The organism is Paenibacillus pinihumi DSM 23905 = JCM 16419 (assembly GCF_000422505.1).
Lineage (GTDB): Bacteria > Bacillota > Bacilli > Paenibacillales > Paenibacillaceae > Paenibacillus_D > Paenibacillus_D pinihumi.
This window is the reverse complement of the sequence record NZ_KE383870.1, coordinates 25,744-83,414: the sequence shown is the minus strand read 5'-3', so window position 1 is coordinate 83,414 and position 57,671 is coordinate 25,744. Positions and strand designations below refer to the sequence as shown.

The following is a 57,671-nucleotide window of genomic DNA, read 5'->3' as shown; positions in this document are numbered from 1 at the left end:
AAATTATGTTTCACAGAATGAAACAGACTGAACTGCGCTTAAGGAGGAACTCTACGATGTCTAAACAAAATCATTACTCCGTCCGCACATCGCTTGATGTCGGCGGCAAATCGTATGCCTATTACAGGCTGAACGGTTTGGAAGAGCAAGGTCTCGGCAACATCTCCAAGCTTCCTTTTTCCATTAAAGTTCTGCTTGAAGCGGCTGTACGTCAATTCGACGGACGCGCGATTACAGCTGAGCATGTCAAGCAGCTGACGAACTGGGCTGACGGACGTGAGGATAAAGAAATTCCATTTATCCCTGCCCGTATCGTTCTTCAGGATTTCACCGGTGTGCCGGTCGTTGTTGACCTCGCGGCAATGCGCGACACCGTCAAAAAAGCCGGCGGCGACCCAAAACAGATCAACCCGCTCGTACCGGTTGACCTCGTTATTGACCACTCCGTCATGGTAGATGCATTCGGAACACCTGATGCATTGGAATTTAACGAAACGATTGAATTCAAGCGCAATGAAGAGCGTTACCGTTTCCTTCGCTGGGCGCAAACTGCGTTTGACAACTTCCGTGCGGTACCTCCGGCAACCGGTATCGTTCACCAGGTTAACCTGGAATATCTGGCATCTGTAGCTGCTACAAAAACTGTAGACGGCGAAACTGTCGTGTATCCGGACTCTCTGGTCGGAACAGACTCGCATACAACAATGATCAACGGTCTTGGCGTAGTAGGCTGGGGCGTTGGCGGTATCGAGGCTGAGGCAGGCATGCTGGGGCAGCCATTGTACTTTGTAACTCCTGAGGTTATCGGATTCAAGCTGACAGGAAGTCTGGCAGAGGGAGCAACAGCTACTGACCTGGCACTGACTGTTACTCAAATTTTGCGTAAAAAAGGCGTGGTAGGCAAGTTCGTGGAATTCTTCGGACCAGGCCTGTCCAACATCAGCCTGGCTGACCGTGCAACTGTAGCCAATATGGCTCCTGAATACGGCGCAACTGTCGGTTTCTTCCCGGTTGATAATGAAACACTGAACTTCCTGCGCAACACCGGACGTGAAGAAGAGCAAATTGCGCTGGTTGAAGCTTACTATAAAGCACAAGGCATGTTCCGTTCGAACGAAACGCCAGACCCTGTATTCTCTGATGTAGTAGAGCTTGACCTCTCCTCCATCGTTCCTTCCCTGGCTGGACCGAAGCGTCCTCAAGACCGTGTCGAACTGACTTCCATGAAGGAAGCGTTCAACGACATCCTCCGCACTCCGATTGACAAAGGCGGATACGGGCTGTCCGACGAGAAAATTGATGAAGTTGTTGATGTGAAGCACAAAGACGGCCAACTGAGCAAAATGAGCACGGGTGCGGTTGTTATTGCTGCGATTACGAGCTGTACGAACACTTCCAACCCAAGCGTTATGCTCGGCGCAGGCCTCGTTGCCAAAAAAGCGGTAGAGCGCGGACTTGTGAAGCCTGCTTATGTAAAAAGCTCGCTGACACCAGGTTCCCTCGTCGTAACCGAGTACCTGAAAAAAGCCGGACTGCTGGAATCGCTTGAAGCACTGGGCTTCCATGTTGCAGGCTACGGCTGCGCAACTTGTATCGGTAACTCCGGTCCACTGCCGGACGAAGTGAGCCAAGCTATTGCGGATAACGACATGACTGTGGCTGCCGTACTTTCCGGTAACCGTAACTTTGAAGGCCGTGTCCACGCCCAAGTTAAAGCGAACTACCTGGCTTCTCCGCCACTGGTTGTCGCTTACGCATTGGCTGGTACGGTAAATATCGACCTGTCCAAGGATCCTATCGGATATGACCAGTCCAACCAGCCGGTATACCTGAAAGACATTTGGCCGACTTCCAAAGAAATCTCGGATGCTATTGCAGTTGCAATGAGCCCGGAATTGTTCCGCAGCAAGTATGCCAACGTATTTACGCAAAACGAGCGCTGGAACGCAATTCCGGTACCAAAAGGCGAGCTGTACGAGTGGGACGAGAACTCCACTTACATCGCGAACCCGCCGTTCTTTACAGACCTGGGCTCCGAAGTGGGCGACATTGCCGACATCGAAGGATCCAACGTACTGGCATTGATGGGCGATTCCGTTACGACAGACCATATCTCACCTGCCGGTAACATTAAGGCTGACAGCCCTGCCGGACAATTCCTGATCGAGCATGGCGTAGCCCGCGAGGACTTCAACTCCTACGGTTCCCGCCGCGGTAACCATGACGTCATGATGCGCGGTACATTTGCAAACATCCGTATCCGCAACCAGGTTGCACCTGGCACTGAGGGCGGCGTAACCAAATACCTGCCAACTGACGAAGTAATGTCCATCTATGATGCTTCCATGAAGTACCAGGCAGAAGACAAAAACCTCGTTGTTATCGCAGGTAAAGAATACGGTACAGGAAGCTCCCGTGACTGGGCGGCGAAAGGTACTTTCCTGCTCGGCGTAAAAGCTGTTATCGCTGAAAGCTTCGAGCGTATCCACCGTTCTAACCTGGTTGGTATGGGCGTACTTCCGCTTCAATTCCAGCATGGTCAAAGCTGGTCTTCCTTAGGGATTACCGGACGTGAGGTATTTGATATTAAAGGCCTCTCCAATGATGTGCTCCCGGGACAGGAAGTTTCCGTTACTGCTACCCGTGAAGATGGAACAAACTTTGAATTCAAAGCGATTGCCCGCCTCGATTCGATGGTTGACGTGGATTACTACCGTAATGGCGGTATCCTGCAAACCGTGCTTCGTCAAATGATCGCTAAAATGTAATTCAATTAAATCCCGTATGCGGCCTGCCCGCCGTGTACGGGATTTTTATTTATTATAGAAGTTTCTCTGGCCTCGTTATCAGCCAAATCAGCCACTTAATAATGAGAATCATTTTCAAATATAGAATACACTATCTTGGGCAGGTTGACAACTGCTTAATCTTTTTACGTTCGTGCAACGCCGCCGTGTGAAATGTTCTTCCGATCGCTGTTGTTCCCGGATTTCCTGAGGCAATAATTTAAAGGTAGAAATCCGGGAACAAAGGCGAACACTTCGTTTCTACAGAATCATTTCACACTCTGGCTATTCGACTGCCGTTTCTTCATTAAATTTATACTAACAACAGAAAAAGCTGACCTGTTTGAAAAAGGTCAGCTTCATTTTTATATATGAAAGATCTGGTGCTTATTCTCCGATCCAGGCCTTCACTTTATCTTCGTTGGCCTCTACCCATGCTTTGGCTGCATCCTCAGGAGATTTGCCTTCATTGACAGCAACCATTACTTCGGCCATGTCATCCGGCGTCCAATTGAATGCGTCCAGCACAGCATAGGCATCCGCTTTGTCTTCCTTCAGCCCTTGACGCACGAGCGTATGAATTTGCTCCTCGCCGCCGTAGACATTTTTAGGATCATCCAGATATTTCAGATCCATCTTGCCGAACATCCAGTGCGGCGTCCATCCTGTCACGACAATCGGCTTCTGAGCCTTATAAGCCTTATCCAGCTCCTGGGCCATAGCTGCAGACGAGCTTTCAACCAGCGTCCACTTGTCACGCAGGCCATATTCATCGAGAACCTTCTCTGTGGACATCATAATGCCCGCTCCAGGCTCAATCCCGATAATCTGGTAATTGAGCGCTTGGCCGCTCTCTTCCTTGTTCAGGTCCTCAATGCTTGTAATGTCCATATAGGACGGAACAGCAAGACCTGTCTTCGTTCCTGCGAGATTTGGTCCCAGATCGACCAGCTTATCCCCGTAGCGCTCCATATAGGATTCATGCGTGGAAGGCAGCCACCCGGCTACCATCGCGTCAGCGCTGCCGTCCGAGATTCCGGCGAACATCGGCCCGGCATCTACCTGCAGCATTTCCACTTTATAGCCAAGCTTCTGCTCCAATACTTCCTTCACAACAAATGTACTGGCAATTTCCGAATCCCAGGCGACATAAGCGAGCTTGATACTTTTACTGCCGCCACCTGCAGAATTCGCACAGCCTGCTAACACCGTAATCAGCAGCGCAGCTGCCATAATCAAACTAAGTTTTTTCAATGTTAATCCCCCTTATTTTTTCTTTCTCTTGATCACATTTTGAGAAATACGGTCAAGCAAAATCGCCATAATCACGATCGCGAGGCCCGCCTCAAAGCCAACGCCTGTCTTGGTCTGGGTCACCGCACGGAATACATCCGCACCTACCCCCTGCGCCCCGATCATGGAAGCAATAACAACCATAGACAGGGACAGCATAATTGTCTGGTTTATACCGGCCATAATCGTCGGCATTGCAATCGGCAATTGCAGCTTGAACAGCTTCTGCCCAGGTGTGGAGCCAAAGGCATCAGCCGCTTCTACAAGCTCATCCGGAACCTGGCGGATGCCCAGGTTGGTCAGACGAATGGTTGGTGGTATCGCGAATATTACCGAAGCGATAACACCCGGCACGACACCAAGCGAGAAGAATGAAATTGCAGGCAGCAAATATACGAAGGCCGGCATTGTCTGCATAAAATCAAGGACCGGTGTAATAATATTTTGCACCGTATTTTTGCGGGCACACAGGATGCCGACAGGAACACCGATCACGACAGACAGCACAGCTGCAGTCAGAACGAGCGCCAGCGTCTGCATGGCATGATCCCAGTAACCCAAATTATCAATAAGCAGCAGCCCGATTAATGCGAATACGCCCATCCGCCATTTGGCTATATACCAGGTCAAGGCCACAAGAATTGCAATCAGCAGCAGCGTAGGTGTGCCTCTGAGCACCATTTCAAAACCGCCGACAATCTGTCCAATAATAAACTTGATGAAATTGAATAATGGGGCGAAATTGGCCGTCAGCCAGTCTTCAGCCGTTTCAATCCAGCTTCCAAGCGGAATTTTGGGCAAATTCATGCTTGCTCACCTGCCCCCAGGTCAGCATTGCCTGCCAGTGCAGCCAATACAGCCCCTTTAATAACAATTCCCTTGAGTCTGCCTGCACTGTCAACGACGGCCACGGGCAGCTTGATGCTTCCCATCAGCTCAAACAATTCGTTGAGCAAGGTGTCAGGAGCCACGGAGGGCAGCTCGCGCTGAATGATGCTCTCCAGCTGAAGTCCTTCTTTAATCGCATTGGATGCATCCTCCGCTGTAATGACGCCGATCAGCTTCATGCCCTTATCGACAACATACAGGCTGGAAACGCCTCGCTCACGCATCAGCTGCAGAGCAACCCTCGGCCCTCTTTCTGCCGTGATCGTCTCTGGTTTGCGCATCACATGGGATGCAGTCAATACCTTGGACAAATCGACATCCTCCACAAAACGTTCCACATACTTGTTGGCAGGCTGCATCAGAATTTCCTCCGGCGAACCGATCTGCACAATACTGCCGTCCTTCATCAGCGCAATCTGGTCGCCAATACGCAGCGCTTCGTCCAGATCATGCGTAATGAAGACAATTGTTTTCTTCATCTTGGATTGCAGCTCCAGGAGCTCATCCTGCATGTCCTTGCGAATGAGCGGATCAAGCGCACTGAACGCCTCATCCATCAGCAGCACATCCGGATCATTCGCCAGCCCTCTGGCAAGACCTACCCGCTGCTGCATCCCCCCGCTAAGCTGATCGGGATAGCTGTTCTCCCATCCCTTCAAGCCCACGAGCTCGAGCGATTCCATAGCCATCTCGCGCCGCTTTGTCTTTTCTATGCCCTGCACCTCAAGACCGTATTCTGCATTTTGGAGTACGGTGCGGTGCGGGAACAGCGCAAATTTCTGGAATACCATGCCCATATTTTTACGTCTGAATTTTCTTAATTGCTCTGCATTCATCTTCAGCACATCAGTGCCGTTAAACAAAACCTGTCCCGAAGTCGGCTCAATCAACCGGTTCAGCAACCGTACGAGCGTTGATTTTCCGCTTCCCGAGAGGCCCATTATCACGAATATTTGCCCCTCTTCAATACTGAAGCTCGCCTGATTTACCCCGACGGTAAGCTTTGTTTCTTTATGAATCTTTTCTTTCGTCCACCCTTCCTTTAATAGAGGAAGCGCGCGTTTCGGATCAGATCCAAATACCTTAATGAGTTGTTTTACTTCAACAATCGGCATGTTATCCCCCCTTTGTACGGTGCCTGTCTATACTGTTGCTTTACTTGTAACAGTTTAGTTCGAAACAGCTTGTATCGTCAAAATGCGTAATCTTCCATATATTTTGTACAGTTTTAACTTTACAAACTTATTATCCTGTATACTCTGTTTTCCTCCCTATTTCGTCAACATCAGATGCTTTACATTTCTGGTAGGCTGTGCTTCAATACTTGTTATATACAGCTATCAACAACAATTGAAACGGGTAGCATAAGCAATTTTGTACTCTGGAGGGTACCATGAAATACTTGGAGGCATTGACTGAAGAACAGCAGCGGAAGGTAGGACAAGCAAGACAGCGTGTCATCGAATCGATCGGCAAAAACATGGATTTATACGGCATCACATTATCAATTGGCCATTTGTACGGCAATATGTATTTTAACAATGCGCCCGTCACGCTGGATGAGATGAGCGCGACAATGGGCATGAGCAAAACCTCAATGAGCACAGGCATGCGCACGCTAATGGATTTGAAGATGATTAACAAGGTCTGGGGCAAAGGAAGCCGCAAGGACTTATATGAGGTTGTTCCGGACTGGCATCAGAATTTTATCGACTATTTCTCTATCCGCTGGAGAAAAGCTGTCGAAGCTAATTCCAATGCCCTTCATAAATCATTGAAGGAAATTCGCGACATGCGGACTGAATATGCGGATAATGAGCCGCTGCTTGCACTGCTGGACCAGGACGAGAGCAAAATACATGATGCTCTGAGCTATTACAAATGGCTGCTGAGACTGATTGATTCGTTTGAGTCGGGTAAAATATATGAGCTGATTCCAATGGAGGAAACCGGGGTAAATATTAAAGAACAGTAGCCAGTCCCAAACTCCCCGGAAGTAAAAAATAAGGTTCTCTTCTGCTGCCACTGAGGCAAAACAGAAGAGAACCTTATTTTTATTTAACCATTGTGCCCATCAATCGGGCCGAATTCATAATCATCGGCGCGTATTCGCGCATCTTCTCCAGCGTGAGCCGCGATGCCGGTCCGGACACCGACAATGCCGCAGCCAGCTTGCCTGACCGGTGGAAAATCGGGGTGGCTACTGCAGCTGCACCCGCTTCGCGCTCCTCCACACTTGTGGCGTATCCAATACGACGGATTTCCTCGAGCTGCTCCTCAAGCTGCTTGCGGTCAAATCCGGTCGGCCAGGACTTGCCGCCCATAAGCGCCTCACGATCCGCTTCCTCTGCGAAGGCGATTAACACCTTGCTGGAGGCGCCCACATACAGCGGCAGGCGCGCACCGACAGGCGCAACTCTGCGGATCGCCTGACCGCTCTGTACGGCCTGGACACGCAAGCGGTCCTCCCCGTCTCTGACGTACAGGCTGACCGTTTCGCCCAATTCATCCCGCAGCCGCTCCATCTCTGGCAGCAAGATGATAGCCGGATCATCATTATTCGACAGATGCGTCGAAAGCTCCCAGATTCTCATGCCAAGTCTGTAGCGGTCTGAAGCACTGTCACGAGTAATGAAGCCCTTCTCTTCAAGTGTTGCCAGCATCCGGTGTACGGTGCTCTTGTGCAGCCCGACCCGCTCGGCAATTTCTGTCATCGCCAAATCCGTACCGTCTGTAAAGCAAAGCAATATATCAAGCGCCCGTTCTACAGCGCGCACTGTGGACTTGTGCTCTTCCATATTAAGAGCCTCCCTTGTTTCACACAATGAAACTTAATTACACCTAGTAGTATAACATACCGGGGTTGGGCAGCGGAAGGTCCAAGGTGCAAAAATGATCCGAATCATTTCAAAAAATTGCAAAAAATATGCTCCCCTTATGAGATTACAATCAGATTGCAACAAGTTATATAATTTGCTAATTTTCTCACCTTAATCCCCCTTAGTTTACAGGCAGATTACAAGTGAATAACATTACATCTACACCAATTGACACCCTGGGACAAAAGTCATACGATGAGAACAACAGTTAATATTAAACCGCTTTCAAAACCAGTGCACAAGCCTTATTTTCATCACCGGGAGGGATTAGCATGAACAGCACGATATTGACACCAGTGCCGCTGGAAGGGGGCTTCTCAACAGCTTCTCAGCCCGTACTCCAGCCGCATCCGGGCATCCGCCCCCTTCCGGCAACGGAACGCGCACGCAGTAGGCATATAGCCATAGCAGCCTTGTCGGCTTTTGTCGCCTTTGTGCTGTTCACCCTGGTCGCCTTCCACGGCTATGTCGCCTGGATGCTTGCTTATCCATATGTGGCCCCGCTTACTTCCAATCCTATGGAGGCCAAAAATCTGCCGTACCATGATGTACAATTCAGCAGCGCCAGCGGCAAAACTACGGTAGACGGATGGTTCATTCCGGCAGAGAACGCTTCTCCCAAAACCGTCGTATTCAGCCACGGCTATGGAGCCAACCGCGAGGAAACCTGGGTTCCGATGTATGAGCTGGCCGAATTGGTACATCGGCTAAATTATAATGTATTGATGTTTGATTACGGCTATGCATCTTCTGTTCATAAAACTCCTGCAACAGGCGGACGCGAAGAATCCCAGCAGCTGCTGGCTGCCGTGGATTACGCCAAGAGCCAGGGAGCGAAGGAAGTCATTGTCTGGGGGTTCTCTATGGGCGCAGGCACTGCCCTGCAAACCGCACTGCTTACGGATGAGATCGACGCCATGATCCTGGACAGTACGTTTTTGGCTGATGCCGACACATTGTACTACAATGTTCAACAAATTATTAATCTGCCGCGCTATCCATCAGTTTCACTCATTAATTCCATGTTTCCGCTGTGGACGGGAACGAGCCTGGACCAGATTCCAGCCGACCTGATCAAACATAAGGCGTATTCTATGCCCATCTATATGATCCACGGCACAGCGGATTCCAAGGCGCCTTATGAGACAGCCGAAATGATTTCCGGCGCACAGCAAAATCCGTTATCCAGGGAATGGATCGTCGAAAACGGACATCATGAATTGCTGTTCCGTGACCATCCGAAAGAATACATTCAGAGAGCCGCCCTCTTCCTGAGCCAGGTCGAAGCCAAAGAGAATGGTTCCCTCCAATCTTGAATATGAACTTCATTTACACGACATAAGCCAAGTTCAGTGCGGAATACATTGTGAGAGATGTAATCCGAACCGAAGGAGGCCTATGTCGTGCTTTATATTTACGGCAAGTACATGCCCTTGCGATGGCTTGAGGAAGTGCAGCGGTGGAAACAACAGGAAGCCGGACATGCGCTGCTCATTCAACAGACAGTTCCAGGCCTTGAGCCGGAGTATGTGAAGTTGCTGAAGGAGTGGCAAGAGGTCTTTACTGCAACCGGGCAATGTGCCGCAACATGGATCAGGGAACTGCTGCCGATAGCAAAATCCATACCACCCAAAGCAGCACAGCAGGTAGAAGAGCTGGTTAAAAACTCTCTTGCGCAGACGCGGGAGTTCGTGGCCCAGCTAGATAAGATGCTGAAGAACAGCGCGGCCATTGCCAAAAATCCGGTATCCCGGACGATTGTGCAGCATATTAAGGAGGAATCCGAGAAAAATCTCAAAGAGCTGGCAGGGAAAACGAAGTTGACGGAATGGGAGTTGCGCGATGACAAATCCGCCCAGCCCGTGCCTGTTGGCGGACATACCCTCCCGCCCCTGCCTTATGCATACGATGCTCTGGAGCCTTATATCGATGAGGATACGATGCGCGTTCACCATGACATCTTGCATAAGAATTACGTCAATGGCTTGAACAAAGCGGAGACGGAACTTCAGCAATCACGCAAAACCGGAGATTTTGAGTTGGTCAAGCATTGGGAACGGGAGCTCGCCTTCAACGGAGCCGGACATTATTTGCATACCCTCTTCTGGGATACGATGTCACCGCAAGGCGGAGGTGCTGCTGTAGGGCCGATAGGCAACCAGATTGAACATGATTTCGGCAGCTACGATGCATTCAAAAGGCAGTTCAGCCAGGCGGCTGAAAAAGTCGAAGGCGGCGGTTGGACGATTCTTGTATGGAGCCCGCGCAGCCACCGTCTAGAAATTTTACAAGCCGAGAAGCATCAGAACTTGTCCCAATGGGACGCGATCCCCCTGCTGCCGATTGATGTCTGGGAGCATAGCTATTACCTCAAGCATCAGAACAAACGGGCGGATTACATCAAGGACTGGTGGCGTGTTGTCAATTGGCCTTATGTGAATGAGCGCTTCCTCAAGGCCAGCAAACTGCAATGGGTGCCATATTGAACAAGACTGCCGTACTTGCGGCCTTCAACTTAAAAACGGGCTGTTTCTCCTGGACATCTACAAGTCCGGCAGAAACAGCCCGTTACGATTGAATTTATTGTTTGAGCAGAGACAGAAACTCGGAACGCAGCGCCGCATTTGTACGGAATTCCCCGCGAACCGCAGATGTAACCGTCTTGCTTCCGGTTTTCTTCACGCCGCGGGCGCACATGCACAGATGCTCACCCTCTACAACGACCATAACGCCGTTCGGCTTCAGCACCTCTTCCATAATGTCCGCGACCTGTGAAGTAATGCGCTCCTGCACCTGGAGACGTCTGGTTATCGCATCGACCAGGCGAGCCAGCTTGCTCAAGCCCGCAATTTTACCGCTTGGAATATATCCAATATGGGCCTTTCCGAAGAAGGGCGCCATATGATGCTCACATTGGCTGTAATACACAATATCCTTAACAATGACAAGCTCCTCATGCTGCTCATCAAAAGTAACGCCGAGCACCTCGCGGGGATCAACCTCATAACCGGAAAAAATCTCCTCATACATCCGCGTCACTCTCGCCGGCGTTTCCAGCAGACCTTCACGCTCTACATTTTCACCAATCAGCTTCAAAATTTCCTTCACATGAAATTCAAGCTGCTCCCGATTAGCGGTAACATTGGAATTGACGTAATCTTTTTTTCCAGCCAATCTCTTGACCTCCCTTTAAGCAGCTTATCTGCGTCCAGGACGATGATTCTTCATCATTTGCTGAGCACGCTGCATTTGCTGCTTGTTCATATTGTAGCCCATTTGCTTCGCCATCTTCTGAAGCATGTCAGGATCGCTTTGCATTTTTTCAAGCTGCTTGCGGAGATAGAAGACCCCGATGAAGAATCCTCCGGCAAGTCCTAAAATTAAAGTAATAATCGGAATAGCAATATCCCAGAACATAAAATGAGATCGACCTCCGTCTATTTTGAATGCACTTTATCATACCATGTACAAGCTGGTTGTTCCAGCCCGCGGGACTGATTTTTAAAATATAAATCCGTACACACTAGCGGCATCGGATATGCTTGGAAATACGCGAAAATATGACGGATACCGCTGCACCGCGCGTTCTCGCGCAGCGATATCCGTCCCTGCTGTAAAAAAAGCAGCAGACAACCGTCTACACTTGTGTAGGCTGTTCTTCTTCCTCCGTAACTGAAGATTCCAGATGCCGGTCCAGCGCCCGTCTGATCATCGCAAGCGCTCCCTCATCTTCCTCATGCTCCAGGGCCGCAGCAAGCGCATCAAGCGCCATGCTGCTGCCGATCTGGCCGAGCGCCCAACCGGCTGTCCCTCTCAGAACAGGCCTTGGGTCCTTCTTCAGCACTCCGATCAAATCCGGCACGGCGCTCTCTTCCTTGAAGTTGCCAAGTGCAATGACCGCATTGCGCTGGATCGGCTTTCTGCCCCGCCATGCGGATGACGTGTTGCCATATTGCCGCTGAAACTCCTTGTTGCCGATCGTGAGCAAAGGCACAAGCAGCGGTTTTACCTGCTCCGGATCAGGCTGCAACTCCGGCTGATGTGTCCAGTTCTTGCCCTTGTTGACCGGACATACAATCTGACACGTATCACAACCATAGAGCCTGTTGCCAATTTTACGCATGACATCTTCATTTATAAAATCCTTTGTCTGCGTAATAAAAGAGATGCACAGCTTGCTGTTAAGCTGTCCGGGCCCGACAAGCGCGCCTGTCGGACATGCGTCGATGCATTTGGTACAAGAGCCGCACTGATCGGTAATTGGGTTGTCCGGCGGTAGCGGAAGATTGGTCAGCATCTCGGCAAGATAGATCCATGATCCGAACTCCGGAGCAATAATGCAGCAGTTTTTGGCGCTCCATCCAAGACCGGCCCGCTCCGCTACCGCGCGGTCGGACAATGCCCCGGTATCCACCATATTTTCAGTCCTTACGTCAGGCACCCTGTCTCTCAGCCACTGCTCCAGCCTCTCCATCCTGTTGCGCAGCACCTTATGATAGTCATCCCCCCAAGAAGCACGGGCCAATATGCCCCGCCTTGCTCCAGGCTCAGACTTGGGCGCATCCTTCAGCTTGGACGGATACGCGATGGCAATCGCAATTATGGATTGGGGCTTGTCAAATAATAGGGAGGGGTCCGTACGCTTGTCCAGATCCGGTTCTTCAAAACCGGACTCATACCCCAGCTCCCGGTGTCTTATTAATCTTTGCTTTAATTCCGTAAACGGTTCGGTCGAAGCGATACCCAGCTTGTCGATGCCAAGCTCAGGCAGTGCAGCAAGCAACTCCCGCTTCAATTCCTCATAGAATCCCGCGGTTCTCAAGCTTTGCATTGAGCTATTAAGCCTCCTTGTAAACCTGTAAAAATGGATTGTATGCCCGCCGCGACCGCTGCACCGGTGCGCGGGAAGTGTGTATCCCGGGAGGTATTCCTCCCATTACCAACCCCTTATATGAATCTTCCATTAGATCGATTTCATCTTGGTAACCGGCCACAATATAAAATCTGCCCGGCCCTTAATGCTCTTTTCGGTAACGGTGCCAAAACTGCGGCTATCTCTGCTCGCTCCGGCATGACGGTTGTCACCCATAATAAAATAAGTACCCGGCTCTACCGTAAACGGCCCGAAATCCTCATCCTCAATCGTAAGGCCGGTGTAAGGCTCGACCAGCATTTCCCCGTTCAAATACAGACGCTGGCTGCGAATCTCTATCTGATCTCCCGGGACGCCAATTACCCGCTTGACGAGATATTCGTTGCTTTTCAGCTCATGCTCCGGGTCTTCAGCAATTACAACATCACCGCGCTTTGGCGAACCGGCCAGATAGACTGCCTTATTGACGAACAGCCATTCCTTCTCTTCCAATGTAGGCTGCATGGATTGGCCTTTGACGGTAGATAAATTAAAGACAAAATAATGAAGCAGCGTGACAATGACTACGGCGATAATCAATGTTTTGAACCAGTCCAAAAGTTCTGCAACCAAGGGTGGACGACTCATGCTACACCCCTTCTTTTCTTTTTTTCCATTCATTATAATAATGATACACCAGGTCGTCAGCAAACGGCGCCCCGCCGCTGCGGACACGCTGAATGAGACCGGACAGCCCATCGTTAACCTTGTCCTGCACCAGTGCAGGATAATGATACAGCGCCTTATGCGCCTCATATTCCTCGCGGTCCACTACATGCACCGAACCATCCCAGGTACGGATCACATCCAGATCATAATCAATATAAGTCAGCACGCCTTCATGCAGGTAGGGAGGCGAAGCCACATTGCAATAATACCGGATACCTGCTTCCTCGATCAGTGCCACGACATTAAACCATTGCCTTGGAATAAAGAAGGAAACAGCCGGAACCTTGCTTACCCACACCTTCCGGTCTGACTCCTGGATGGGGGTCTGCTCATTAATGAGCACAATCATCGATTCCGACGCGTGGGCTGCTGTTAACCTGGATTTGGGAACCAACCAGTTCTGGAGCCACATCCGGTGAAGATGGCCGTCATGCTTGAAGCTTTTTATAATACACGGCTGATAGATTGTTTCCATGTGAGGCTCCTAGGTTTGGTTATTATTATAAGAAAAGCACATCTGCGCGCCAAATGCAATGGCCCTTCGCAGATATGCCTGCTTAAAAAGAAGGAGAAACGGCTGACGCCTGGTATTACCCGTTCGCGTCACCCGTTTCATGTTAGAAGCTGATCTTGTATAACCTTGCAAGCCTTAAGGGCTGCCCCTTCAAACCGTGAATCCTATCCTGCAACAATGCTAAGCTTCTGAATGGAACGGAAGAAATCCTTCGCTGCAAAACCCATAGATTCATAAAGAGACAAAATCGGCTCGTTGTGCTCATCCGCTGTAATCATGATTTTGGTTACATTACGCTGTACAAAGCGCTGACGCAGGCTGCTGATCAAAGCTTTGGCAATGCCTTGGCGCTGATAGTCCTTGTGGACTGCAACTCTGTAGTAGTAGCCCTTATTATTGTCAATTGTACCAATAATCATGCCGACGATCTCGTCGTTCATACTGGCCACGAGTACCAGCTCGCTGTCCCAGGACAACTGTCTGGCGAAGGCCTCCATCGTTTGTTCATAGCATTCCTCGGTTAGAACCGTTTCGAGCAACTGGGTGACTGGCCGGTAATCGGATAGTTGAAAAGAACGAACGCGCATAATGAGATCCCCTCTAACGAAAGTCTTTTGAAACTGTAACCTGTGATACAAACGTATGCAAGCCTGATAAAAACCTTTAACTTATAAAATTCTTAAATCGGGCCTAAACGGCTGACGCCGTCCTCCCGATATTGGCAGCGGTGTGAAGCGAAGATAACTGGATATATCCGCTGTAAACCTGTCATGTTTGGAACCTTAAGAAAACCTTAAAAAACTCGTACTGTAAAAAATACGACAAAACTTTACGAATTCCTTCTTTTTTCGTTACAAAAATTTAATAAAAGTCCGAATGTAAATATTGTTACCGCTTTGAAGCCTTCCGGCAATCGGTTTAATCATCGTTTTTTTACATTGCCGACATATTTCACTCTGTTTTGAGTGATGCTAACACGGGTAATTCATACATATGCCTTTACAGTTTGGTACTAATGCAGCAAGAAACTTTATAAACATATTTGTTGCTTTATTATCAAAAGAAGGGGTATAATTGTGAATGAATCACTACATACATTAATAGGAGGTTTTTTAATTGGCACATCAATTACCTGCTCTTCCTTACGCTAACAATGCACTTGAGCCACATATCGACGCGACAACTATGGAAATCCACCATGACCGTCACCATAATACTTATGTTACGAACCTGAATGCAGCTTTGGAGTCCGCTCCTGAACTGCAAGGCAAATCCGTTGAAGATCTGATCGCTGACCTGAACAGCGTACCTGAAGGCATCCGTACTGCTGTTCGCAACAACGGCGGCGGACATGCTAACCACTCCCTGTTCTGGGAAACAATCGGACCAGACGCTGGCGGCGCACCTCAAGGCACACTGGCTGCTGCAATTGACAGCGAGCTGGGCGGCTTTGATAAATTCAAAGAAGATTTCGCTAAAGCAGCTACAACCCGTTTCGGAAGCGGCTGGGCATTCCTGGCTGTAACTAAAGACGGCAAGCTGAAAGTATACAGCCTGCCTAACCAGGACAGCCCAATCATGGAAGGCGAAACGCCTTTGCTTGGTCTGGACGTTTGGGAGCATGCTTACTACCTGAAATACCAAAACAAACGCCCTGACTACATCGCTGCATTCTGGAATGTAGTGAACTGGTCTGAAGTTGGCAAACGTTACGAAGCTGCTGTAAAATAAGCAGATTCTCAATCGAACAAGCCCCCGTCAAGTCTGATTACAGACTTGACGGGGGCTTGTTTTCCCTTATTCATCATCTTCCCAATTGAATTAAAGGGTGTACGTATCGCAGCAGTATGCGAAGAGATGAAGGGCTTTCGCAGAAACGATAGTGGTTGCCTTTAAAGACTGATTCCCGTCCTATGGGATATCAAAATCCGGGGAATCGGTCTTTAACAGCAATCGGAGAAAGCCCTTCATCTCGCAGTCCTTTCTGCTGCACTTGCATACTCTTAATTTAATTCCCAGTAATTACGCAATATCCGCAAAAATACATTGGGAAAGGCCAGCTCCCGCATATCCTCCGGACTGATCCAGCGGTAACCTTCCGGGAGCGGAATCTCATGGCCCTGCTGTTCGGGCTCATTGGATGAAACAGCAATTTCATTTACTGCTGAAACCGGCGATTCAGAGAGTACCCGGGCCGGAGCTGTTTCACTTCTCCAATAAGAAGCCCTTTGCTCGGCTGCTGTCAGTTCCCCTCTGAGTACGGCTTCATATTGGGACTTCTGCTCTTCATTCTCTTTCAGCACAAAACCGAAATCCGACAGAAACACATCCATCTTCCAAATAATATGGCTGAATACATGCTCCGCCTCCATCCAGCGGTGTCGCGGACGGACCAGCAGCCTCGTCTCAGCAGCCAGCGACCGCCCCAGTTGCTCCATTTGCGCAGACTGGTTGCTATCCGGAGCAGATGCCAAACCTGAACCGGCGCTTGTTTCCTCCATAACCGTATCCTTTTTCTTGCGTCCTCTGCCCGTTTTAGGTGTTTGTCCGTCCTGGTTTCCCCCGTCTTCCAGCAAATGCGGCAGCTCCCACATCTGCGCGAGCAGGCCGGTCTCCGGGCGCTGGCGCACGAGCACTTTTCCTGCGTGGGCGCCATTGCCTTCAATAAGCGCAACAAGCCGTCTTTCCTCACGTGGAGGCTTGGCCTTCGTCTTGATCGGCAGCACCGTCTCTTTCCCGGCCAGACGGCCCTGGCAGTGCACCATCACCGGGCAGGTCAGACAGCCGGGAGATTTGGGCGTACATACGAGCGCCCCAAGTTCCATTAAGGCTTGATTGAAATCACCTGCTGCCCCTTCGGGGATGAGCGACCTGGCCAGATGCTCCAGTTGAACACGCGTGCGTGGTTTCGCAATGTCATCCTCCAGACAAAAATATCTGGACAGCACCCTCATCACATTGCCGTCCACTGCAGGCTCCGGCCTGTTGAAAGCAATGCTCATGACAGCTCCTCGCGTATAGGGTCCAATTCCCTTCAATCCGGCGACAGCATCAGCATCATCCGGTATCACGCCATTATATTTATCGACTACTTCTCTCGCTCCAGCCTGAAGATTGCGGGCCCGGGAATAATAGCCGAGTCCTTCCCAGCATTTGAGTACCTCCGGCTCCGGAGCCTCCGCCAGGGCAGTTACAGAAGGAAAACGTTCCATAAACCGCTCGTAATAGGGAATTACCGTATCCACACGAGTTTGCTGAAGCATAATTTCCGACACCCAGACCCGGTAAGGGTCACGATTTTGCCGCCAGGGCAGCGTCCGCTTATGAATATGGAACCAGCCCAGCAGCTCCTGACTAAAATATAAATGAATATCCACCATAGATTGTCTTCTCCTATCCGGCCTGCAAGCCCTTTGCTTGTTACAAATTCTGATATAGCTTCCGGTAACGGCTCGGAGAAAGGCCGGTATATTGCTTGAACATTCTGGACAAATAATGATTTTGCATGCCGACTTGCCTTGCGATTTCTCCCACCGGGTCATCTGAGGACTGAAGCAGTTCCTTGACCCGTTCCATTCGCCGGTTATTTACATACTGGATCGGGGAAACCCCAATATTGTTTTTGAAAAAATCGATAAAGTAATTCGGATGCAGACAGACTAGCCGGGCCAGCTCATCGACCTGGATAACACTGTCCAAATTCATTTCAATATAAGCCAGTACTTCATCGAGGTTGGATGCCGCCTCCGACTTGCCGAGCTCTTCCACCTTCATTTCTGCGTTTTCGATATAGCAGGCAACCAGTTCGAGAAAGGCGCTTCTTAATCTGAGATGGCTCGTATACCAATTGTTTTGCAACGCAGTTATCATTTTTTGAAACAATTCCTGCACATGTAAAGGCTCTTTCATCCTCACCCTAACAGGGAGGGCCATCGTCTTGAAGAAATCCGCTTCCCCGACAAAACTTTTGAAATTGCACCAGTACATACGCAAGCAACCATTTCCATATACTTTGCAGGCTTGCTGCGTACCGGAAGGCAGCAGAAACAGCTCGCCCGGCTCAAGAATATATTCCTGACCGTTCATCGTTATGGCAGCTTGTCCGCTGCTGACCAGCAGGAACCTGCAAAAATCCGGGCTGTCCAGGCTTTCCTCCCAGCCTGCCTCCGCATCCATACAAGCGGCAAACGAAACGTTCGCCTCGATATGATAAAAGAATCCCTTCATCACTTGTCTATACGTTGTTGGCATCTAGTCTCCCATATTCTCCATTCACATTCCCGATGACATGACATTGACAAAATCTTGCGGTAAATTTTCCGGTATAATAGTAGCAATACGATTAGAATAGCCCGCCATGCTGGGATGGCGGAGCTCAATCAGGAGGCATCATACGATGAAACGCTTTACGCGCAGCATGCTAACAGCAGCCGCAGCGTTAACTGCTTTGGCAGCACTGGCGGGATGCGGCAGCTCCAGTCCGCTTGACGGACCTGAGGATGTGATGAGCATCTACCGTACCAGCTGTCTGTCTTGCCACGGAACAGATTTGCAGGGCCGGGTCGGAGAGCAGAGCAATTTGCAGCAAGTTGGCAGCCGCCTGTCCAAGGACGACATTCGCAAGCAGATTGAACAAGGCGGGGTCATTATGCCGGCCTACAAGAGCAAGCTGACGCCCGAGCAAATCGAAGCGCTGGCTGCCTGGCTGGCTGATAAGCATTGATACAACCAGTAGACCACCGCATCCCTCAATTGCCCGCTTGCCACATATTTAAGCTACACACCTGACTTCTCGATGACGACAAATGCCGAGGCCATTGTCCGTTCATGGGTAATCGTTACATGCACATTTACAACAGCAGACTGAAGCCCAAGCCGCTGCCATGCCTCCGGGGACAAGCGCACGCATGGCTTTCCTTTATCATCAGGCCTGATTTCAATATCTGTAAACCCCATGATATTTCCAATTCCGCAGCCAAAGGCTTTGACCACCGCTTCCTTGGCAGCGAAGCGGCCCGCAACAAATTCAGCCAGGCGCGCTCCCTTGCTCTCCGCCAGTTCAAGCTCCTTAGCAGTCAACACCCTTTTCATGAATCTTTGGCCTGTCCGGCCTGACAGCAGCCGGCCGATGCGGCCTATTTCCGCCAAATCATGGCCAATCCCCAGAATCACCGGTACTCTCCTCCTTGTCGTGACATAAGAGAACCCCTGGGGGTTCCCAGAGGTTGAATTAGATACCCGGTATCGGGGATCTTTTATGTTCGGTTTTCAAGTAATGCTTTTCCAGCTTCTCTCTTACCGCCGGATCAATTTCCTTGCCCTCGAGATAGTCACTGTTATCCTCATAGGAAATTCCCAGCTCATTCTCATCGGTTTGGCCTTCCCATAATCCGGCTGTAGGCGCCTTGTTCAGGACGCTGTCCGGCACGCCCAGAGCAGCGGCCAGAAGTCTTACCTGGCGTTTGTTAAGTGAGCTGAGCGGAGTAATGTCGACTGCGCCATCGCCCCACTTGGTGTAAAAGCCGGTAATGGCCTCAGATGCATGATCCGTACCAACCACAATCAAGTTGTAATCGAATGCCAGCGCATACTGGACAACCATACGGGTGCGCGCCTTGACATTGCCTTTGCCGCTACGGCTTATATGACGAGGTGTGCCCAGTGCCTTGAATCCGTGCTCGACCTCCAGCGCAATTTCATTTACAGCATCTTCGATATTCGTCTCTACAACGTGCTTAAGCTCAAAAGCTTTGGCAACCGCATAGCTGTCATGAATGTCTTCCTGTGTGCCGTACGGCTGGAAGACACCAAGCGTCATATAATCCTTGCCGCTCTCCGCAGCCAGTTCATCCGTCGCCTGCTTGCACAGTCCGGCAGCTACCGCACTGTCAATGCCGCCGCTAATGGCAATCAGCAAACCTGTGGCTCCCGCATCCAGCACATATTTTTTCAGAAAATCGACACGTCTGCGGACTTCGTCATCTACATTGATCTGCGGCTTCACGCCCAGCCGGTTAATGATCTCCTGCTGCAATGTCATAGTTGCGGCCCCTTAATTGCAGTAACGGTCGAAGGCTGCGGTCAGTTCTGCCGCAATCTCCTGAGCCGAACGGTTCTCAATTTGGTGACGCTCGATAAAATGAACCAGTTCCCCGTCCTTCATCAGCGCAATCGAAGGTGAAGATGGCGGGTATGGCGCAAAGTATTCACGCGCCTGTGCAGTCGCTTCCTTGTCCTGGCCTGCGAATACAGTGAACAGTTGGTCAGGTGTTGTCTCATGTGCGAGTGCATCAGCAACGCCAGGACGGCATTGGCCCGCCGCACAACCGCATACGGAGTTTACAACGACAAGCGCTGTGCCCTTCGCATTTGGCAGTTGAGCTTCTACCTCTTCTGCTGTGCGCAGTTCTGTAATGCCAAGACGCGTAAGCTCATCACGCATCGGTTGTACCATATCCAGCATGTATCGTTCAAAAGACATTGACATATTCAATCCACTCCTTACGAAAATGTAAAAGACATGAACGCTGCCGTGCCTCCAGACAACGGAAACAAGACAATCGTTATATAATTGTTAAAATTCGCATTTTATAATTATTATTATACTCTTCAAGATATACGAAAGCAAAGCACTATTTGCAATAAAGCACCGTTCTTATATTTTCAAAAAACCGCCTGCCGCATTCTGCGGCAAGCGGCTATCGCATTCTTAAATTGAGGGCCGGTTGGGACCGTCCAGCTTTTTATCGAAGCCTTCCTGCTCCGGCTGCTTGCCGGACGGGCTGTTCTTCTTTGATTCAGCAGCCTCTGCCGGACGTTCCTGATTATTTTTATGCAAATTCATCGCCTCCTTCCGCCTTATTATGCGCGCTCGCTTCTGGTGCTATGCGGCAAAGCTCAGCCTCCTGTCCCTATGAAATTTGAAATGAAACCGTAAAAACCGTCCCTTCGCCCTCATCGGAATCGACGGCAATTTTTCCTTGATGGCGTTCCACAATGCTGAGACAAAGCGGCAAGCCCAGTCCTGTGCCCCTGGTCTTGGTCGTATAGAACGGCTCGAAGAGACGTTCCATCTTCTCCTTGGGAATTCCGCAGCCGCTGTCTGCCACCTGCAATTGGATCATATTCGGCTGCAGTCTGGTCCGGAGCACAAGAACCCCATTATTGCCCATCGCCTCCATGCCATTTCGGGCCAGGTTCAAAATCAGCTGCTTGATCTCCTTCTCGTTTATCTCCAGCATCGGCAAAGTTTCATCCAGCTCAATCTCAATCGTCTGCCCCCGCAAATTGGCATCTGCCCACAGGAGTTGTACCAGCTCTCTTACGATATGATTTAATGAGCTTTTTTCTTTATGTACAATCCGATTCTGGGCAAGCGACAGAAAATCGTTGATAATTGCATTCGCCCTGTCCAGCTCATCCATTACAATCCGGTAATAGTCACGGTGATGCTCGGGACTCCGCTCCTTCATGAGCTGAATGAATCCCCTTATGACAGCCATCGGATTCCGTATTTCATGAGTAATGCTTGCAGCCATCTGCCCGACCAGACTCAGGCGCTCCATCCGGCCGAACTCATCCCGCAGATGAGAGATTTCCGTAATATCGTGAACGATCAATGCCGCTCCGATAATATCCTGGCTTTGCAGATCGCGTACGCCAAAGCCGGTATTAATATAGGTTCGGCTGCCCGTCTCGACAATGCTGGAAGCCGTATCTTCCCCGTTCAGCGCCTCAAATAGCAGCTTGCCAGCCGTTTCCTTCATGAAGGTATCGCTGATTTTGGCAATTGACCGGCCTACAAGTTCCTGTCTTCGAATGCCGTTCAGACTGCTCCCCATCACCTGGAGCGCTGCTTCATTCAGATGAGTAACCTCGCCCCCGGCGTCCACAATGACCACACCCATCGGAATCATATCAATAAATTGCTGGAGCTTCTGTACTTCATTGCGGTAGTTTGTGGACATCCGTTGCAGCTGATCCTGAAGCTGCTGCTTCTCAATGACACTTTCAATCAAAATAACGGCAATCCATATTAACAGCATAAATCCGATAAATGAAAACACCAGAAAAGCAATAAACTGTTCGTCCCATGCCCTTCCCTCCCCGGAGAGCTGAAGAGCCAAAATGCCATGATTCAGAAGCACAAGCAGTCCGCCAAGCCCTACCGCCAGCTTCTGCTTGCCTGATCGTCCCAGAAGCTTGAAGCGATGTACAGCAATAAAAATAAGCGGCATTGCTAACAACAGAAAACTCAGAAACTCTATATATTCCCAAAAGTTAGTAATTAAAAACGCTTGCACGGCAAGATAAATGACGGATAGAAGCAGCGCAACCGCAAAGCCCCCATACAGCGAACCGAGCACAAAAGGAACCATCTGAAAATCAATTTGATAGCCTTCAAAGCTGTCTCTGGAAATCAGCACGCCAAGCAGCATCGCCAACAGACATAATCCGCCCATAAAAATAGGAATTCCCCGTGATCTGTCCGGACGATTGAACCACATTTGGAAACCAAACACCGGCAATAGCGAGATCATGATCTGCAACAGTGCATCCTTCCACACGAAATAACGGTCTCCTCCTTTCAATTGTAAAATCCTGCTAATACCGATTAAAGCACAAGCAGCGATTTTTGACAATGTTAGAGAGAGAAGACCGCCATGTTCGCCAAAAAATATATGATATACAAAATATGTCTACAGCTGTCGTTTGTCAGATTTTGTCCATCCAGTTTAATATCCGGCTGAACAATTCCTCCTTTTGTACCGTCTGGTGGAGCTCATGATGCGCACAATTCACCGCTACAAAACAGCACCGGTCTCCCAAAGTTTCGGCCAGGGCCCGGCTTGCAGGAAAGGAGGTGATATAATCGCCGTTGCCGTGCGCCAGAAAGAGAGGAACAGCTATCTGATCGATCTGCTCCAGCAGCCGCTCTCCTTCCTCGTGCAGGGAAAAATACATGCCTGCCGAGATCCGGTCATGGGACAGCGGGTCCTGCAAGATCTTTTCCTCCGCCCCATTAGCAGCAGAAATATCCCGCAGTCCTGTGGATAAAGAAAAGGAGGGCCAAAAGCGGGCCATCATGCTGCCTGCCCACACCTTCGGAGCAGGAGGAGCAAACGCCAGCCGCAGCCATGGGCTGGTCAGAATCAGCCCTTGAATAGCCGGCTTAAGCCTTAGCGCGCAGCTAAGCGCCACATTGCCACCCATGCTGTGCCCGTACAAGATACGCGGCAGCTCGGGCGCAATCTGCTGCGCCATAACAATTAAAGCTGCCGCATCCTCTGCAAGCATCGTTACATCCGCGTGGCCGCGTTTGCCCTGGGAGCGGCCATGTCCGCGCTGATCATGGGCCAGGACCATATACCCCGCTGCTGTCATTGCCTGTGCCACCCCATGGTAACGCCCGCTATGCTCTCCCATGCCATGGACAAGGCATATTATCCCTTTTAAGGGTTTGAATTCCAGCTGCCATTGCCGTACAGGCAGCCTCTGACCATCTTTTGTGGCCAGCTCCAGCTCATGATGAAGCAAGGGGTCATTCACCTCCGTCAATCGTTAGCGTTTGTCGTTGCGTCCATTTTACATGAAATGCAGGCTGACAGCTCATCGAGCTGATGGATGACTGCTGTCGGCACCGGAGCCAAGGGCAGCTCCCGCCTGGCCTTGTTGAGCCAGATCGCCCTCATGCCCGCCTGAATCGGTCCGGTAACATCATTAATCCAGGAATCTCCGATGAACAAGGTCTCCTCTGCTGTACAGCCCATTGCCGAGGCGGCATACAGGTAAGCTTCCTTGTTCGGCTTGGCGAATCCGATTTGATCAGAGATAAACACATTCTCTTTTGTAAACAATTTATCCAGCCCCATCCGCCGCAGCTTGTCGAATTGATCATTTGTCGTCCCATTGGTCAGAATGCCGACTTTGTAGCGCCCCGCCCAACCATTCAACTGCTCCACAAGTGCGGTGTCATGAGGAATATATGCTGCACGGACTGTCCGAAACCACTGTTCAAATGATTCCGCTTCTTCTGCTCCAACATCCATGCCGAAATCCGCGAGTGTATAAATGAAACGTAAATTTCTGAATTCCCTTCCGTCGATGGTTCCATCCAGCCATTTTTCATGCAGTTGCGCATCATGCTCCAGAAATACCGGAAACAGCCGGTCCATGCCAATATCACGGGTTAATGGAAAAGTCTCAAATGACTCGTACAGGCTCTTTTCCCAATAGTCTTCAAAATATAGCAGCGTATCATCCAGATCAAATAAAAGCAGCCTTATATCGTTCAAGCTTCCATCCCCCTGTTCTTCTCAAGCTGCAAGAATTGCCTTTCACCATGCCCGGCACTTGCGGTCCCGGCTTTTATTCACGTTCCCGCAAACCATACTTAACGTTTACCACGAATGACAGGCGGTGTAAACTAGAGAATGAATGAAACTTTGGAAAGGCAAAGGTTACTTCCATGAACTACGATGTCATTATTATCGGCGGCGGCCCGTCAGGGTTAATGAGCGCGATCGCCGCAAGCAAGCACGGGGCCAGGACGCTGCTGGTCGACAAGGGGGACAAGCTCGGACGCAAGCTGGGCATCTCCGGCGGCGGACGGTGCAATGTGACAAATGCCAAGGATATTGACGAATTAATTAAACATATTCCCGGTAACGGTCGGTTTCTGCACAGTTCACTCGCAAATTTCAACAATCAGGATATTATCCGTTTCTTCGAGGGACTCGGCATCCGGCTCAAGGAAGAGGACAATGGACGCATGTTCCCGGTATCCGACAAAGCGAAAACGGTCGTCGATGCCCTGATCGGTCAGGTCAAGAAACAGGATGTCGACATTTGGGTCAAATCCCCCGTTGATACCGTGCTTTATAAAGATGGTGCAGTCAGCGGGATCCGGCTCAAATCAGGGCAAGTCTGCTCCTGCAAATGCGTTATCATTGCCTCAGGCGGCAAATCCGTTCCCCAGACGGGATCCACCGGAGACGGTTATGCTTGGGCCGAGCTTGGAGGCCACACCATTACAGAGCTGTTTCCTACCGAAGTGCCTCTAACCTCGAACGAGCCATTTATCCAGACCAAAGAGCTGCAGGGGCTGTCCCTGCGGGATGTCAGTCTGTCTGTGTGGAATGCCAAGGGGAAAAAGGTGATTACACATCAGGGTGATATGCTGTTCACCCATTTCGGCCTGTCCGGCCCGATTGCGCTGCGATGCAGCCAATTTGTGGTGAAGGGTCTGAAGCAGTCCGGGGAGAAAAATGTGGTGGTTGCCATTGATCTGCTCCCGGACAAAACAAAGGAAGAAGTCTATCAGGAGACAATGGCATTGGCAAGCAACGAGCCGAAAAAAGCAGTGAAGAACGTGCTGAAGGGCTACTTGCCGGAGCGAATGATTCCGCTGTTGCTGGCCAAGGCAGAACTGGACGAGCAATTGACTTATGATAATCTGCCCAAGCAGCAATGGATGGAGCTCGCCGGGCTGGTCAAGCATTTTCCTGTTCGGGTATACGGTACGTTGTCGATAGAGGATGCCTTTGTTACAGGGGGCGGAGTCCATCTGAAAGAGCTTGATCCGAAGACAATGGGCTCCAAACTTGCAGGCGGTCTTTATTTCTGCGGGGAAATTCTGGATATACACGGCTACACCGGAGGCTATAACATTACAGCCGCATTCTCAACGGGATACACTGCCGGCATGAGTGCCGCACATTATGCCAGGAGCGGGGTCTGATTACTCAGACCTCCAGCTCCCCGCTGTGACTGGACAGCTCAGCTTCCGTAATCATCCAATCTTCATTGACGATATGTGCCGGAATCGGAATGACATCCAGCTCGTAAGCTGTATCGGCCAGCTCTGCTTCATCCCCTGATTCCTGCTCCATCAAGCGGCCGCCATGAGCCATCACAATTTCAAGCGCTGATACAAGATCGCCATGCTGGAGTTGGATGTGAACCTGGCGGCTCCCGGCTTTCCCGGGTGCATAGCCAAGCTCTGTCAGAAGCCCCCAGGCAAGACTTGCACTGTGCTTGTCCGCAAATTCAAATCGGGTACAATGGGTAGTATGCATCTTTGTCTCCTTTCGAAAATCGAATGTCCATGAAATGCTAGTCTACCCTTTTCATACCTGTTCTATGACCTCCGTACCACAGCATAATGACTAAAGCAAAAATCCCTACCGAACCGATGATGCCATATAATATGAACCCCACTGTCAGCGACCAGACGGCAGCCAGCGGAGCGATCATCCAAAACCTGGAGATCGCCTTTCCCCGGTACTGTTCCTTTTCCGTCCAGGCAAACTGGCGGACAAACGGCTCCTCAAACCAAACCTTCCAGTGCAAGGAAATCCAGTATGTACCAAACATCATGAACACTGCAATCATTATTAATCCTGCCGGCGCGGGAAGCAGAATAAGCGCAATGCTTGAAGAGGACATAAATCCGATCCAGATAAATAACACATTCCAATTGCGGACAAATGCTTTTATTCTCATCTCCGCCAACATGGTCCCGCTGTCTGAAGAGCGGAACAGCCGTCCGGAATGGCGAAACAAGAGCGGGCGCTTAAGCTGGACGACCGGCTTTGGGGTTGCAACCTGGATCATGAGCAGGCTGGTGCTTGTCATTCTCGCATTTTGCTCGACCATAACATCCGTTTCAAAGCTGCCGCCCGAGGCCAGACGCAAACAAATCAGCGTGAACAGGGAAGGCAGAACAAGCAGGGCCGCCACAGCTATTGCCATTGGCTCATGAGCAAATGCTATCAGTGTTGCTATATAGATAAATCCGGACACTATAGTTACGGCTGCTGCTGCCAGCCATTTCCTTGCGCCGCGTCTCCCCGCCACGATCCGGTGGCTGACCAGCTTGACCAGGATGGAGACAAGTCCTGTAAAAAGGAGGCTCCAGGCCAGAGAAGCCATGCTCAAATTCAGGATATGAACCAGGAAAGGAAGTATAGTTGCAAATCCCAGGGCATATACGAGCATGTCTTTCACACCCGTATACAACATGCCGTAAATCCACAGACAGCGGAGCCACCGGGGACGCTGGAGCATGAACAGCTTGTCAGCCTCTTCGGTAAATGTGCGCAAGGAGCTCATACTCATATACAAAAAGAACGGCAACGGAAACAATGTCCATGGGACCATCACGGCCCAGCCCGGCATCTCTATCCACCACTCCCTGTACAAGCCGATACCGATTACCAGGCCCGGCACAAGCAGGTACAGCCATACAGTCCAGTCCAGAGCCTGCCTCCATACTTTATACTGTTCGATCAAATAGTGCCTCAACCGGATTACAAACAGCCGATGCGGAGTCAGCATTCTCTCTCCCCCTTCTTATGTCAAAGCATGAAAGCATTCAAACAGGGTAGCATCCACCCTGCGCCCCGCCTGCTCCCGTACCTGATCCAGTGTCCCTTGTGCAACCACACTGCCATGGTTGAGCAGCGTAAAGCCCTGACAGATTCGCTCCGCCGTATCCAACACATGCGTGCACATCAATATGCCTGCTCCCCTGGCCCGCTCGGACTCCAGCAACTCCAGAAAATCCCCGGTTGCACGCGGGTCGAGACCGACAAAAGGCTCATCTACAATATATACATCCGGCTCCAGCAGGAAGCCGATAATAAGCATCAGCTTTTGCTGCATGCCTTTAGAGAATTTGGCAGGGTAATGATGCTTCTCTTCTGATAAGCGGAACCGTTCCAGCAAAGGCTCTGCCTTATGCGCAAACATTTCCTCCGGCATGCCGAACGCCGAGGCAGCCAGACGCAAATGCTCCCATAGCGTGAAAAATTCATAGAGCACCGGCTGCTCCGGAACATAGGCATAGCGTTTATGGCGTCCGCCAAACTCTACTTCGCCGATTCTGTAGTTGGTAAGCCCCAATATCGTTTTAATGGTGGTGCTTTTTCCCGCTCCGTTAGGGCCGATCAATCCGATTAACTGCCCGGCATTTACCGAAAGCCGCACATCTCTGACCATCGCTTTGCCCTGCTCATAGCCTGCTTCCTGAATATTGACCTTCAATACCGGAGCCTGCTCCAATTCCGTTTCTATATCCATGACTCCCACCCCTTCATTGTTCCATTCACTTTTCTCTTCCAGGCGTATGCTCTTTACTACGCAGCCGCATAGGAATGTTTTCTTAAGTTTAGCTAAACTTTATTCTTTCTGGCCGGGGGCATAACACTGGCAATTTATACGATTAATGATGCTTTACCCGTTGAATTCATAATTGGTACCGTCTTATTGTTTCTGGTGAGCGCAGTCATTGCCACCTCCCTGACGATCGTCCAGCCGAACCAGGCACAGGTACTGACGTTTCTTGGGAATTATGTAGGCACAATAAAGAAGGACGGCTTCTGGATGACTGTACCTTTTGCTCTAAAGAAAAAGGTATCGCTCAAGGTCCGCAACTTTAGCAGCCATACACTGAAGGTCAATGATGCTGAAGGTAATCCGATAGAGATTGGAGCCGTTGTCGTATTCAGAGTGATTGATACGGCCAAAGCGACCTTTGACGTTGATAAATACGAGCGCTTTGTAGAAATCCAGAGTGAAACCGCAATCCGCCATATTGCAGCCCATTATCCTTATGACCAATATACGGATGATGCCCGCCTATCTTTGCGCGGAAACTCGGATGAGGTTGCAACAGAGCTAATGGGATAGCTTCAAGAGCGGCTTGGTGTAGCGGGTGTCACCGTTATCGAAACCCGGCTGACCCATCTCGCTTACGCACCCGAGATCGCAAGTGCCATGCTTCAGCGTCAGCAGGCTCTGGCTATCGTCTCGGCGCGGCAAAAAATTGTGGAGGGTGCCGTCTTGATGGTGGACTCCGCTTTGCGCCAGCTGGAGGAAAGAGGAATTGATCTTGACGGGGAACGTCGTGCAGCAATGGTCAATAATCTGATGGTGACCATTGTATCCGAACGGGGTACAACGCCGGTCGTCAATACGGGCACGCTGTATAGTTAATGGAAGGCATACAGCATGGCTAAAGAAAAGAAATCATTCCCGCTGCGCCTTGACCCCGAGCTGCACCGGGCGATTGAACAGTGGGCCGGCGATGAATTTCGCAGCGTCAATGCACATATCGAATTTTTGCTGAGGGATGCTGTCCGCAAGGCAGGAAGACTGAAGAAAGGGGCTCCACCAGAGCCCGAGTCCGAATAAAACGAATCAACCGGCGGGAGTACTTCGCAGAGATATAAGGCGAAGCACTCTTATTTTTGTCAAGGGAGAGTCGTATCCCCAGGACTGTTCATCTTTCGTCTTGGTTTAATCAGCAAAAAACCGCCCTGGCGCTGGCGCACAGGACGGTTCATTTTAAGCAGATGATATATTAGCTTCGGAATGAACGAAGCTCCTCATTCAGACTGCGGGTCTGCGAATAAACCTGCTGATAGACCGGGAACAGACGCGCATAAACTTCCGCAGCCTCCGGCTGAGGCTCATAGACAGCCCCGTATTTGACAAATTGTGCTGCACAGGTCTCCAGACTGTCGAACCAGCCGCTGCCGTAAGCAGCAAGCATTACTGCTCCCATGCCTGGTCCCTGCTCATTCTCCAGCGCGACGACAGTCGCTCCAAATATATCCGCCTGCATTTGCAGCCATACCGGATTTTGCGCACCGCCTCCAATGGAGATGACTTGATCAATCTTCTTCCCTGCACGGCGCAGCAAGTCGACGGATTCATGCAGCGAGAATGTGATGCCCTCCATAACCGCCCGGGCAAAATGTGCCCGCTTATGGCCGCTGTCCACGCCGATAAAACTGGCGCGGATAACTGAATCGGCATGAGGTGTTCTCTCTCCAACAAGATATGGCGTGAACAATAGTCCGCCTGCTCCCGGCTGGACCGCTCCGACATCAGCCAGCAGCTCGTCATAGGACTCGCCAGGAGCAAATGTGCTTCTGAACCAGCTTAGCGAATAGCCTGCTGCGAGTGTTACGCCCATCGCATAGTAGGCATCCTCTTTTCCGTGATTGAAGAAATGGACCTTGCCATCGTAATTTATCTCCTTGTCCTTCTCAGAGGAAAGGATGACGCCTGAAGTGCCAATGCTGGCAAGCGTTACCCCTTCACTTAGAATGCCAGCTCCGATTGCGCCGCAGGCATTGTCGGCTCCGCCTGCAAACACCTTCGTCTCCGGATGCAGCCCGGTACGCTCCGACACTTCTGCAAGCAGCGTCCCCGTACAGGCATGTGATTCCACCAGCGGCGGACACAGGCTCTTTTCAAGTTGAAAAGCCCCCAGCAGCTCACTGCTCCAGTGCTTGCCCCCGACATCCAGCAGCAGCGTGCCAGCCGCATCGGAGTAGTCCATATGAATCTGTCCGGTCAAACGATAGCGTACATAGTCTTTGGGCAGCACGAAGCTATGTGCCCGTGCGAATACTTCCGGCTCATGCTGTCTCACCCATAGTATTTTCGGCAGTGTGAAGCCTTCAAGTGCCTGATTGCGGGCAATCTCCAGCAGTCTGCTGCCGGCAGTCCGTTCAATTTCCCTACACTGCTCTGTCGTTCGGGTATCATTCCACAAAATCGCATTGCGGACCGGACGGCCCGACTCATCCAGGAGGATGAGTCCGTGCATCTGTCCCGAGAAGCTGATGCCTTCGATCTCACCGGCTCCCTCGCCCAGTCCGCCAGCCAATTCGGCAATCGCTTCGATTGTGCGCTCCACCCAATCCTCCGGCCGCTGCTCACTCCAGCCGGAGTGGGGATGCAGCAGCTCATAGGAGCGGGAGGCTTCAGCCTTCACATTGCCTGTACGGTCTGCCAGCAGTGCTTTGACTGCGCTGGTTCCAAGGTCAATACCGATTACATATCCCATAAAGCCGCCCTGCCCCTCTCCTTATCCTGTCCATGCTTAATTGGTCAAGCCGGACGTTCAATTAGACGTTATAGATGATTTCGTTAATCATCAGCTTAATGCGCTCCTGGCGTCCGGATTCATTTTTGATCGGGTTGTTTTGCAAAGCGTACTCTTCCAACGATTTCAACGTTGCTTTGCCTGCTACGACATCCGCCCCGATTCCTTCAGAGAAGCTGCGGTAGCGCTGGCTCAGGATGTTGTCGAAGAATTTGCTCTCGACCATTTTGGCGGCCGCTTTCAGCCCCCATGCGTAAGTGTCCATACCGGCAATATGGCCGAGGAACAAATCGTCATCCTCAAAGGAGCCGCGGCGTACCTTCGCATCAAAGTTGATTCCGCCGCGTCCAATGCCGCCCGCGCGAATAATTTCATACATGGTCAACGTTGTTGAATACAGGTCGGTCGGGAATTCATCCGTATCCCAGCCAATAAGCAGATCACCCTGGTTCGCATCCAGCGAGCCCAGCATGCCGTTGATCGCTGCCACGCGGATTTCATGTTCGAATGTATGTCCGGCGAGTGTCGCATGGTTCGCTTCCAGATTGAGCTTGAAATGATCTTGCAGGCCATATTTTTGAAGGAAGGCGATGGTTGTCGCAGCATCGAAGTCATATTGGTGCTTCGTCGGCTCCTTCGGTTTTGGCTCAATGAGGAATTGGGCGTCGAACCCGATCTCCTTCGCATACGCCACAGCCATATGATACAAACGGGCCAGATTATCCTGCTCAAGGGCCATATCGGTATTCAACAGCGTTTCGTAGCCTTCGCGTCCGCCCCAGAATACATAGTTTTCCGCCCCCAGCTCCTTGCCGACCTCAAGCCCCTTTTTCACCTGTGCTCCTGCGTAAGCGTACACATCTGCATTCACAGAAGTTCCCGCGCCATGTACAAAACGGGGATTTGTAAACATATTCGCCGTGTTCCACAGCAGTTTGGTACCGCTTTCTTTCATACCCTGCTTAAGCAGCTCAACGATAACATCCAGGTTCTTGTTCGTTTCCTGAAGAGTGGCTCCCTCAGGCGCAATGTCGCGGTCATGGAAGCAGTAATACGGAACGCCCAGCTTCTCCAGCAGCTCGAAGTTGGCTTCTACACGCGCCTTGGCTTTATCCATGCCACTCAGACGGTCCCAGCTGCGCACTGCCGTGCCCACGCCGAACGGATCGGAACCATCAGCTGTGAACGTATGCCAATAAGCAACTGCGAAGCGCAGATGCTCCTCCATCGTTTTGCCAAGTACAACCTCCTGCGGATTGTAATGCTTATAGGCAAGCGGATTATCAGAGCCTTTGTCCTCGAATTCAATTTTACCAATTCCATTGAAATAACTCATGTGTGAACAGCCTCCCTTAAATGGATATGATCGATGATAAAAGCGAATTGCTTTGTTTGAGATCATTGTAGCATTGGTTAACTTAGTTTGTCTATTAAACAAACTAAGATTATTTGAAATTACGTACCAATGCGGTTTTTAAGGGGGGTTCCCCCTAAATCCCCCATGTTTCGAGGGCGTGCTGTGGGCAAGTTGTACTAGAAGAAGACGGATGGTTTATAATTGCGGTTAAAGGAAGTCATCATTTCTTTAAACACCCGAATAAGCCTGGAAAAATAACCGTCCCTCATCCAAGAGACAGCTTCCCGATTAAAACACAGAAAAGTATACTGACTGCAGCGGGGATCAAGGGCTGAAAGGCCCTCCCCGAAGGAGGTTTATATATAATGAATAATAATAAAGATGTCTATCGTTTCTGGACATTAATTGATCAAGCAGAAGATGGTATTTCTGTTCGTTTCCCTGATTTACCCGGGTGCATTACAGCAGCTGATACAATGGAGGAAGCCCACGCTATGGCACGCGAAGCGCTAGAAGGCTTCATCTATGTCATGGAGCAAGATCATGACATTATACCTGATCCCTCCCCACTCGATAAAATCCTTGCACAACGCGAGGACGGTGAGGCCGCTTGTGACGTTCAGGTCTATATGCCAACTGTAAGAGAGGCTATGGAGTCTAAGGCGGTTAAAAAGACGCTGACTGTTCCAAAATGGCTTAATGATGAAGCTGAGAAGCAGAATCTTAACTTTTCTCACGTGCTCCAAGAAGGGTTGAAACGCAACCTCGGAATTACAATGAACGACAAGTAAATATTCGAGTCGGTCATTTACAATTGTCAATAAACAAGCCGTTATCCTTATGGGGAGTAACGGCTTGTTTATTGTAATGATTTTCTTGATTTAAGAAAACAATTAAGTATCTTCCTTCGAATTATAGGTTTTCTGTCCCGTTCTTTGACTTAGTATGCGAATACAATAAACTGTTTATCACCCAGAAACTCTACTGTCCTCTTGATATCTACCATCTCAGATAAATGCAATACAATGTTTGTTTATCATATAAACTAAGTTGTGATAGAATTAAAATACCATTACCATGATAAAATCAAGGTTAGATACAGTATAGTGCATATGCGCTAAGGACGGGGGCTTCAGCCACACATGAGAAAAAAAACCGGCGATACAGCGCTGATCAAACAAATAAATACCGCTGTCGTTCTGGAAGCGGTCATCAAGCAGGCTCCCCTCTCCAGGGCGGCCATCTCAGAGCGCACCGGATTGAATAAAGCTACCGTATCGAGTCTGGTGCAGGATTTAATCGACCGGGACCTGGTCATTGAAATTGGCACCGGGGAGTCCAGCGGAGGGCGAAAACCCGTTATGCTGCTGTTCAACAGCAAAGCAGGCTATGCACTTGGCATCGACCTGGGGGTTAATTATATTCGTGGCGTGCTCACGGATTTGAATGGCGAAATTATTACGGAAGCTGAAAAAAATCTGGATGCAACAGAGCTGGAGCAGGTCCTCGGCGTATTGTATGCTTCCATTGAGGATTTAATTGCAAGCGCACCGGAAAGCCCTTATGGTGTCGTGGGAATTGGCATGGGGGTTCCCGGAATCGTCGATGATACGGGCAATATCCTGTTCGCACCGAACCTGGAATGGAATCAGGTCGGCCTTGGAAAGCTGCTCAAGGAACGCTATAACTTGCCTGTTGTCATTGATAATGAAGCCAACGCTGGAGCCAAAGGGGAGCAGCGCTACGGGGCCGGGCGCGGAATTGCCCATCAGATTTATGTCAGTGTTGGAATCGGAATCGGCACAGGCATTATTTTGAACAAGGAGCTGTATAAGGGAGCCTCCGGCTTCTCGGGGGAGCTTGGACATCTCTCCATTGATTTGGAGGGACGGCCCTGCCGATGCGGCAACCGCGGCTGCTGGGAGCTCTACGCATCGGAGAATGCACTGCTGGAGCAAGCCGCCAAGCTCGGCTTTGGTAGCCTCTCCTCCCTGCTGCACGCGGCGGATGACGGCCACGAGGAAGCAGTCCGGCTGCTGCAAAGCATCGGACATTACCTTGGCGCAGGTATCGCCAACATTATTAATGTGTTCAACCCGGAGGTCGTGCTGATCGGCAACCGGATGAGCAGGGCCAGACGCTGGATAGAGAGTGAGCTGCTGGAGACTGTAAACAACCGCACTCTCTCCTACCACCGCAACAATATGCGGATTTTGTTCGCCGAGCTCGGAGAGCAATCCGCCGTGCGCGGAGCCGCTTATTTTGCCATTAGCGGATTTCTCGCCAAAATGAAGGGCTGAAGCAGATTCAGCCCTTCATTTTTTATAGCAGCCGATACATCTACTCAAAAGTTAGCAAAAACTCCTCCAAATCCGTATTGGCTTTGGTTTGATTGCATTCGTTGCAGGCGCAGACACAATTAACCGGGGTTGTATGGCCGCCTTTGGATCTGGGGAGCAGATGATCAATTGTATCGCCATATTGGCCACAGAAATAGCAGGTATAGTTGTCCCGGGTCAAAATGAGCCGGCGAAACTCTTTATTCCCATAAATCCGCCGAATCGTATGCCGGTTGACGATAATCGCAGCATTTTCCCTCACCAGCGTGTAAGCCAGGTCAGGTTCAACCTCCTGGTACCAGCCCCGGCCGCTATCCGTCTTGCCGCGCATTCGAATAAAGCCCTGCCGGGTCGGCCTTAGCACTGGGGCTTCTGAAACAGCCGTTCCGTAATTGTTCCTGCTGTTTGCCTGCCCATTAGAAGCCGTCTTGACCACTTTAGTTTCTGCTTGTGCTTGCCTTTTGGGGGTAGCATGATCATTGCCTGGTGGATTCATGGCAGACTTTAAAGCCGCTTCATCCCCTTGTTTGGACTTTCTTCGTCTTCGCCTTTTCCGCTTTTTCTTGGGCTGGATGCTTTCCGCATCAGTCACAGGCATTTCAGCTTGTAAAGATATTCCCGGGTTTGCGGAAGCTTCAACCGCTTCGTTTGTCGACCCGGTCCCAGCGCCCGCTTTCTCATCACTTTCCGCACCGGGAACAGCTGGAGAGGATAGGTCTCTCCCCTTTTTGGACCTGCGCCTTTTGCGCTTTCTCTTTGGTTGCTCTCCCTCATCCCCGCTCAGAACAGAAGACGCAGTCATTGGAGCCTCCGGCACCATGGACCGGACCCGTTCAGGCTGCAACCGTTCTGCTTGCTGTGCCGGATTTAAACCTAAGAGCTGCTCTGTTCTATCACTTATTTCTGGTGCAGTCAGGCGTTCAGCCTCTCCAAGCGCCCGCGCCTCCTTACGGCAAACACGACAGGTTCCCCGCCGTCTTGAAGGCCCTGCTTTTCGTCCGCTTCTTGGCAGAAAATCTTTGAGCGGCCTTGCTTGCTGGCATTTTACACATATTTTCAAGTCCGCTATCGGCTTATTATTATTGTTGTCAGTCATTGCTTCGGGGAAAGAAAGGGTTCGGCCCGTTCTCCCTGTCACCTCGTTTGGGTAATATTTGCTTGTTCCTCTCTCCAATATAACATACTCTTGCCCGATCCCAAGCATTGCCTGTCCGATATTCCGCTATTCCAAATTCAAATGCTCAATGCTCCTATTAAAAAAGAAGGAACTGATCTCAGTCCTCTTCCCCGGCATCGCGTTTTATAAAATGGAAAAACCAATGACCAGGCCCTCAATGAATGGACGAGTTCTCCAATATCGGAACAGGCCCATCGCTTGATAAACGCCAATCATCGGCTTTTTAGCATACATAGGATTTAAATAAGAGCATTATACTTTTTACGGTATTGCAGGGGTGGAAATCCGGACTGCTCCGAGAATGTTCTGGAGAAGTGAGGGGTCTGTCTGAAACCCGTCTCCGACGCGATCCGCGCAATCGGCCAGTCCGTCTTAATTAACAGCAACTTGGCCTGATCCACACGATAGTGCAGCAGAAACTGCTGCGGCGTGTTTCCATAAATGTCGAGCATACAACGGGCAATGTAATTCGGGTGCAGTCCCAGTTCTTCGCCCAGAGATTTGTTCGTGATCTGGCTTTGATAGTTCCGCTTCAAATAGGCAGCCGCCCGCTCCGCAACATTGACGGATGTCGGTGCAGCGTGGGAACGCCAATCCTCCTCAATCAGCTGCAACAGCTTCACAAAGAGCTGCTGGCGCTGCCAGAAAGAAGCCGATACCGGACTGTTAGCCGCCTGGCTCAGCTCATCAAGCAGCGCATCGACTTCTTCGCGGCGGGCAAGCTTCAGACTCTTGGGCAGGCGAATCGCATATAAATAGTGATCCCCGTGCAGCTGTGCCTCCTGCCCGGCCTCACCTTCCTCCCATACACCGGGAGTCTGAAAATGAATCCAGTCAAACACCGTCTCCACTGAACAGCTCTCTCCGGCGCGATGAGGACGGTCCGGACGCAGCAGCAGCAGCTGTCCCGGCTCCAGCACCCACGTATGCTCCCCTTCAATAATCGAAAGCTGGCCCTGACGTACATATATCAAATCAAATGTCCCACGATTTGCCCGGCTCGGATGACTCTGCCCAGGCTCATAGCTGCGGCGGTCAGCCTCGATAAAATAAGGCATCGGCGGGGACAAAAAGGTTAGCATTGGCAAAGCTGTTGAAGCATTCATGATGTTCCCTGCTCCTCCTCATAATAAAAGCAACTCAATTTCCTGTTCATTTTGACTCAACGAATAAATACAATAGCTTAAATCCTTCATATGCGCAACAAAAAATCGCCAGCAGAGGATATTTTCCTCATTTCCGCAGGCTTGATGCTTCCGCATCCATCTCGTATCCGCTATCATACACCCGGAGAAGTGTATCACGGTTTCTTAGCTGTCAGGCTTGACGCAGCGCATTAAACTCTATAATATTCCCGTCCGGATCGGTCACAAACACCTGATGCCAGCCTGTGATGCTGTCCGGCTTATTGGTATAGGCAATGGAGTGCTGATCCAGCTTCTGTATGACATCGGCCATATCAGGCACCCGCAGCGCAAAATGTCCGTCCCGCGTATCAATCTGATTCGTGCCGCGCAGTGTGCGGGAAGGCTCATGAACGATCAGATGAATCTGCATCTCCCCCGCCTCATACCAGACTCCCGGGAAATCAAACGCCGGCCGGTCACCGCTCTCCTTTAACCCGAGCACTTCGCCGTAAAAATGTTTGGACCGCTCCAGATCGGTCACAATGACCGCAGTATGATGAATGCCTTGGATATTCATTTCCTTCATCCCCCGTAAGCGTCAAATTAAAAAGAAGCCCTTCTCTTGCTCCTCTTTTTTCTTCCAGTTCAAGCAGGGTTTTCGTAAAAGACGGATATCGGATCATCCAACTTCAGTATTTGTTCTTACAATTATACTTTTACTATTGGTTGGATAAGTATATCACACTTTGTCCCGGTTTCGCCCCTGGCCTATGAGGCTCTGTGAATGCAGCTATTATGGTCCGGGGACTCCTGTTATAACCCGGCCTGATGCCATGCCTGATCAAAGCAAAAATCCCCTCTGCACGAATGAGCAGAGAGGATCTTATCCTTCTTAAAGGAACTGCTTTGGTACGATTACGGATTCGTTACCGGAACCGCATCATAGTATTCTTCCAGTGTAATATCCCGGTCTTTAATATCCTTGGAGATATCCGCACCTACATAACGCAAATGCCATGGCTCATATTTGTAGCCCGTAATGGAATCCTTGCCTTGCGGGTAACGGATAATAAAGCCGTAATCATATGCATGCTCAGCGAGCCACTTGGCTTCCGGTGTGTCGCCGAAGCAATCCTCCGCTGCGCATTTGCCGTCGCTTGCCGATACATCGATTGCCAGCCCGGTTTCATGCTCGCTATGGCCCGGTACTGCGCTGTAAGTTTTAGCTTTCTCTTCTCCATCCTTCTTCACATAACGCGCGAACAGAGATTTTTGTGTCTGATGGGAACGGTAAGCGGACACTCCCGCGAGGTAGAGACCATCCTTTTTCGCGCCCTCAAACAGCTTTTCCAATGCGCCGGCAGCTTCCTTGCGCATCATCCGTTTTTCAATCTTGTCTTTAAAGGTAAAAGGAACATCCGGGTATACCAGATCCGTCGGCTTATAATCCTCAGGCAGGCTGAATTGCTTATTTACAAGCACCGCTATGCTTTTTGGATTAGATGCGGCTTCGACTGCAGGGCTGTTCGTATTTTGCGAGCCCTCGTTCCCTTTATTGCCGCCGTTGTTATCTTTGCCGTCTGTGCCCTGTTCGCCGGAGTTGTTGCCGCCCTTGGTCCCGTTATCAGCACCGCCCGGTTCTTCCAGCCCGCTGTTATTGGTGACCGGCTTGTCCGTTCCCTCCTGAACCTGATTCCCGCCCTGATTATTTTTCGGCGGCGCAGCCGGGCTGTCTGAGCATCCCGCGAATAGTGCTGTACATATAGCCAAAGCCGCAATTGTTGTAAGTATCTTCGTCATCCAAACAATCCTCCCATTCATACTTTACCCGGCACCTTAGCCGCTACATTTTAAAAATAGACGTAACCGTACGATATTGCCCGTCCCGGGTCTCCGAATCCGTAATCATGAATTGCCGGGAGCCCGGCGCCCATCGGATCGGATACGATAAACTTTGAATATCTGCCAGCGCTGTTACCTTGCCTGCCTCCAAATCAAATGCATAAAGCCCGTTCATTCCGCCCTGAGCCTCAGAGTAGACCGAAAAGAGGAGCACCTTCATATCCGGGGACCAGGACAGGCGCTGAATAAGGTTGCCTCTGGCAACTGCATCACCCTGAATATTGCCATGCGAGTCTGCCAGTACAAGCATCTCTGTCTCGCCAATCTGCTGGACAAGGGCAACCCTTGATCCATCCGGAGAAGGGGCTGCCTCAATAATGTTTGCTGCAAGCACGGACGGCTCCCCGCCTTTGATCGGAATCGACTTCAGCTTGAACTGGTCATCAATATAATAAATGGTATCCTTGATCGGATAGAGCGCAATCAAGCTGTAGTCTGATCCATACCCGCTTGAGCCGCTGCCATGCTTTTTGATCTCTACTAAGGAACGCTTGATCTTCCGCACACCATCTACCAAGTAGATATTTTCTTTTTCATTCTTGCCTGTAACAGAGCTGTCCTCTCCTCCATGAAGCGAGATGACGGATGAATTGCCGCTTGGAATATCGATCCTCTCGACAGTATGGCCTACGGACAGAAGCAGCGTATTGTTATCTGCCCAACCGGCAGTAACGATGCCCAATTCCAGCTTTACAGCCTGTGAGAGGCCGTTTATCAAATTAATAATTTGACCAGACAAATTATACTTACTTGTCTTTGCTTCTGCAATAAACGCATGCTTGCCATCCGGAGACAGCCAAACGGTGCCCTCTCCCCATTCCCAGGGAGTCTTTGCTTTCGTATCCACATTGTAAATGACAGAGGTATGACTATAAAAAGGCTCCTTGCCTTTGCCCTGCTGCCTGATTTCCTCCTGCTGGAGCAAAACCTGTTTGTCCGACAGCCAGGCCATTCCGCTCGTATTTTCGATTCGTTCAATCTGGGAAACCTCTACCTTGCCCGCAGACTGCTCCACTGCCATATCCTTGACTGTCAGCGTCGCTCCCGATGTCAGAGGGGTAACGGCCTCACCCTTGTTCGATTGAAGTCCGCAGCCCGGCAGCAGCCCGATCACAGCAACCAGCCCGGCAACTAATATGGCTTGTTGTATTTCTTTGTTCATGCTTACCACCGGCCCCCTCAAATCATAGCCAGCCGCGCGTCCTTGACTGCAGCAGCCTTTATAGCCAAAAATCCCGCTACGGATACACCTGCATCTTCCTTCGCCAAGTGCCCGGCAGACTGATAGACTCAAGTTAATGTAAAGTGTAAAGCAACAATATATCGTCAGCATTTCAACTTGTTTCAAACTTGTAAACTTTAGGGTTCATGCTGTTCAAAAGCCGGAAATACAACCGTCACTTTCGTTCCCTGCCCTTGATCGCCCTCAATCCGGATGGAGCCGTTCTGCTTCTCCACCAGAGATTTTACCAGCGCCAGTCCAAGCCCTGTCCCGCCTGAGGCGCGGGATCGGTCCTTATTAACCGTATAAAACGGCTCAAATACCCGCTCGCGCTCGTCCTCGGCGATCCCGATGCCTGTATCGGAAATCCGAATGACAGCCTGTCTGTGCTCCAGCGCACTGCTAACCCTTATCTGTCCCTGAGGGACATTATATTTAATGGCATTATCCAGCAAATTAATAAAAATATGAAGCAAATTATCCCGGTCTGCAAACACGCGCACCGGCGATAAGTCCAGGTGCATCATAATGCCAAACTTGAGCGCCTTGCCGTTCATCCGGCCACAGGCATCCTCCAGCAGCACCGCCAGATCGACAGGCTCCGGATGGCTGGCAAATGGCTCATAATTATTGAGCAAGGACAATTGCAGCGCCTGGTCGACCAGACCGGACAGCCGCTCTGCCTCTTTGGACATATTGCTCGTCGCTTCCCGGATCAGTCCGGGATCATCGTTATACATGCCGAGCAAATCAGCGTATGCTTTAATAGAAGTGACAGGTGTTTTGAATTCATGGCTAAAGTTGTTAATGAACTGCTTCTGGCTCTGCTCGAGCAGCTCAAGACGCTCCACCGCTTCTTGCAGCTTGCGCTTCTCCGTCTCCAGCCGTGCGACCTGTTGCTCAATCGTGCCGCTCATCGCATAGATTTGGCGCCCCAATTCGCCCAGCTCATCTCCCCGCATAAGCACGGGAGACTGTAAATACCGGCCGTCGCCAATCTGGTCCGCCGCGGACATCAGCTTGCGGATCGCCCTGGCTTGTCTAGCCACAAACCAATAACCAAACAGCAATCCCGATACGGTTACAATCATGCCTACCAGCAGAAACAGCCGCTCAATATATTGGTAAAATTCCTGGTCCTCTTGTATGGATATGCCCAATTGCACAACGCCAAGCAGTCCCTCCGGACCCGGTAACGGAGCAAAATACTCCACCTTGTTTTTTTCTGTAATATAGGCAATTTTTCCATTCAAAGCATGTTCCAAAGCAGGTCTGGCATCGATAGCAATTTCCATCGGCGAGGAGTTTCCTACACGCCTTCCATTCCGGTCATAGATCAGCACATGTGTCAAATTGTAGCTGTCCAGCGTAACCGCAAGCTCCTGTCCTCTGCGCTGCATGAACTCCTCGGGTGCGGTCCGCTCCCCGGTAATGTACATTTGGCGTACCTGCTTTCCGGCAAGCTCTGCCTGAATCTGGAGCGACTGCTCCCTCCCCCGGAGCTGGTTATCCTTGATGCCCTGGAGGACAAGCAGACTGAGCACAGTAAGGGTCACGAGCAGCAATACGCCGATAAACCCCATCAGCTTCCATTTCAATCCGACCCGCATCATTTCACCTCAATGAGCTTGTAGCCGATGCCATAGACGGTTTGCAGCAGGACAGGACCAACCGGTTCCAGCTTCTTGCGCAGCCGCTGAATGTGGATATCCACCGTGCGCGTCCCGCCGGCATAATCCATGCCCCATACCAGCTCCAGCAGATCCTCTCGCGTATAGACCTGGTTTGGATGGGTCGCCAGCAGCGCCAGCAGGTCAAACTCCTTCGGCGTAAGCTCGATTTCCCGGCCCGACAGCTGGGCCATGCGCTCCTGAAGCCGTACTTCCAGCGGTCCGAGCTCAACCGACTTGACCGCAGTAGGAGCTGCATTTTTGGCAAGCCGCCGCCCAAGCGCCTTGACCCTGGCAACAAGCTCCCGCAGATCAAAGGGCTTGGTCATATAATCATCGGCGCCAAGCTCCAGGCCCAGCACCTTGTCAATAATATCGTTTTTGACGGTCAACAACAGAATTCCCGGCGCATCCTCGCGCTGAAGCAGCCGGCGGCATACCTCATAGCCGTCCATCTTCGGCATCATGACATCCAGCACCAGCAGATGCGGCTTGAAGGCGTCGATTTTGCGCAGCGCCTCTTCCCCGTCTCCAGCTGTCTCTACCTGCATGCCTTCCCGTGTCAGCGCATAGGCGATTGCCCCTGCAATACTCTGTTCATCGTCTGTGACGAGAACTCTCCATTCCACCTGTTGCGCCCCCTTGCTATAATCAGCGGTCAATGAATCTTGACCGGTATATTATTCAGAATTGATCTGAATTGATCTTCTCATGAAGCCAGCTTCCCCGCAACTCATACCATATATTACCCTTCCCGGCTTCGTTCTAAAAGCTCCCGCAATTTACCCGGCCTTCCAGCGTGGCAAATATCATTTGCCGCATTAAAGACGAATTCCAATCCATGTCGGCGAAAGGTATAATAACAGTAGCAGATTGCAGGGATGCAGCCTGCCCCGATCCGAACAAGAAGGTGGTATACATATATGGATTTTATTCTTGAGACCATGGGCACCAAAGTTGAATTTTTTGAAGCGTATGACCTGAGAACGCTGGAGAAGCGCATTGACGAGCAAATTCAAATGAACAAAGCCCTCATGCTGGACGTGCATTCCGTCTCCCATCATGTCGTATTTGATCCTGACCGCAGCAAGATGCTGTACAGCGCCGTGGTTCATTTCAAACAAAAATAGGCTTTAGACGAAACCCCGCTTCCTCCGCCGATAAAGCCCTGGTGGCTGTCCGACATGGCTGCGGAAGCGGCGGATAAAATAGTTGTAATCCGGGATTGCAACCCGCTCCGCAATCTCCGGTATCGACAGCTCGCTTTCCACAAGCAGCCGCTTGGCTTCCTCCATCCTCAAATCATTCACATACTGCACCGGACTCAATCCCGTATGCTCCTTCAGGCAGCGCGTCAGATAATCCAGATTCAGACCAAGCTCCTGCTGAAGCCGCTCCGCCGAGAACGGCTCATATATCCGCTCTTGCAGGCAGCGCTCCACCTGGCAGCAAATCTGATAGGTACGTGAACTCTCCCTCCCGGATATAATGGTCTCCTGTAAATGCGCAAATAATTGGCTTAGCAGCACCTGTACATTCAGCGCCCCGGCAGCAGACAGCCTGTTTTGATCATGCAGCATAGACTGAAGCAGGGGAATGATAACCCCCGGTTCAAAACGGGCAAATTTGGGCAGATACATATTTTGCTCGGCAGGGCGTTCCACATGTTCCGCTTCCCTATGGGACGAGGTGCTCCAGGCAATATGCTTGTCCTCGATCCGTGTGTTGGAGCCCGGATGCATAAAATGAATCCAGAAGATCTCCGTGTCTTCCATACATGGCCGGCTGCCGACATGGTTCCTTCCGGCTTCCATAATGAGCATCCGGTTTGGCCCGATTGCATACTCCACACCGTCTTCTCTCATATAAAGCGTGCCCTTGCGGACAAACAGCATATCATACACCTGGAAGGTCCGTTCAAAATGGATGCTCCCCGGCTTCCAGAGCGTATGCCCGACCGTAATAAACTGCGGCAACGGCGGAATAACAAATAGCAAACATTCCATAATGACCTTTCCTCCCCTGTTTAATTGACCTCAGATCGCCAACTTGTCTCTCAAAATCAGCATTAGTATAACATAATCCGGATTGAAGTCGGAATTGTGCTATTTAATCGATTCCATGACTATACAGGCCCGCCCCCTCTCCTGTACATTTAAGCCATATTTGCTAGAGGAGGCAATCATCATGCGGTTCAGACAGGTTCATCTCGATTTTCATACCTCTGAGGCCATTGCCGGCATTGGGGCAGAATTTAATAAAGCGCAGTTTCAGGCCATGCTCAAGGAAGGGCATATCGACTCGATTACGATATTTGCCAAGTGCCATCACGGCTGGGCCTACCACAAGACTCAGGCCAATGAAATGCATCCGGGCCTGGCCTTCGACCTGCTTGGAGCCCAGATTGAGGCGGCTCATGAAATTGGCGTCAAAACTCCGGTATACCTGTCCGCAGGACTGGATGAAAGGCTCGCCCGCCGCCACCCGGAGTGGCTGTACCGCCAGCAGGATGAGAGCATTAACTGGACAAGGGACTTTCTTACGCCCGGTTACCATGAATTCTGCCTGAACACCCCTTACCTGGAGCTTCTGCTGTCCCAGGTGGAGGAAGTAACGCGGAACTATGATGTCGACGGCATCTTCCTCGATATTGTCGGGGCCCGCACCTGCTATTGCCAGTCCTGTGTGGCCACACTTCGCGGCAGAGGGCAGGACCCGCGTGACCGGGCTGCTGTCGTAGCTTTGGGTGAAGAGGTATACGCTAATTATACCCGCCAGGTTAGAGAGCGAATTCATGCTATTAAGCCAGGAACGCCTATCTTCCACAATGGCAGCCATATCCGCAGAGGACGCAGAGATTTGGCGGAGATGAATACGCATCTCGAGCTGGAATCGCTGCCTACCGGAGGTTGGGGCTATGACCATTTCCCGTTGTCAGCCCGTTATGTGCAGCAGCTTGGGATGGACTACCTCGGCATGACCGGCAAGTTCCATCTCTCTTGGGGCGAATTTGGCGGTTACAAGCACCCTAATGCGCTGCGCTATGAAACGGCGCTAAGTCTGGCCAATGGCGCACGCTGCTCGATTGGCGATCAATTGGCTCCTTCCGGCAAGATGGATGAAGCCACATACCGTCTGATCGGGGCTGCCTATGCCGAAGTTGAACAAAAGGAAGCCTGGTGCGAGGGCGTCACCAATATAGCAGATGTCGCGCTGCTCTCTGTTGAAGCCGTTCCAGGCAAACACAGGGATGACCATTCCATTCAGTCTGATCCCGGTGCTGTTCGTATGCTGCTTGAGGGAAATGTTTTGTTTGACATCATTGATACGGATGCTGATTTTACTGCTTACAAGGTTATTGTCCTACCGGATCACATCCGCCTGACAGCGCAATTGGCAGATCAATTAAACAGCTATACCGCACAAGGCGGAAAGCTGCTCGCTACCGGCGAGAGCGGCCTGAATGAAGCGGGCGATGCCTTTGCAGTCGATTTGGGTGTGAGCTGGGTATCTCCATCCGCTTATAAACCGGATTATTTCCGTCCTGACTTCAGCCTCCCGAGCCTTGGAACAGCTTCCTTCGTCATGTACGAGCAAGGCCAACTGGTTGAATTGGCCGGGGCACAATCTCTCGGCTTCAGAGAGAAGCCTTATTTCAACCGTGATCTCTTCACATTCTGCTCCCATCAGCATACGCCAAGCTCCGGGGAGCATGCAGGACCTGGAATGTCCCTTCATGAAAGCGGCATTTATCTGGGCTGGCCCGTATTCCATGAGTACGCGACCAAGGGGAGTCTGGCGCTGAAGGAAATTGTCCTGCATGCCCTTGGGCTGCTGCTGGGCGACAAGCAGACCCTGCAAACAAGCCTGCCTGCACAAGGCGTGACCACCCTGCAACACCAACAGCAGCACGGGCGTTATGTTCATCATCTGCTCTATGCTTCGCCTGTAAAGCGCGGCAACGGTGTTGAAATTATCGAAGATATCATCCCGCTCCACGACATTAAATCATCTGTCAGGCTGCCCGCTGCCGCCAAGCGCGTCTATTTGGCGCCACAGGGCGAGGAGCTTGCCTTCGAGCAGAACGGCAATATCGTCAGCTATGTATTGCCGCGGCTGGAGTGCCATCAAATGATCGTTATTGAAGCCTAGCCCGGAACCTTATAGACAACAGACAGCGCCCGCTTTTCGTCTGGTCACCTGACCTTTTGACGAAGCGGGCGCTGGTTTTGTTTAAGATGCGATATAATAATTGCGCAATGCATCCTTGATGCCAAGCGGATTTTTACGAATATCCTTGGCGCTGAAGAAGACATCGCCTTTTACTTCCGGATACTTCTCGTTATATTTAAGCTGATTAATAATTTCCTGTGCGCTTTGCCAGCCTGCTTCCTTCGTCCCCAGCTTATACGGGGCATGGCCGATATAGAGATCTACGCCAGTCCCCTTGACCTCCTGTACCCACCAGTCGACCAGCTTGTCATACCGGGCTGCCGGGAAGGACATGCTCCAGTAAATTTGCGGATTAATATAATCAATCCATCCCTGCCTGATCCATGTCCGTACATCAGCGTACATGCTGTCATAGGTAGTGACACCTGCTTTCGTGTCAGAGCCGGTCTTGTCCACCGACTGGTTGCGCCAGACACCGAACGGGCTGATGCCGTACCTTACTTTTGGCTTCGCAGCATGAATGGTAGTTCCCAGATCGCGCACAAACGCATTAATATTGCTGCGGCGCCAGTCTGCCTTGGATGCGATGCTATTCGGGTTATAGGCCTGGAAGGTCTGATTATCAGCGAAATCGACATTGGTCGGATAGAAGTAATCATCCAGATGAACGCCGTCAATATTATAGCCGTTCACGACTTCCATAATCGTGTTAATGATATGCTGGCGAGCCTGCGGAATTCCCGGATTGATGTACAGCTTGCCTCCTGCATTGACAATCCAGTCCGGCTGCTGCTTCACAACATGATTGTTAGTCAAAGTTTCCGTCTTGGCATCCACACTCGCCCGGAACGGGTTGAACCACGCATGGAATTCCATCCCCCGCTTGTGCGTCTCTTCAATCATGAAGGAGAGCGGATCGTAGTCGGGTGCAAGCCCCTGTACACCGGTCAGAAACCTGGACCAGGGTACCAGCAAGGACGGATAAAAAGCATCGCTTGCGGGACGCACCTGCACAAATACGGCATTCATTCCAATCGATTGCACATCATCGAGAAGCTGCCTGAACTCCTCCATCTGCTTTAAGGATTTTCCATAGGAGCCTTGGGAAGGCCAATCCAAATTATATACCGTGGACACCCATACACCGCGCAGCCCTTTCCCTGATGTATTCCCGTCCGATGGCGCATTGCCTTCAGGCCGATTCCCCGGGTTGCCATCAGATGGCTGCCCGCCCGGCTCCGGATCGCCGCCTGTACCAGAAGATGGCTGAGACGGATGTTCACTTCCGCCTGTTGTCAGTGTAATGAGCTGCTCCTTTTGACTCCATTTGACGTTCAGACCCAATGTCTCACTGACGAAGCGCAGCGGTACCATCGTGCGCCCCGATTTCATATCTACGCTTGCTTCCAGATCGATCCGGTTGTCGTTAACCAAAGCAAAACGTTCACCGCGCTTCATTACAATGAGCTTGTCCGCTCCGCCCCGGATCGTCACCTGCTGCTCCTTCTGGCTCCAGCCTACGGTTGCCCCCAACTCCTCGCTAATAATCCGCAGCGGCACCATCGTCACATTCGCGACCGGGATAATATAAGGCGCTACATCGCTTTCAATCGTCTTGCCGTCCAGTACAATGCTGATTCCGCCAGCCGCCCCTGCTGCATGGCCCACAGGCACTGCGAGCGTCAAAAACATAGCCGCCAGCACCAGCCAGACGGCCCATTTCCTTCCCTTCATGTTTGCCCGAATCCTCCTGTTTGTACATTTTTTTGGATTGTTGCTTCATATCCATTAGCAAACCTTTCCTGTAACTTTAGACGCTTTTTACAGCCGTTTGTTGCTCACCTTAGAAAATATATCGGTAGGGACAGGGATGCCTATGGAGCGGCTTTATATAAATCTTAGATGATCTTAAGGCAGGTTTAAGATAGATTTCAGATGGGCTTTAGATAGCTTTCATGGATCACTATTACCCGGCTAAAGCCTCACAAGACCCTATTTTAAAGCCGGCCAGGGCTGAGCTAGTATAATTTGAAGGCTTATACAGCCAATTGCGTACCAAAACGGCCTTTACCCAAGTAAAAGCGACGGCGGATGGCAAGCTGACTGTAGAAGATTCCGTATTCGGAAAGCATGTTCTTACGCAGGTGGATGATTTGCTGTTCAAAGACGAGGATGGCAAGCTAATGGCTTTCCAGGCAAATAAAGACGGTTCCATCGGCTACCTGCAATACCGTTATGAGCTGAGCACATCGAAAAAGCTTCAAATTCCGCAGCCATTCTCTGATGTCAGCGAACAAAGCCCTTACGCCCCCTCCATTGAATACTTACAGCTGCTCGGATTTTTGGAGGGAAAAAGCAATGGGACATGGGGAGCTGAAAGACCGATCACCCGCGGCGAATTTGCAGATTTGGCAGTAAAATCCCTGTTCATGCTCCCTTCCAAGGAGCCTGCCGTCTTCAAGGATGCGAAGAATCATCCTGCTGCGGCTGCGATCCAGACCTTGTATGAGTTTGGTATCGTCAATGGCCGTCCGGGAGCAGCCTTCCAGCCGGATAAGGCGATTACCCGACAAGAGGCAGCCGTTATTCTCAGCCGTATGATGCTACTGCAAGGAGTTGAGCCAATGGATGCGAAGCTTGCAGGCGCAACAGACGCTTGGGCAGTAGAAAGCGTGAAGCTGGTTGTAGCGCTTGGCCTGTATGGACCCGAGACGGTAGAGGATACCAATGGTGCAATTGACTACAAGTCCAAACAACCGATGCTGCGCCAGGAAGCAGCAATCATGTTTGCCAAGGCGCTGGCATCGTAAGATAGTGAATCTCCTTAGTTAACATAAAGACCCGTCCCGCATCCGGCCTTGTACAGGCTGATTGCGGGACGGGTCTTCTAAAATCTGTATGAAACGGGAAATCCGGACTACAGGCTTGCTTTCAATATGTTCACAACATCGTCCTTCGCCAGCTTCTTGAAGGAGCCGATTGGACCAAATAGTGTTGCTTCCTCAGCCATACGCTCGATCTGCTCGCCGTTGATACCGAGCTCACCGAGTGTTGCAGGCGCGCCAATACGTGTGAAATATGCACGGGTGGCCTCTATGCCAGCCAATGCAATTTCATCGTCTGTTTTGCCTGCCGGATCAACTCCCCATACCCGTACAGCAAATTGCACGAACCGTTCTACACGCTCCTTGTACACATACTTCATCCAGTTCGGGAAAATAATTGCGAGGCCGGCACCATGTGCGATATCATAGATTGCGCTCACTTCGTGCTCAATGCCATGTGTTGCCCAGTCTGTAACAACCCCGATCGGCAAAGTGCCGTTCAGGGCATAGGTTCCGGCAAGCAGCAGATTAGCCCGCGCATTATAATCTGAACCATTGGCAATCGCCTTCTCCCCGTTTTCAATAACCGTGAGCAGAATGGATTCACCGAATCTTTCCTGAAGCGGAGTATCCGTGGTCAGGCTGAAATATTGCTCAAACACATGCGACATAATATCGACAATGCCGTTAACCGTCTGGTTGGCAGGTACTGTATACGTAAGCTTTGGATCAAGGATAGAGAACTTCGGATAGACGAGCTTGCTTCCGAAAGCACGCTTCTGCTTAGTCTCCCAGTTGGAAATGACAGAGTTGCCGTTCATCTCTGAACCGGTAGCGGCCAGCGTCAGAATTGTACCGAGCGGCAGTGCCTGTTTCACTACAGCCTTGCGAATGGTGAAATCCCATACATCGCCTTCATACAGTGCCCCTGCAGCAACAGCCTTCGCTGCATCAATTACGCTGCCTCCGCCCACTGCGAGTATAAACTGTATATTTTCATCCCGGCAAATTTGAATACCTTTGTTGACCGTCGACAACCGCGGATTCGGTTCAATGCCTGGCAGCTCATGAACAACCGCCCCGATCCCGGACAACTGCTCCTTTACCTGATCATACAGTCCTGATTTTTTGATGCTGCCTCCGCCGTATACGAGCAAAATCCGCTCTCCGAACGGCTTTACCAGCTCACCTAACTGGCTGACCTTATCCTCTCCAAAGACAAGCTTGGTCGGGTTGTACAATTCAAAAGCGTTCATATTTCTTCCCTCCTGGGCTATTGAGTAAATACATCTGGATACTCAGTATACCACTTTCAAATAAGAAAAGCACATTTCATCAGCCTGTCCGCAAACGGTTGGAAATACCTGTTTTTTACTCCTCCCATCCTTGTTGTTTATAATTATTCCCTTGACATTAAAGGAATAGTTAGGTATTTATGAAGAATAGAGAGAATGATTTCCAGCAATTAAATAGAAGCTGCGGATATTTTGCTTTTATACGAGTATGCCGTCTTCTCTGAAAGGAAGTTATCGATGAAATGGCCTTTCTTCACTAACCAACGTACAAAATTACAAGCCAGCCTTTTAAATCACGAGCTATTCCCTAAACATATTGCAATCATTATGGACGGCAACGGCCGCTGGGCCACCAGGAAAGGGATGCCCCGCAACGTCGGCCATTACCAGGGCATGATGACGATGCGCAAAATCATTCAAGATTGTGCGAAAATCAATCTTCAGAGCTTAACCTTATATGCATTCTCGACTGAGAACTGGACGAGAGACACAACAGAGGTTAATTACCTGGTCAAGCTTCCGATTGAATTTTTTCAGGATAACACCATTGCAGAGCTTGTCCAGCACAATATCCGCGTTCACTACAGCGGGGATATATCCAGGTTCCCGGAAGAAACGATTCAAATACTCCAAAAGGTTCAGGCTGCAACAAGCGGATGCAGCGGAATGATCTTGAACATGGCACTCAACTACGGCGGCAAAGCTGAGGTGCTGCAAGCTTGCAAAAGTTATATCCAGACTGTCATCGACGGGAATGAAAAGCTGGAGGACTTCTCCGAGGATGTATTCGAACAATATTTGTATACCAACGGCCTCCCTCCTGTAGATCTCATGATTCGCACCAGCGGCGAAGTGCGTCTAAGCAACTTTCTGCTCTGGCAGTCAGGCAGTTCGGAGCTGTGGTTCACTAAGGAATTATGGCCGGATTTCAATAGAGGGCTTCTGATGGAGGCAATCGGTGATTATATCGGACGCAAGCAGGAACGGATTGCGACCTAGTAACCTGCTCAAAAAAGAGACACAGCCGGCACCCATTTGGTCGTTCAAGACCCGGTAAGCTGTATGTGTCTCTTCTTTCTTACATTACGAGGAGGTTAGAGTATGGTGCCAACACTGGAAACACAAAGACTCCTGTTAAGAGAAATCAGACCGGAAGACATCGACTCTATTTATGATTGTTTCTCTAATGCGGAAGCGATGAAATATTATGGTCAAGATCCTTTTACAGACAAAGCACAGGCTATTAACCTGATTAATCACTTCACTTCCATTCATCAGGAACAAAAAGGCATGCGCTGGGGAATCCAGCTCATAGGTCAAGACAAGCTGATCGGGACTATCGGTTTCAATTTATGGACTCCAAAGTACAGACGGGCAGAGATCGGGTATGAGATTCACCCCGACTTCTGGGGACAAGGATATGCGACAGAAATTATTTCAGAAGTGATTCAATATGGATTCAGAGAATTACAACTCGCCCGTATTGGCGCCGTAGTGCTTATGGATAATGAAGCATCCCATAAAGTGCTGAAAAAATCAGGGTTTGAACAAGAGGGAATTCTCAGAAATTATATTTATCAAAATGGCCGCTCCCATGACACCTGTGTTTATTCTATTTTAAACACAAATTAAGTGCATAAAATATACTCACGACCCTTGATATTCAGCATACAGCAAAGAAAAAACAACAAGATCTACATATGAAAAGACTTGAACGGTGTGAAAGGCATATATTTTACAACTGCCTCGTTTGAATACAGATCCAATATATCCTCCTGATCCTTCTCTTCGCTTTTTCGCAGAATAAGGCGTTCTGTTTGTAATTCGGGAAACTCACATCTATCGTTTTCAATGATAGGCCATCCGACTCTGGCCAACTCCTTTTTTTTCTAATTAGAGTTACTCTTTTGAATCTGAATGGTTTTTACCCCCTTCCCCTTCTCCCCGCCAGCTTCTCCCATCCATATCGAGCCCAACAGCAAAATAGCGCCGGTTAGCTGTTGCAAAGTCATATTCTCTCCAATAATCAGAACTGAGATTAATAGAGAGGTCAGGGGATCGATAAAACTCAATACAGCGATGCTTTGGCCATTAAGTTTTTTCATTCCGGCAAAGAAAAGATAAAAACCAACCCCGCCATGAACGATGCCCAGTACAAGCATCAAAATGACCGTGCTGCTGGTTATTGAAATGAAATCAAAGCCCTCCGTAAACAGCACAATTGGGGATAGCATCATAACTGACAAGCCTAACTGAAGAAGTGTAATTGCAAGCCCGTCAAGGTCCCGGATAAACTTGTTGACCAGTGTCAATCCGGCATAGAAAACCGCAGCTACCAGTCCATAGCCGATGCCGAGAAGATGGTGTCCGGTTGTTTCCATCCTTCCGTTTTGTAATAGGAAGAACAAACCCAGCAGAGCAATACCGATACATACCGTCTTTTTGAGAGACAGCTTTTCTTTTAAAATGAAAGGTGAGAACATAATCACCAGAACCGGAGCAAAATAATAGCTCAATGCCGCATTGGCAATCGTGGTTTCCTTGTACGCCTGAAACAAAAAAATCCAGTTGCCGCTTAAAGCAATGCTCGCAAAGAATAGAGCGGCAGCATTTTTCTTCATCTTGCGCCAAGATATTTTCTGATTTGTCCATACAAAGACGGCAAGCAGAAACAGAGCGCCAATCAAGCTCAAGAACAACGCAATTTTGCTGGAAGACATATCGATATATTTAGCAAACACGCCAACTGCGCCGAAGATGATCATCGACAAGATAAAATAAAGTTTATCCATTATTTATTACACATCACTTTCTTAAATTTGAATCACGGTTGGAATGTGGTTGGCGTAGGTCAGAAAATCACAGATGACCTGCGAGGATTTAATTTTCAGATAACCAGTAGTCGTCCCGTCACTACATCCATACCATTCTTCAGCAACCACTTCTTCATCAAACACAACCTGTACAGTCTGTTCTTTATCGAGCAAAATACCAAAAATAGTGGCAGCACCGATTTTTACGCCTAACATACTTTCCAACTGTTCAGCCGAAGCAAAGGATACACGGGGAATTCCTAGTTTCTTACTAAACTCCTTTGATTTGAACTGCTTATCAGCAGTAGTAATAAACAAATAGAACCTGGTTTGCTGCCTGTTGCATAGGAAAAGCGTCTTTACCATATTAAATTCGAGCTTTTGATTGATTTGGATACAATCCTCCATTGTGATTGCTTCGTCTGTATTTACACGTTCAAAAGGAATTCCCAAATTTATTAATGTCTCATAGGTCTTTTCATGCAGTGGCGTCAGATACCTGTCTGGCTTTGTTTTGAAAATATCGCTTATAAAAAACATCGTAAGATTTCCTTTCATTTGAGTTCTTTTGCATTGTAGTGTATCATTCATTCAAACATGACAAAAACGAATGTTTATCATGGATATCATGATAAAATCAGATCAATTGAGGTGATATTGGTATGGATAAGAACATTCAGAAATATTTGGCTTTAATCAAGACAGTGGAGTACGGGAGCTTTACAAAAGCAGCCGATGCATTGAACTATTCACAATCAGGAATCAGCCGCATGATTAGCGATTTAGAAGCAGAGTGGAAGATATCTCTCCTTGAGCGCGGACGCTCCGGCGTACGTCTGACTTCCGAGGGTCTTAAAGTACTTCCCTACGCAAAAAGTGTTTGTAATGAATATCAAAAATTGCAAACGCAAATCGATGAATTAAACGGGCTCCAATCAGGGTTCATTCGGATTGGGACCTTTTCAAGTGTAGCCACCCACTGGCTTCCGAATATAATCAAAGCATTTCAAAAAGAGTATCCCAACATCGACTATGAGCTTTTGCTTGGTGATTATACGGAAATCGAAAGCTGGATATTGGAAGGACGCGTGGATTGCGGCTTTCTAAGACTTCCCGCACAGGCCAATCTGGATACAATTTTTTTAGAGGAGGACAAGTTGCTTGTAATCCTGCCTGAAAACCACACATTGGCCGATTGTGATCGTTTCCCAGTCAAGGCATTAGGTGAAGAGCCATTTATGCTGTTGGAAAAAGGGGCAAAAACTGAAATATCGGAAATATTCGAACGATGCAAGATTATACCAAATGTAAAGTTTACAACATGGGATGATTATGCCATTATGTCGATGGTGGAAAGCGGTTTAGGGATCAGCATTTTACCGGAGCTTATTTTGAAGCGCATTCCCTACCGTATTGTTGCAAGAGAACTTGAAGTACCGGCCTGCCGTAAGATCGGCCTTGCAATGAAAGATAAGGACTCCGCATCGCTCGCGGTCAAGAGATTTTTAGATTACCTGCAATACAGAAGTATTACTGAAATAAAACCTTAATGTAATTAAGGTAAACCGTGAACGTCAAATAGCCCTCACCAATTGGTGAAGGTTGTTTGGCGTCCATTAATGTCCAATTGACATTAAATGAACAATCATTTATTATTCTTCTCATGAGACATAAAGATGATAACAAAGTAGAAGCGATTTTTGATGCGACAATTCAGCTGGTGAACGAGATTGGTTTGGCTGAGACAACAATTAATAAAATTTCGAAAAAAGCAAATGTTTCGGCCGCGACGATTTATATTTATCATGAGAACAAGGAGGACTTGCTTCTTAAAACCTATATGAAGGTTAAAGGGAAAATGAGTGAAAGGATGTTCCAGGGATTAGATGAAGCCCTTTCGGTTAAAGAGCGATTTGACTCTATAATCCGTAATTATGTCCAATTTATTCAGACAAATAAGGAGTATTTTTTATTCTTAGAGCAAGTAATGAATTCGCCTCTTCCCCAGAAATGGTGTTTGGAGGAATCCTCCAGCTTATTTCAACCCGTTTTTGAAATGTTTGAGATGGGAAAAGAACAAAAATTATTGAAACAAGCAGATGTTCGTATGTTAGTGGTCTATTCCATCCTGCCAATTGCTGAGCTTGTAAAAGAAAATTTAAAAAAAGGCACTTCATTTGAAGATCGGGAATTGAATGCTGCATTGATTATGAGCTGGGATGCTATAAAAGCATGAAGGAATCAGACGAAGTCATTTGATGATCCTATATCCATGAATGGAGCTGAAAAAGATGTTAGAGAAAGTGGTATTTATAACCGGAGCGTCTTCTGGAATGGGAGAGACAACGGCTCTGCGGCTGAAAAAAGCGGGTTATACTGTTTACGCAGGAGCCAGAAGAGTTGAAAGAATGAACAATTTACAGCAACAGGGAATTCACACACTTCGTCTCGATGTAACTGATGATTCATCCATGACTCAGGCGATAGAACAAATTATCAAAGAACAAGGAAGAATAGATATTCTGATTAATAATGCCGGATACGGGTCATATGGTGCTTTGGAAGATGTACCGATTTCGGAAGCGAAATACCAATTCGAAGTTAATGTTTTTGGTTTGGCAAAACTGACTCAATTAGTATTACCCTATATGAGAAAAGAAAAATACGGAAAAATTGTGAATATCTCTTCAATCGGCGGCAAAATTTACGAACCGCTAGGTGCATGGTATCATGCTACAAAGTTTGCAGTTGAAGGATTAAGCGATTGTCTAAGGCTGGAAGTAAAGGGTTTTGGAATTGACGTTATCGTTATTGAACCAGGGGGAATTAAAACGGAATGGTCAGGTATCGCTGGAGAAAATCTGTTAAAAACTTCTGGGAGCACAGCATATGGGCAACTCGCAAGGCAAATGGCAAATATGTTCAGGAATTCAACCAGCGGCTCCGAACCGGATGTGATAGCAAAAATAATTGAGAAATCAATTCAGGCGAGAAAACCAAAAACGAGATACGCAGCGGGGTTTGGATCGAAGCCGTTTTTATTTTTAAGAAAAATACTCTCGGATAAAGCCTACGATCGTTTATGGATGTTCATTCTTAGAAGTACGGCTAAAAATAATTGAAGCCATAAGAGAACAATTAAGTAAAGTAATTTATTATTGTATAATAAATGAATGTTTATTTATTATGTGTGCATTTAAATAAATTCCCTGGTTAATTCATTTAAAAGTTTGCTTCTTTCAGAGTAAATTGATACTAATCAATGAATTCCGGCAGGCTCAATATTTTGAGGCTGCCGGATTGATTTACTTTTATTTAGTTTACTAATCCAAATTTCCTGACTTTTCAAAAGCCGCTCTACACAAGGTTCATTAATGCTTCGCTAAATTTAGATGTGTCCGATATTCATAGGCTGTAATTCCATATATACTTTTAAAATGTCTGTTTAGATGGGATAAGTCAACAAAACCGAATGCAGCTACTGCTGAATATATCTCTATTTATTTCAATTAACTTCTTCGCACTTTCGACTTTGCAATTTAGAAAATATTGATAGGGTGAAATCCCGGTATGTGCCTTGAAGAGCCTGATAAATTGAGATTTCGACAGATAAAGCTCTTTACAAATCTCATCAAGCTTAAGCACATGTCCCAAGTTGGCTTGGAGCATTTCCTTTGTTTTTCTGATTAAGGAGTGATCTTTCTTAAAGGTCCCTTGCGGGTACTGACTAGCCGCTACACCGAAGGCGACCTCCATCGAATGTGCTGTGCGATTTGGCATCTTAACAGCGAAGTAGAGCCGAGTTTTCCACTCTACAAAAGTAGCTGCACAAGCCTTCCTTTTTCCTCTGCTAGACACAACTGTATCCGGCTCCAAATGCCCAAACGTTGTACACTTACGCACTTCCTTCGGACGCTGACGAATTGGAGTATCTACGAGGAAACGCCCCCGTGTTTCCATCGGCTTGCGTCGCTTCATTGTGACGCAGCACTAATGGCTCGCAGACCTTCAGTTTCCCTTTATAGAGCCAGCGGTAGACCGTCTTGAAACAGATGAAGATTTACTTCTTCACTTCGCCTTCCTTCTGCGATCTGCTCGGGCGACCAGGTCTGCTCCCGCTCCTCTTGTAGTTCTCTGGAAATTTCAGGTGCATACTTGCCTGCGGGTCTACTTGAAGCTCTCAGTTGCTAATAAGCCTTCTGGGCCACTCCAGCTTGGTACGTCCGGTCTAACAGGCCGCGTTTAAGTTCTCGAGCGATGGTGGCATGATGGCGACCAAGCTTTCGACCGTAGCTCCGCAAGGTCACCAAAACTGGGGACAGATGCTGTTGCAACTCTCGGTCTTCTTTCCCGAGCACATCGGACAACATCTGCCGTGAGAGCTGTTCTCCCCCATGGGGAGAACCTTTATTCATGAGTTTACACATAATTCTTGACAGACCCTTTATTACTAAACCTAAACCGATGGTCCCTGTGCAAATTTAATTATAACTATATTAGCTGATGCAGATGCAGCAGTTTGAACTATTGTTCTAGCTGCTCCTGAACGATTTTGAATAGACACAGTATATGGTACAGCTGTTGCATTTATTAGGGCAAAACCAGCAAGATTTCCACCATCAGTAGAATCAGTACCTACAGATGAGAGTGGTACACCATTTTCAAGTGTGCCAAATGAACTTGCTGGACTACCTGCTACTAAGTTTACTGCCCAGTTAACTAAATAAAGACCTATTTCATTAATCGTTATAACGTTTGTACCATTAAAAGTAAATGCTGTCCCATCAAGTTCGGGAAGAGTTGTATAGTTTACTAAACCTAGGTCTGGTATAACAAAATTACCATTATTTAATATTTCTATTCCACTAGAAAGAATTGGACCTGTGGCTCCCGTGGCTCCGGTGACTCCTGTCGCTCCGGTGGCTCCCGT

General features: G+C 49.5%; 54 protein-coding genes and 4 pseudogenes. 20 read left to right on the top strand and 38 right to left on the bottom strand.

Translation table 11 applies throughout. The features are described from left to right. Positions 1–56 precede the first annotated feature (56 nt). Positions 57–2,768: an aconitate hydratase AcnA gene (gene acnA, locus H583_RS0130805; RefSeq protein ID WP_028563836.1), complete on the top strand. Its 2,712-nt coding sequence runs from the start codon at positions 57–59 to the stop codon at positions 2,766–2,768. A 405-nt stretch (positions 2,769–3,173) separates the two neighbouring features. On the opposite strand, the gene H583_RS0130800 is transcribed toward acnA, so the two are convergent. From H583_RS0130800 to H583_RS0130790, 3 genes are read right to left on the bottom strand one after another with little or no spacing between them, the layout of a single operon-like run. Continuing rightward, a complete protein-coding gene (locus tag H583_RS0130800) occupies positions 3,174–4,019 on the bottom strand; it encodes a glycine betaine ABC transporter substrate-binding protein (protein ID WP_036711681.1) in 846 nt (281 codons plus the stop codon). 33 nt (positions 4,020–4,052) lie between these two features. Continuing rightward, complete coding sequence (locus tag H583_RS0130795) at positions 4,053–4,886, bottom strand: ABC transporter permease (protein ID WP_028563834.1); 834 nt, start codon at positions 4,884–4,886, stop codon at positions 4,053–4,055. Then, positions 4,883–6,082, bottom strand: a complete 1,200-nt coding sequence (locus H583_RS0130790) for a quaternary amine ABC transporter ATP-binding protein (RefSeq protein ID WP_028563833.1) — start codon at positions 6,080–6,082, stop codon at positions 4,883–4,885. Before H583_RS0130790 ends, H583_RS0130795 begins: the two co-directional genes overlap by 4 nt. A gap of 278 nt (positions 6,083–6,360) precedes the next feature. Here H583_RS0130790 and H583_RS0130785 point away from each other — a divergent pair, with 278 nt between their 5' ends. After that, positions 6,361–6,942, top strand: a complete 582-nt coding sequence (locus tag H583_RS0130785) for a GbsR/MarR family transcriptional regulator (RefSeq protein WP_028563832.1) — start codon at positions 6,361–6,363, stop codon at positions 6,940–6,942. A 79-nt stretch (positions 6,943–7,021) separates the two neighbouring features. Here the strand turns inward: H583_RS0130785 and H583_RS0130780 are convergent, their stop codons facing one another. Then, the gene (locus H583_RS0130780; RefSeq protein WP_028563831.1) at positions 7,022–7,765 is read right to left on the bottom strand and encodes an IclR family transcriptional regulator; all 744 of its coding nucleotides are present in this window, start codon (positions 7,763–7,765) and stop codon (positions 7,022–7,024) included. A 353-nt stretch (positions 7,766–8,118) separates the two neighbouring features. On the opposite strand from H583_RS0130780, the gene H583_RS34930 reads away from it, so the two are divergent. Together H583_RS34930 and H583_RS0130770 are read left to right on the top strand one after the other, a co-directional pair. Next, positions 8,119–9,162, top strand: coding sequence for an alpha/beta hydrolase (locus H583_RS34930; RefSeq protein ID WP_036711635.1), 1,044 nt, complete (start codon positions 8,119–8,121; stop codon positions 9,160–9,162). Between the two features lie 87 nt (positions 9,163–9,249). Continuing rightward, positions 9,250–10,332 (top strand): Fe-Mn family superoxide dismutase, encoded by a 1,083-nt coding sequence (locus H583_RS0130770; RefSeq protein ID WP_028563830.1) that lies wholly within the window; start codon positions 9,250–9,252, stop codon positions 10,330–10,332. Positions 10,333–10,426: 94 nt separating this feature from the next. On the opposite strand, the gene folE is transcribed toward H583_RS0130770, so the two are convergent. The 6 genes from folE to H583_RS0130740 all read right to left on the bottom strand — a co-directional run bounded on the left by folE (position 10,427) and on the right by H583_RS0130740 (position 14,528). Further along, positions 10,427–11,020 (bottom strand): GTP cyclohydrolase I FolE, encoded by a 594-nt coding sequence (folE, locus tag H583_RS0130765; protein ID WP_028563829.1) that lies wholly within the window; start codon positions 11,018–11,020, stop codon positions 10,427–10,429. A 24-nt stretch (positions 11,021–11,044) separates the two neighbouring features. After that, the gene (locus H583_RS0130760; protein WP_028563828.1) at positions 11,045–11,263 is read right to left on the bottom strand and encodes a YneF family protein; all 219 of its coding nucleotides are present in this window, start codon (positions 11,261–11,263) and stop codon (positions 11,045–11,047) included. Positions 11,264–11,483: 220 nt separating this feature from the next. Further along, complete coding sequence (queG, locus tag H583_RS34925) at positions 11,484–12,677, bottom strand: tRNA epoxyqueuosine(34) reductase QueG (protein WP_051237264.1); 1,194 nt, start codon at positions 12,675–12,677, stop codon at positions 11,484–11,486. Between the two features lie 132 nt (positions 12,678–12,809). Next, positions 12,810–13,346 carry a signal peptidase I gene (gene lepB, locus H583_RS0130750; RefSeq protein ID WP_245586045.1) on the bottom strand — a complete coding sequence of 179 codons (537 nt, stop codon included), beginning with the start codon at positions 13,344–13,346 and terminating at the stop codon, positions 12,810–12,812. Position 13,347: 1 nt separating this feature from the next. After that, entirely contained in the window at positions 13,348–13,902 is a 555-nt protein-coding gene (locus H583_RS0130745; RefSeq protein ID WP_028563826.1) for a DUF402 domain-containing protein, read from the bottom strand. Positions 13,903–14,105: 203 nt separating this feature from the next. After that, positions 14,106–14,528: a GNAT family N-acetyltransferase gene (locus H583_RS0130740; RefSeq protein ID WP_028563825.1), complete on the bottom strand. Its 423-nt coding sequence runs from the start codon at positions 14,526–14,528 to the stop codon at positions 14,106–14,108. 529 nt (positions 14,529–15,057) lie between these two features. Between H583_RS0130740 and H583_RS0130735 the strand changes: the two genes are divergently transcribed. Next, positions 15,058–15,672 (top strand): superoxide dismutase, encoded by a 615-nt coding sequence (locus H583_RS0130735; RefSeq protein ID WP_028563824.1) that lies wholly within the window; start codon positions 15,058–15,060, stop codon positions 15,670–15,672. A 272-nt stretch (positions 15,673–15,944) separates the two neighbouring features. Here H583_RS0130735 and mutY read toward each other — a convergent pair whose 3' ends face one another. Beyond that, the gene (mutY, locus tag H583_RS0130730) at positions 15,945–17,321 is read right to left on the bottom strand and encodes an A/G-specific adenine glycosylase (protein ID WP_028563823.1); all 1,377 of its coding nucleotides are present in this window, start codon (positions 17,319–17,321) and stop codon (positions 15,945–15,947) included. A gap of 40 nt (positions 17,322–17,361) precedes the next feature. Next, positions 17,362–18,192 (bottom strand): AraC family transcriptional regulator, encoded by an 831-nt coding sequence (locus H583_RS35800; protein WP_081667670.1) that lies wholly within the window; start codon positions 18,190–18,192, stop codon positions 17,362–17,364. 145 nt (positions 18,193–18,337) lie between these two features. On the opposite strand from H583_RS35800, the gene H583_RS0130720 reads away from it, so the two are divergent. Beyond that, complete coding sequence (locus H583_RS0130720) at positions 18,338–18,664, top strand: c-type cytochrome (protein WP_028563822.1); 327 nt, start codon at positions 18,338–18,340, stop codon at positions 18,662–18,664. Between the two features lie 53 nt (positions 18,665–18,717). Here H583_RS0130720 and acpS read toward each other — a convergent pair whose 3' ends face one another. From acpS to H583_RS0130685, 7 genes are all read right to left on the bottom strand, one after another. Continuing rightward, positions 18,718–19,113 (bottom strand): holo-ACP synthase, encoded by a 396-nt coding sequence (gene acpS / locus H583_RS0130715; RefSeq protein WP_028563821.1) that lies wholly within the window; start codon positions 19,111–19,113, stop codon positions 18,718–18,720. Positions 19,114–19,171: 58 nt separating this feature from the next. Continuing rightward, on the bottom strand, positions 19,172–19,981 hold the full coding sequence (gene nadE, locus H583_RS0130710) for an ammonia-dependent NAD(+) synthetase (RefSeq protein ID WP_028563820.1): 810 nt from the start codon (positions 19,979–19,981) through the stop codon (positions 19,172–19,174). Between the two features lie 12 nt (positions 19,982–19,993). Then, entirely contained in the window at positions 19,994–20,428 is a 435-nt protein-coding gene (locus tag H583_RS0130705) for a BrxA/BrxB family bacilliredoxin (protein WP_028563819.1), read from the bottom strand. A gap of 222 nt (positions 20,429–20,650) precedes the next feature. Then, positions 20,651–20,779, bottom strand: a complete 129-nt coding sequence (locus tag H583_RS37420; RefSeq protein WP_211228374.1) for a spore protein — start codon at positions 20,777–20,779, stop codon at positions 20,651–20,653. Between the two features lie 73 nt (positions 20,780–20,852). Next, a complete protein-coding gene (locus H583_RS0130695; RefSeq protein ID WP_154666040.1) occupies positions 20,853–22,508 on the bottom strand; it encodes an ATP-binding protein in 1,656 nt (551 codons plus the stop codon). Positions 22,509–22,656: 148 nt separating this feature from the next. Further along, on the bottom strand, positions 22,657–23,478 hold the full coding sequence (locus tag H583_RS0130690) for an alpha/beta hydrolase (RefSeq protein WP_028563817.1): 822 nt from the start codon (positions 23,476–23,478) through the stop codon (positions 22,657–22,659). A gap of 17 nt (positions 23,479–23,495) precedes the next feature. Further along, on the bottom strand, positions 23,496–24,236 hold the full coding sequence (locus H583_RS0130685) for an HAD family hydrolase (protein ID WP_028563816.1): 741 nt from the start codon (positions 24,234–24,236) through the stop codon (positions 23,496–23,498). A 173-nt stretch (positions 24,237–24,409) separates the two neighbouring features. On the opposite strand from H583_RS0130685, the gene H583_RS0130680 reads away from it, so the two are divergent. Next, positions 24,410–25,681, top strand: a complete 1,272-nt coding sequence (locus tag H583_RS0130680) for a BaiN/RdsA family NAD(P)/FAD-dependent oxidoreductase (protein ID WP_028563815.1) — start codon at positions 24,410–24,412, stop codon at positions 25,679–25,681. 4 nt (positions 25,682–25,685) lie between these two features. Here the strand turns inward: H583_RS0130680 and H583_RS34915 are convergent, their stop codons facing one another. From H583_RS34915 to H583_RS0130665, 3 genes are read right to left on the bottom strand one after another with little or no spacing between them, the layout of a single operon-like run. Next, positions 25,686–26,018 (bottom strand): hypothetical protein, encoded by a 333-nt coding sequence (locus H583_RS34915; RefSeq protein ID WP_051237260.1) that lies wholly within the window; start codon positions 26,016–26,018, stop codon positions 25,686–25,688. Positions 26,019–26,055: 37 nt separating this feature from the next. Then, positions 26,056–27,279 (bottom strand): ABC transporter permease, encoded by a 1,224-nt coding sequence (locus tag H583_RS0130670; RefSeq protein WP_028563814.1) that lies wholly within the window; start codon positions 27,277–27,279, stop codon positions 26,056–26,058. 15 nt (positions 27,280–27,294) lie between these two features. After that, the gene (locus tag H583_RS0130665; RefSeq protein WP_211228373.1) at positions 27,295–28,023 is read right to left on the bottom strand and encodes an ABC transporter ATP-binding protein; all 729 of its coding nucleotides are present in this window, start codon (positions 28,021–28,023) and stop codon (positions 27,295–27,297) included. 108 nt (positions 28,024–28,131) lie between these two features. Here H583_RS0130665 and H583_RS34910 point away from each other — a divergent pair. Both H583_RS34910 and H583_RS0130655 read left to right on the top strand, forming a co-directional pair. After that, positions 28,132–28,938: pseudogene (locus tag H583_RS34910) on the top strand (SPFH domain-containing protein). Between the two features lie 15 nt (positions 28,939–28,953). After that, a complete protein-coding gene (locus H583_RS0130655; RefSeq protein WP_028563812.1) occupies positions 28,954–29,136 on the top strand; it encodes a type II toxin-antitoxin system antitoxin in 183 nt (60 codons plus the stop codon). Between the two features lie 169 nt (positions 29,137–29,305). Here the strand turns inward: H583_RS0130655 and xylB are convergent, their stop codons facing one another. Together xylB and xylA are read right to left on the bottom strand one after the other, a co-directional pair. Next, a complete protein-coding gene (xylB, locus tag H583_RS0130650; RefSeq protein WP_028563811.1) occupies positions 29,306–30,802 on the bottom strand; it encodes a xylulokinase in 1,497 nt (498 codons plus the stop codon). Positions 30,803–30,863: 61 nt separating this feature from the next. After that, the gene (gene xylA, locus H583_RS0130645) at positions 30,864–32,177 is read right to left on the bottom strand and encodes a xylose isomerase (protein ID WP_028563810.1); all 1,314 of its coding nucleotides are present in this window, start codon (positions 32,175–32,177) and stop codon (positions 30,864–30,866) included. A gap of 158 nt (positions 32,178–32,335) precedes the next feature. On the opposite strand from xylA, the gene H583_RS36400 reads away from it, so the two are divergent. From H583_RS36400 to H583_RS0130635, 3 genes are all read left to right on the top strand, one after another. Further along, a complete protein-coding gene (locus H583_RS36400) occupies positions 32,336–32,533 on the top strand; it encodes a type II toxin-antitoxin system HicA family toxin (protein WP_081667676.1) in 198 nt (65 codons plus the stop codon). A gap of 30 nt (positions 32,534–32,563) precedes the next feature. Then, the gene (locus H583_RS0130640; protein ID WP_036711631.1) at positions 32,564–32,989 is read left to right on the top strand and encodes a type II toxin-antitoxin system HicB family antitoxin; all 426 of its coding nucleotides are present in this window, start codon (positions 32,564–32,566) and stop codon (positions 32,987–32,989) included. Positions 32,990–33,340: 351 nt separating this feature from the next. Next, the gene (locus H583_RS0130635) at positions 33,341–34,498 is read left to right on the top strand and encodes an ROK family transcriptional regulator (RefSeq protein ID WP_028563808.1); all 1,158 of its coding nucleotides are present in this window, start codon (positions 33,341–33,343) and stop codon (positions 34,496–34,498) included. A 40-nt stretch (positions 34,499–34,538) separates the two neighbouring features. Here H583_RS0130635 and H583_RS38235 read toward each other — a convergent pair. The 7 genes and pseudogenes from H583_RS38235 to H583_RS0130595 form a co-directional block, all read right to left on the bottom strand. Then, positions 34,539–34,898 (bottom strand): annotated as a pseudogene (locus tag H583_RS38235) (HNH endonuclease); the annotation flags it as partial. Positions 34,899–35,953: 1,055 nt separating this feature from the next. Further along, entirely contained in the window at positions 35,954–36,820 is an 867-nt protein-coding gene (locus H583_RS0130620) for a helix-turn-helix transcriptional regulator (RefSeq protein ID WP_028563806.1), read from the bottom strand. A 211-nt stretch (positions 36,821–37,031) separates the two neighbouring features. Beyond that, on the bottom strand, positions 37,032–37,418 hold the full coding sequence (locus tag H583_RS0130615) for a VOC family protein (protein ID WP_036711666.1): 387 nt from the start codon (positions 37,416–37,418) through the stop codon (positions 37,032–37,034). 338 nt (positions 37,419–37,756) lie between these two features. Continuing rightward, the gene (locus H583_RS0130610) at positions 37,757–38,641 is read right to left on the bottom strand and encodes a M15 family metallopeptidase (protein WP_028563804.1); all 885 of its coding nucleotides are present in this window, start codon (positions 38,639–38,641) and stop codon (positions 37,757–37,759) included. Between the two features lie 43 nt (positions 38,642–38,684). Then, positions 38,685–39,905 carry a TolB family protein gene (locus H583_RS0130605; protein WP_028563803.1) on the bottom strand — a complete coding sequence of 407 codons (1,221 nt, stop codon included), beginning with the start codon at positions 39,903–39,905 and terminating at the stop codon, positions 38,685–38,687. Positions 39,906–40,102: 197 nt separating this feature from the next. Continuing rightward, positions 40,103–41,563: a sensor histidine kinase gene (locus H583_RS0130600; protein ID WP_211228372.1), complete on the bottom strand. Its 1,461-nt coding sequence runs from the start codon at positions 41,561–41,563 to the stop codon at positions 40,103–40,105. An 11-nt stretch (positions 41,564–41,574) separates the two neighbouring features. Beyond that, a complete protein-coding gene (locus H583_RS0130595) occupies positions 41,575–42,264 on the bottom strand; it encodes a response regulator transcription factor (protein ID WP_028563801.1) in 690 nt (229 codons plus the stop codon). Positions 42,265–42,558: 294 nt separating this feature from the next. On the opposite strand from H583_RS0130595, the gene H583_RS0130590 reads away from it, so the two are divergent. Then, positions 42,559–42,765 carry a YrzA family protein gene (locus H583_RS0130590; RefSeq protein ID WP_028563800.1) on the top strand — a complete coding sequence of 69 codons (207 nt, stop codon included), beginning with the start codon at positions 42,559–42,561 and terminating at the stop codon, positions 42,763–42,765. 3 nt (positions 42,766–42,768) lie between these two features. Here the strand turns inward: H583_RS0130590 and H583_RS0130585 are convergent, their stop codons facing one another. Then, on the bottom strand, positions 42,769–43,641 hold the full coding sequence (locus H583_RS0130585) for a helix-turn-helix transcriptional regulator (protein WP_028563799.1): 873 nt from the start codon (positions 43,639–43,641) through the stop codon (positions 42,769–42,771). Positions 43,642–43,822: 181 nt separating this feature from the next. Here H583_RS0130585 and H583_RS0130580 point away from each other — a divergent pair, with 181 nt between their 5' ends. Next, a complete protein-coding gene (locus H583_RS0130580) occupies positions 43,823–45,787 on the top strand; it encodes an alpha-amylase family protein (RefSeq protein ID WP_028563798.1) in 1,965 nt (654 codons plus the stop codon). An 81-nt stretch (positions 45,788–45,868) separates the two neighbouring features. Here the strand turns inward: H583_RS0130580 and H583_RS0130575 are convergent, their stop codons facing one another. Then, entirely contained in the window at positions 45,869–47,542 is a 1,674-nt protein-coding gene (locus H583_RS0130575) for a family 10 glycosylhydrolase (RefSeq protein WP_028563797.1), read from the bottom strand. Between the two features lie 314 nt (positions 47,543–47,856). On the opposite strand from H583_RS0130575, the gene H583_RS34900 reads away from it, so the two are divergent. Then, the gene (locus H583_RS34900) at positions 47,857–48,618 is read left to right on the top strand and encodes an S-layer homology domain-containing protein (protein ID WP_051237257.1); all 762 of its coding nucleotides are present in this window, start codon (positions 47,857–47,859) and stop codon (positions 48,616–48,618) included. A gap of 107 nt (positions 48,619–48,725) precedes the next feature. Here H583_RS34900 and H583_RS0130565 read toward each other — a convergent pair whose 3' ends face one another. Next, positions 48,726–49,889 carry an iron-containing alcohol dehydrogenase gene (locus H583_RS0130565; RefSeq protein ID WP_028563796.1) on the bottom strand — a complete coding sequence of 388 codons (1,164 nt, stop codon included), beginning with the start codon at positions 49,887–49,889 and terminating at the stop codon, positions 48,726–48,728. A gap of 276 nt (positions 49,890–50,165) precedes the next feature. Between H583_RS0130565 and uppS the strand changes: the two genes are divergently transcribed. Both uppS and H583_RS0130555 read left to right on the top strand, forming a co-directional pair. After that, positions 50,166–50,927: a polyprenyl diphosphate synthase gene (gene uppS, locus H583_RS0130560; RefSeq protein WP_028563795.1), complete on the top strand. Its 762-nt coding sequence runs from the start codon at positions 50,166–50,168 to the stop codon at positions 50,925–50,927. A gap of 102 nt (positions 50,928–51,029) precedes the next feature. Beyond that, positions 51,030–51,560, top strand: coding sequence for a GNAT family N-acetyltransferase (locus tag H583_RS0130555; protein WP_028563794.1), 531 nt, complete (start codon positions 51,030–51,032; stop codon positions 51,558–51,560). A 257-nt stretch (positions 51,561–51,817) separates the two neighbouring features. Here the strand turns inward: H583_RS0130555 and H583_RS0130550 are convergent, their stop codons facing one another. Further along, a complete protein-coding gene (locus H583_RS0130550) occupies positions 51,818–52,720 on the bottom strand; it encodes a DMT family transporter (protein WP_036711625.1) in 903 nt (300 codons plus the stop codon). A 21-nt stretch (positions 52,721–52,741) separates the two neighbouring features. After that, entirely contained in the window at positions 52,742–53,281 is a 540-nt protein-coding gene (locus H583_RS0130545) for a prolyl-tRNA synthetase associated domain-containing protein (RefSeq protein WP_028563792.1), read from the bottom strand. 122 nt (positions 53,282–53,403) lie between these two features. Between H583_RS0130545 and H583_RS0130540 the strand changes: the two genes are divergently transcribed. The 3 genes from H583_RS0130540 to H583_RS0130530 are packed head-to-tail and all read left to right on the top strand — an operon-like array spanning position 53,404 to position 55,863. Further along, positions 53,404–54,291, top strand: coding sequence for a LysR family transcriptional regulator (locus tag H583_RS0130540; RefSeq protein WP_028563791.1), 888 nt, complete (start codon positions 53,404–53,406; stop codon positions 54,289–54,291). A gap of 56 nt (positions 54,292–54,347) precedes the next feature. Then, positions 54,348–54,977: a TetR/AcrR family transcriptional regulator gene (locus H583_RS0130535; protein WP_245586043.1), complete on the top strand. Its 630-nt coding sequence runs from the start codon at positions 54,348–54,350 to the stop codon at positions 54,975–54,977. A 55-nt stretch (positions 54,978–55,032) separates the two neighbouring features. Then, entirely contained in the window at positions 55,033–55,863 is an 831-nt protein-coding gene (locus tag H583_RS0130530) for an oxidoreductase (RefSeq protein WP_028563789.1), read from the top strand. A 249-nt stretch (positions 55,864–56,112) separates the two neighbouring features. On the opposite strand, the pseudogene H583_RS38230 reads toward H583_RS0130530, so the two are convergent. Both H583_RS38230 and H583_RS37295 read right to left on the bottom strand, forming a co-directional pair. Further along, positions 56,113–56,883: pseudogene (locus H583_RS38230) on the bottom strand (IS30 family transposase). A 314-nt stretch (positions 56,884–57,197) separates the two neighbouring features. After that, positions 57,198–57,671, bottom strand: a pseudogene (locus H583_RS37295) (hypothetical protein); the annotation flags it as partial.

Bases quoted from the DNA above. Each gene is read 5' to 3' on its own strand.
- H583_RS0130575 (WP_028563797.1), bottom strand. From the start codon at position 47,542: ATGAAGGGAAGGAAATGGGCCGTCTGGCTGGTGCTGGCGGCTATGTTT.
- H583_RS0130740 (WP_028563825.1), bottom strand. From the start codon at position 14,528: ATGCGCGTTCGTTCTTTTCAACTATCCGATTACCGGCCAGTCACCCAG.
- H583_RS0130615 (WP_036711666.1), bottom strand. From the start codon at position 37,418: ATGAATATCCAAGGCATTCATCATACTGCGGTCATTGTGACCGATCTG.
- H583_RS0130545 (WP_028563792.1), bottom strand. From the start codon at position 53,281: ATGTTTTTTATAAGCGATATTTTCAAAACAAAGCCAGACAGGTATCTG.
- queG (WP_051237264.1), bottom strand. From the start codon at position 12,677: ATGCAAAGCTTGAGAACCGCGGGATTCTATGAGGAATTGAAGCGGGAG.
- H583_RS0130610 (WP_028563804.1), bottom strand. From the start codon at position 38,641: ATGACGAAGATACTTACAACAATTGCGGCTTTGGCTATATGTACAGCA.
- H583_RS0130780 (WP_028563831.1), bottom strand. From the start codon at position 7,765: ATGGAAGAGCACAAGTCCACAGTGCGCGCTGTAGAACGGGCGCTTGAT.
- H583_RS34915 (WP_051237260.1), bottom strand. From the start codon at position 26,018: ATGCATACTACCCATTGTACCCGATTTGAATTTGCGGACAAGCACAGT.
- H583_RS0130655 (WP_028563812.1), top strand. From the start codon at position 28,954: ATGGCTAAAGAAAAGAAATCATTCCCGCTGCGCCTTGACCCCGAGCTG.
- H583_RS0130585 (WP_028563799.1), bottom strand. From the start codon at position 43,641: ATGGAATGTTTGCTATTTGTTATTCCGCCGTTGCCGCAGTTTATTACG.
- H583_RS0130530 (WP_028563789.1), top strand. From the start codon at position 55,033: ATGTTAGAGAAAGTGGTATTTATAACCGGAGCGTCTTCTGGAATGGGA.
- H583_RS0130785 (WP_028563832.1), top strand. From the start codon at position 6,361: ATGAAATACTTGGAGGCATTGACTGAAGAACAGCAGCGGAAGGTAGGA.
- H583_RS0130745 (WP_028563826.1), bottom strand. From the start codon at position 13,902: ATGGAAACAATCTATCAGCCGTGTATTATAAAAAGCTTCAAGCATGAC.
- H583_RS0130670 (WP_028563814.1), bottom strand. From the start codon at position 27,279: ATGCTGACTCCGCATCGGCTGTTTGTAATCCGGTTGAGGCACTATTTG.
- H583_RS0130550 (WP_036711625.1), bottom strand. From the start codon at position 52,720: ATGGATAAACTTTATTTTATCTTGTCGATGATCATCTTCGGCGCAGTT.
- xylB (WP_028563811.1), bottom strand. From the start codon at position 30,802: ATGGGATATGTAATCGGTATTGACCTTGGAACCAGCGCAGTCAAAGCA.
- H583_RS0130705 (WP_028563819.1), bottom strand. From the start codon at position 20,428: ATGTCAATGTCTTTTGAACGATACATGCTGGATATGGTACAACCGATG.
- nadE (WP_028563820.1), bottom strand. From the start codon at position 19,981: ATGACATTGCAGCAGGAGATCATTAACCGGCTGGGCGTGAAGCCGCAG.
- H583_RS0130760 (WP_028563828.1), bottom strand. From the start codon at position 11,263: ATGTTCTGGGATATTGCTATTCCGATTATTACTTTAATTTTAGGACTT.
- H583_RS0130635 (WP_028563808.1), top strand. From the start codon at position 33,341: ATGAGAAAAAAAACCGGCGATACAGCGCTGATCAAACAAATAAATACC.
- H583_RS0130800 (WP_036711681.1), bottom strand. From the start codon at position 4,019: ATGGCAGCTGCGCTGCTGATTACGGTGTTAGCAGGCTGTGCGAATTCT.
- H583_RS0130565 (WP_028563796.1), bottom strand. From the start codon at position 49,889: ATGAACGCTTTTGAATTGTACAACCCGACCAAGCTTGTCTTTGGAGAG.
- H583_RS35800 (WP_081667670.1), bottom strand. From the start codon at position 18,192: ATGCCAACAACGTATAGACAAGTGATGAAGGGATTCTTTTATCATATC.
- lepB (WP_245586045.1), bottom strand. From the start codon at position 13,346: ATGAGTCGTCCACCCTTGGTTGCAGAACTTTTGGACTGGTTCAAAACA.
- H583_RS0130590 (WP_028563800.1), top strand. From the start codon at position 42,559: ATGGATTTTATTCTTGAGACCATGGGCACCAAAGTTGAATTTTTTGAA.
- H583_RS0130680 (WP_028563815.1), top strand. From the start codon at position 24,410: ATGAACTACGATGTCATTATTATCGGCGGCGGCCCGTCAGGGTTAATG.
- H583_RS34930 (WP_036711635.1), top strand. From the start codon at position 8,119: ATGAACAGCACGATATTGACACCAGTGCCGCTGGAAGGGGGCTTCTCA.
- xylA (WP_028563810.1), bottom strand. From the start codon at position 32,177: ATGAGTTATTTCAATGGAATTGGTAAAATTGAATTCGAGGACAAAGGC.
- acnA (WP_028563836.1), top strand. From the start codon at position 57: ATGTCTAAACAAAATCATTACTCCGTCCGCACATCGCTTGATGTCGGC.
- H583_RS0130665 (WP_211228373.1), bottom strand. From the start codon at position 28,023: ATGGATATAGAAACGGAATTGGAGCAGGCTCCGGTATTGAAGGTCAAT.
- H583_RS0130540 (WP_028563791.1), top strand. From the start codon at position 53,404: ATGGATAAGAACATTCAGAAATATTTGGCTTTAATCAAGACAGTGGAG.
- H583_RS0130555 (WP_028563794.1), top strand. From the start codon at position 51,030: ATGGTGCCAACACTGGAAACACAAAGACTCCTGTTAAGAGAAATCAGA.
- mutY (WP_028563823.1), bottom strand. From the start codon at position 17,321: ATGGTGGATATTCATTTATATTTTAGTCAGGAGCTGCTGGGCTGGTTC.
- H583_RS0130620 (WP_028563806.1), bottom strand. From the start codon at position 36,820: ATGAATGCTTCAACAGCTTTGCCAATGCTAACCTTTTTGTCCCCGCCG.
- uppS (WP_028563795.1), top strand. From the start codon at position 50,166: ATGAAATGGCCTTTCTTCACTAACCAACGTACAAAATTACAAGCCAGC.
- H583_RS0130720 (WP_028563822.1), top strand. From the start codon at position 18,338: ATGAAACGCTTTACGCGCAGCATGCTAACAGCAGCCGCAGCGTTAACT.
- H583_RS0130795 (WP_028563834.1), bottom strand. From the start codon at position 4,886: ATGAATTTGCCCAAAATTCCGCTTGGAAGCTGGATTGAAACGGCTGAA.
- H583_RS0130640 (WP_036711631.1), top strand. From the start codon at position 32,564: ATGAATAATAATAAAGATGTCTATCGTTTCTGGACATTAATTGATCAA.
- H583_RS0130580 (WP_028563798.1), top strand. From the start codon at position 43,823: ATGCGGTTCAGACAGGTTCATCTCGATTTTCATACCTCTGAGGCCATT.
- H583_RS0130790 (WP_028563833.1), bottom strand. From the start codon at position 6,082: ATGCCGATTGTTGAAGTAAAACAACTCATTAAGGTATTTGGATCTGAT.
- H583_RS0130605 (WP_028563803.1), bottom strand. From the start codon at position 39,905: ATGAACAAAGAAATACAACAAGCCATATTAGTTGCCGGGCTGGTTGCT.